50 protein-coding genes and 3 tRNA genes (2 of these 53 running past the window's edge) are annotated in these 56,832 nt (G+C 72.9%); 35 read left to right on the forward strand and 18 right to left on the reverse strand.

The features are described from left to right. The 16 genes from ACMCNO_RS08415 to ACMCNO_RS08490 all read left to right on the forward strand — a co-directional run. A protein-coding gene (locus ACMCNO_RS08415) for an MFS transporter (RefSeq protein WP_412748840.1) crosses the window boundary here: on the forward strand, positions 1-1,366 show its 3' portion. 74 nt of this gene lie to the left of the window's left edge; the window shows 1,366 of its 1,440 coding nt (coding positions 75-1,440); its start codon lies beyond the left edge, outside the window; it ends in the stop codon at positions 1,364-1,366. Positions 1,367-1,514: 148 nt separating this feature from the next. Then, a complete protein-coding gene (locus tag ACMCNO_RS08420; protein WP_412748841.1) occupies positions 1,515-1,667 on the forward strand; it encodes a hypothetical protein in 153 nt (50 codons plus the stop codon). After that, complete coding sequence (locus ACMCNO_RS08425; RefSeq protein ID WP_412748842.1) at positions 1,664-1,999, forward strand: XRE family transcriptional regulator; 336 nt, start codon at positions 1,664-1,666, stop codon at positions 1,997-1,999. The genes ACMCNO_RS08420 and ACMCNO_RS08425 overlap by 4 nt, the downstream gene beginning before the upstream one ends. A 147-nt stretch (positions 2,000-2,146) precedes the next feature. Next, on the forward strand, positions 2,147-3,421 hold the full coding sequence (locus ACMCNO_RS08430) for a 3-hydroxybenzoate 6-monooxygenase (protein WP_412748843.1): 1,275 nt from the start codon (positions 2,147-2,149) through the stop codon (positions 3,419-3,421). 106 nt (positions 3,422-3,527) lie between these two features. Then, entirely contained in the window at positions 3,528-4,913 is a 1,386-nt protein-coding gene (locus ACMCNO_RS08435) for a salicylate synthase (protein WP_412748844.1), read from the forward strand. Beyond that, complete coding sequence (locus tag ACMCNO_RS08440; RefSeq protein ID WP_412748845.1) at positions 4,913-5,965, forward strand: ketoacyl-ACP synthase III family protein; 1,053 nt, start codon at positions 4,913-4,915, stop codon at positions 5,963-5,965. The genes ACMCNO_RS08435 and ACMCNO_RS08440 overlap by 1 nt, the downstream gene beginning before the upstream one ends. Further along, positions 5,958-7,601 (forward strand): (2,3-dihydroxybenzoyl)adenylate synthase, encoded by a 1,644-nt coding sequence (locus ACMCNO_RS08445; RefSeq protein ID WP_412748846.1) that lies wholly within the window; start codon positions 5,958-5,960, stop codon positions 7,599-7,601. The genes ACMCNO_RS08440 and ACMCNO_RS08445 overlap by 8 nt, the downstream gene beginning before the upstream one ends. A 14-nt stretch (positions 7,602-7,615) precedes the next feature. Then, a complete protein-coding gene (locus ACMCNO_RS08450; RefSeq protein WP_412748847.1) occupies positions 7,616-7,900 on the forward strand; it encodes a phosphopantetheine-binding protein in 285 nt (94 codons plus the stop codon). After that, positions 7,897-9,375, forward strand: a complete 1,479-nt coding sequence (locus ACMCNO_RS08455) for an amidohydrolase family protein (protein WP_412748848.1) — start codon at positions 7,897-7,899, stop codon at positions 9,373-9,375. The genes ACMCNO_RS08450 and ACMCNO_RS08455 overlap by 4 nt, the downstream gene beginning before the upstream one ends. 1 nt (position 9,376) lies before the next feature. Continuing rightward, positions 9,377-10,147, forward strand: a complete 771-nt coding sequence (locus ACMCNO_RS08460) for a 2,3-dihydro-2,3-dihydroxybenzoate dehydrogenase (protein ID WP_412748849.1) — start codon at positions 9,377-9,379, stop codon at positions 10,145-10,147. Positions 10,148-10,175: 28 nt separating this feature from the next. Continuing rightward, entirely contained in the window at positions 10,176-10,823 is a 648-nt protein-coding gene (locus ACMCNO_RS08465; RefSeq protein ID WP_412748850.1) for an isochorismatase family protein, read from the forward strand. Then, positions 10,820-12,769, forward strand: a complete 1,950-nt coding sequence (locus ACMCNO_RS08470) for a chorismate-binding protein (protein ID WP_412748851.1) — start codon at positions 10,820-10,822, stop codon at positions 12,767-12,769. The genes ACMCNO_RS08465 and ACMCNO_RS08470 overlap by 4 nt, the downstream gene beginning before the upstream one ends. A gap of 142 nt (positions 12,770-12,911) precedes the next feature. Further along, complete coding sequence (locus ACMCNO_RS08475) at positions 12,912-14,489, forward strand: aldehyde dehydrogenase family protein (protein WP_412748852.1); 1,578 nt, start codon at positions 12,912-12,914, stop codon at positions 14,487-14,489. Beyond that, on the forward strand, positions 14,486-14,950 hold the full coding sequence (locus tag ACMCNO_RS08480) for an SRPBCC family protein (RefSeq protein WP_412748853.1): 465 nt from the start codon (positions 14,486-14,488) through the stop codon (positions 14,948-14,950). Before ACMCNO_RS08475 ends, ACMCNO_RS08480 begins: the two co-directional genes overlap by 4 nt. 68 nt (positions 14,951-15,018) lie before the next feature. Then, a complete protein-coding gene (locus ACMCNO_RS08485) occupies positions 15,019-16,947 on the forward strand; it encodes an NAD(P)-binding domain-containing protein (protein ID WP_412748854.1) in 1,929 nt (642 codons plus the stop codon). A gap of 141 nt (positions 16,948-17,088) precedes the next feature. Continuing rightward, positions 17,089-17,679, forward strand: a complete 591-nt coding sequence (locus ACMCNO_RS08490) for a YdeI/OmpD-associated family protein (RefSeq protein ID WP_412748855.1) — start codon at positions 17,089-17,091, stop codon at positions 17,677-17,679. Positions 17,680-17,712: 33 nt separating this feature from the next. Here ACMCNO_RS08490 and ACMCNO_RS08495 read toward each other — a convergent pair whose 3' ends face one another. Next, the gene (locus ACMCNO_RS08495) at positions 17,713-18,120 is read right to left on the reverse strand and encodes a VOC family protein (RefSeq protein ID WP_412748856.1); all 408 of its coding nucleotides are present in this window, start codon (positions 18,118-18,120) and stop codon (positions 17,713-17,715) included. A 329-nt stretch (positions 18,121-18,449) separates the two neighbouring features. On the opposite strand from ACMCNO_RS08495, the gene ACMCNO_RS08500 reads away from it, so the two are divergent. After that, positions 18,450-19,646, forward strand: coding sequence for a cytochrome P450 family protein (locus tag ACMCNO_RS08500; RefSeq protein ID WP_412748857.1), 1,197 nt, complete (start codon positions 18,450-18,452; stop codon positions 19,644-19,646). Positions 19,647-19,666: 20 nt separating this feature from the next. Here the strand turns inward: ACMCNO_RS08500 and ACMCNO_RS08505 are convergent, their stop codons facing one another. Then, positions 19,667-20,653: an NAD(P)-dependent alcohol dehydrogenase gene (locus ACMCNO_RS08505; protein WP_412748858.1), complete on the reverse strand. Its 987-nt coding sequence runs from the start codon at positions 20,651-20,653 to the stop codon at positions 19,667-19,669. 129 nt (positions 20,654-20,782) lie between these two features. On the opposite strand from ACMCNO_RS08505, the gene ACMCNO_RS08510 reads away from it, so the two are divergent. Next, on the forward strand, positions 20,783-21,463 hold the full coding sequence (locus tag ACMCNO_RS08510) for a TetR/AcrR family transcriptional regulator (protein WP_412748859.1): 681 nt from the start codon (positions 20,783-20,785) through the stop codon (positions 21,461-21,463). A 34-nt stretch (positions 21,464-21,497) separates the two neighbouring features. On the opposite strand, the gene ACMCNO_RS08515 is transcribed toward ACMCNO_RS08510, so the two are convergent. The 8 genes from ACMCNO_RS08515 to ACMCNO_RS08550 all read right to left on the reverse strand — a co-directional run bounded on the left by ACMCNO_RS08515 (position 21,498) and on the right by ACMCNO_RS08550 (position 27,415). Further along, positions 21,498-21,571, reverse strand: a tRNA-Leu gene (locus ACMCNO_RS08515). 47 nt (positions 21,572-21,618) lie between these two features. Then, positions 21,619-22,062, reverse strand: a complete 444-nt coding sequence (locus tag ACMCNO_RS08520; RefSeq protein ID WP_412748860.1) for an HNH endonuclease — start codon at positions 22,060-22,062, stop codon at positions 21,619-21,621. Positions 22,063-22,106: 44 nt separating this feature from the next. After that, a tRNA-Gly gene (locus ACMCNO_RS08525) sits at positions 22,107-22,177 on the reverse strand. Between the two features lie 69 nt (positions 22,178-22,246). Beyond that, a tRNA-Trp gene (locus tag ACMCNO_RS08530) sits at positions 22,247-22,320 on the reverse strand. Between the two features lie 75 nt (positions 22,321-22,395). Next, positions 22,396-22,530, reverse strand: coding sequence for a hypothetical protein (locus ACMCNO_RS08535; RefSeq protein WP_412748861.1), 135 nt, complete (start codon positions 22,528-22,530; stop codon positions 22,396-22,398). Between the two features lie 163 nt (positions 22,531-22,693). After that, a complete protein-coding gene (locus tag ACMCNO_RS08540) occupies positions 22,694-24,196 on the reverse strand; it encodes a phenylacetate--CoA ligase family protein (RefSeq protein WP_412748862.1) in 1,503 nt (500 codons plus the stop codon). A gap of 103 nt (positions 24,197-24,299) precedes the next feature. Beyond that, positions 24,300-26,087 carry a YncE family protein gene (locus ACMCNO_RS08545; protein WP_412748863.1) on the reverse strand — a complete coding sequence of 596 codons (1,788 nt, stop codon included), beginning with the start codon at positions 26,085-26,087 and terminating at the stop codon, positions 24,300-24,302. Between the two features lie 341 nt (positions 26,088-26,428). After that, the gene (locus ACMCNO_RS08550) at positions 26,429-27,415 is read right to left on the reverse strand and encodes a hypothetical protein (protein ID WP_412748864.1); all 987 of its coding nucleotides are present in this window, start codon (positions 27,413-27,415) and stop codon (positions 26,429-26,431) included. A 170-nt stretch (positions 27,416-27,585) separates the two neighbouring features. Here ACMCNO_RS08550 and ACMCNO_RS08555 point away from each other — a divergent pair, with 170 nt between their 5' ends. The 6 genes from ACMCNO_RS08555 (at position 27,586) to ACMCNO_RS08580 (ending at position 35,021) form a co-directional block, all read left to right on the forward strand. Beyond that, entirely contained in the window at positions 27,586-28,371 is a 786-nt protein-coding gene (locus ACMCNO_RS08555; protein ID WP_412748865.1) for a LamB/YcsF family protein, read from the forward strand. Further along, positions 28,368-29,003 carry a 5-oxoprolinase subunit B family protein gene (locus ACMCNO_RS08560; RefSeq protein ID WP_412748866.1) on the forward strand — a complete coding sequence of 212 codons (636 nt, stop codon included), beginning with the start codon at positions 28,368-28,370 and terminating at the stop codon, positions 29,001-29,003. Before ACMCNO_RS08555 ends, ACMCNO_RS08560 begins: the two co-directional genes overlap by 4 nt. Further along, positions 29,000-29,947 (forward strand): biotin-dependent carboxyltransferase family protein, encoded by a 948-nt coding sequence (locus ACMCNO_RS08565; RefSeq protein ID WP_412748867.1) that lies wholly within the window; start codon positions 29,000-29,002, stop codon positions 29,945-29,947. Before ACMCNO_RS08560 ends, ACMCNO_RS08565 begins: the two co-directional genes overlap by 4 nt. A 177-nt stretch (positions 29,948-30,124) precedes the next feature. Next, positions 30,125-32,866 (forward strand): transglycosylase domain-containing protein, encoded by a 2,742-nt coding sequence (locus ACMCNO_RS08570; protein WP_412748868.1) that lies wholly within the window; start codon positions 30,125-30,127, stop codon positions 32,864-32,866. Positions 32,867-32,919: 53 nt separating this feature from the next. Then, on the forward strand, positions 32,920-33,315 hold the full coding sequence (locus tag ACMCNO_RS08575) for a YccF domain-containing protein (protein WP_412748869.1): 396 nt from the start codon (positions 32,920-32,922) through the stop codon (positions 33,313-33,315). A 104-nt stretch (positions 33,316-33,419) separates the two neighbouring features. Then, positions 33,420-35,021, forward strand: coding sequence for a diguanylate cyclase (locus ACMCNO_RS08580; protein WP_412748870.1), 1,602 nt, complete (start codon positions 33,420-33,422; stop codon positions 35,019-35,021). Here the strand turns inward: ACMCNO_RS08580 and ACMCNO_RS08585 are convergent, their stop codons facing one another. The 6 genes from ACMCNO_RS08585 to ACMCNO_RS08610 form a co-directional block, all read right to left on the reverse strand. Then, a complete protein-coding gene (locus tag ACMCNO_RS08585; protein WP_412748871.1) occupies positions 35,022-35,366 on the reverse strand; it encodes a DUF2750 domain-containing protein in 345 nt (114 codons plus the stop codon). 117 nt (positions 35,367-35,483) lie between these two features. Next, positions 35,484-38,078 carry a lipopolysaccharide biosynthesis protein gene (locus ACMCNO_RS08590; protein WP_412748872.1) on the reverse strand — a complete coding sequence of 865 codons (2,595 nt, stop codon included), beginning with the start codon at positions 38,076-38,078 and terminating at the stop codon, positions 35,484-35,486. Positions 38,079-38,369: 291 nt separating this feature from the next. Then, positions 38,370-39,500, reverse strand: a complete 1,131-nt coding sequence (locus ACMCNO_RS08595) for a magnesium and cobalt transport protein CorA (protein ID WP_412748873.1) — start codon at positions 39,498-39,500, stop codon at positions 38,370-38,372. A gap of 260 nt (positions 39,501-39,760) precedes the next feature. Next, positions 39,761-40,036 carry a hypothetical protein gene (locus ACMCNO_RS08600; protein WP_412748874.1) on the reverse strand — a complete coding sequence of 92 codons (276 nt, stop codon included), beginning with the start codon at positions 40,034-40,036 and terminating at the stop codon, positions 39,761-39,763. Between the two features lie 84 nt (positions 40,037-40,120). Beyond that, the gene (locus ACMCNO_RS08605; RefSeq protein WP_412748875.1) at positions 40,121-40,351 is read right to left on the reverse strand and encodes a DUF2277 domain-containing protein; all 231 of its coding nucleotides are present in this window, start codon (positions 40,349-40,351) and stop codon (positions 40,121-40,123) included. Positions 40,352-40,390: 39 nt separating this feature from the next. Continuing rightward, a complete protein-coding gene (locus tag ACMCNO_RS08610) occupies positions 40,391-40,921 on the reverse strand; it encodes a GNAT family N-acetyltransferase (RefSeq protein ID WP_412748876.1) in 531 nt (176 codons plus the stop codon). Positions 40,922-41,032: 111 nt separating this feature from the next. On the opposite strand from ACMCNO_RS08610, the gene ACMCNO_RS08615 reads away from it, so the two are divergent. The 3 genes from ACMCNO_RS08615 (at position 41,033) to ACMCNO_RS08625 (ending at position 45,294) form a co-directional block, all read left to right on the forward strand. Beyond that, the gene (locus tag ACMCNO_RS08615; RefSeq protein WP_412748877.1) at positions 41,033-42,502 is read left to right on the forward strand and encodes a beta-N-acetylhexosaminidase; all 1,470 of its coding nucleotides are present in this window, start codon (positions 41,033-41,035) and stop codon (positions 42,500-42,502) included. Between the two features lie 98 nt (positions 42,503-42,600). After that, on the forward strand, positions 42,601-44,457 hold the full coding sequence (locus ACMCNO_RS08620) for a M48 family metalloprotease (protein ID WP_412748878.1): 1,857 nt from the start codon (positions 42,601-42,603) through the stop codon (positions 44,455-44,457). 339 nt (positions 44,458-44,796) lie between these two features. Next, the gene (locus ACMCNO_RS08625) at positions 44,797-45,294 is read left to right on the forward strand and encodes a hypothetical protein (protein WP_412748879.1); all 498 of its coding nucleotides are present in this window, start codon (positions 44,797-44,799) and stop codon (positions 45,292-45,294) included. A 17-nt stretch (positions 45,295-45,311) separates the two neighbouring features. Here ACMCNO_RS08625 and ACMCNO_RS08630 read toward each other — a convergent pair whose 3' ends face one another. Next, the gene (locus ACMCNO_RS08630) at positions 45,312-45,743 is read right to left on the reverse strand and encodes a nitroreductase/quinone reductase family protein (protein ID WP_412748880.1); all 432 of its coding nucleotides are present in this window, start codon (positions 45,741-45,743) and stop codon (positions 45,312-45,314) included. A gap of 223 nt (positions 45,744-45,966) precedes the next feature. Here ACMCNO_RS08630 and ACMCNO_RS08635 point away from each other — a divergent pair, with 223 nt between their 5' ends. The 6 genes from ACMCNO_RS08635 to ACMCNO_RS08660 all read left to right on the forward strand — a co-directional run bounded on the left by ACMCNO_RS08635 (position 45,967) and on the right by ACMCNO_RS08660 (position 53,397). Beyond that, positions 45,967-48,975: a nitrate- and nitrite sensing domain-containing protein gene (locus tag ACMCNO_RS08635; protein WP_412748881.1), complete on the forward strand. Its 3,009-nt coding sequence runs from the start codon at positions 45,967-45,969 to the stop codon at positions 48,973-48,975. Next, on the forward strand, positions 48,976-49,395 hold the full coding sequence (locus ACMCNO_RS08640; protein WP_412748882.1) for a roadblock/LC7 domain-containing protein: 420 nt from the start codon (positions 48,976-48,978) through the stop codon (positions 49,393-49,395). Continuing rightward, positions 49,385-49,771, forward strand: a complete 387-nt coding sequence (locus tag ACMCNO_RS08645; RefSeq protein ID WP_412748883.1) for a DUF742 domain-containing protein — start codon at positions 49,385-49,387, stop codon at positions 49,769-49,771. Before ACMCNO_RS08640 ends, ACMCNO_RS08645 begins: the two co-directional genes overlap by 11 nt. After that, positions 49,752-50,348 carry a GTP-binding protein gene (locus ACMCNO_RS08650; RefSeq protein ID WP_412742716.1) on the forward strand — a complete coding sequence of 199 codons (597 nt, stop codon included), beginning with the start codon at positions 49,752-49,754 and terminating at the stop codon, positions 50,346-50,348. Before ACMCNO_RS08645 ends, ACMCNO_RS08650 begins: the two co-directional genes overlap by 20 nt. A 35-nt stretch (positions 50,349-50,383) precedes the next feature. Then, positions 50,384-51,445, forward strand: a complete 1,062-nt coding sequence (locus ACMCNO_RS08655) for a lactonase family protein (protein WP_412748884.1) — start codon at positions 50,384-50,386, stop codon at positions 51,443-51,445. Positions 51,446-51,690: 245 nt separating this feature from the next. Next, positions 51,691-53,397, forward strand: a complete 1,707-nt coding sequence (locus tag ACMCNO_RS08660) for a substrate-binding domain-containing protein (protein WP_412748885.1) — start codon at positions 51,691-51,693, stop codon at positions 53,395-53,397. 105 nt (positions 53,398-53,502) lie between these two features. Here ACMCNO_RS08660 and ACMCNO_RS08665 read toward each other — a convergent pair whose 3' ends face one another. Beyond that, positions 53,503-54,675 (reverse strand): ROK family protein, encoded by a 1,173-nt coding sequence (locus ACMCNO_RS08665; protein ID WP_412748886.1) that lies wholly within the window; start codon positions 54,673-54,675, stop codon positions 53,503-53,505. A gap of 123 nt (positions 54,676-54,798) precedes the next feature. Here ACMCNO_RS08665 and xylA point away from each other — a divergent pair, with 123 nt between their 5' ends. Then, positions 54,799-55,986, forward strand: a complete 1,188-nt coding sequence (xylA, locus tag ACMCNO_RS08670) for a xylose isomerase (RefSeq protein WP_412748887.1) — start codon at positions 54,799-54,801, stop codon at positions 55,984-55,986. Between the two features lie 17 nt (positions 55,987-56,003). Then, positions 56,004-56,832, forward strand: partial view of a xylulokinase gene (gene xylB / locus ACMCNO_RS08675; RefSeq protein ID WP_412748888.1) — the 5' portion only. The gene runs 587 nt beyond the window's last position; 829 of the gene's 1,416 nt are visible here — the first part of the coding sequence; its start codon is at positions 56,004-56,006; its stop codon lies beyond the right edge, outside the window.

Consider the following 56,832-nt stretch of genomic DNA (forward strand, 5'->3'; position numbering starts at 1 on the left):
CGCGATCGTGAACGTCGCGCTGCCGGCGATGCACCGGGACCTGGGCTTCACCAGCGGCAGCCTGCCGTGGGTGATCGGCGCGTACGCGCTGTTCTTCGGCGGCTTCCTGCTGCTCGGTGGCCGGGCCGGTGACCTGTTCGGCCGCAAGCGGATGTTCGTGGCGGGCCTGGTCGTCTTCACGCTGGCGTCGCTGATCGGCGGTCTCGCCACCGTACCGATCGTGCTGATCCTCGCCCGTGCCCTGCAGGGCCTGTCCGCCGCGGCCGTGTCACCCGCGGTGCTGGCCCTGATCGCCGCCGGCTATCCCGAGCCGGGCGAACGGGCCAAGGCGATGGGTGTGTTCGGCGCGGTCGCGTCGGCCGGGTTCGCCGGTGGCGTGCTGGCCGGCGGCATCCTCACCGAGACGCTGGGCTGGCGTTCGGTCATGTACGTCAACGTCCCGGTCGGGATCCTGCTGGTCGTCGCCGCGCTGCGCAAGCTCGCCCCGGACCACCAGGGCCACCGGGTCCGCCGGGTGGACGTGCCCGGTGCGCTGCTGATCACCGGCGCGTTCTGCCTGTTCAGCTACGCGCTGACCGTCGCCGCCGACAAGGGCTGGGGTGCCGGATCGGTGATCTGGCCGATCGTGGCCGGCGTGGTGCTGCTCGGCGCGTTCCTGATCCTGGAGACCCGGGTCAAGGAACCGCTGGTGTCGCTCGGCATCTTCAAGATCCGCAGCGTCACGGGCGGCAATGCCGTGGCGTTCCTCTCCGGCGGGGTCATGTCGATCTCCACGTTCTGCCTGACCCTCTACATGCAGCAGATCCTGGGGTACTCGTCGATCAAGACCGGTCTGGCGTTCTTCCCGCAGGCGTTCGTGGTCGTGCTGGCCAGCCTTCCGGTGGCCAAGATGACCGTGAAGTACGGTCCCCGCCCGGTACTGGTCGGCGGTGCGGTGTTCCTGCTGGCCGGTTCCCTCTGGCTGACCCAGGCGTCGGGCCCGGACTCGTACCTGAGCCACGTGCTGCCCGGCGGTGTCCTGCTCGGTCTCGGCGTCACGGTCATGATGATCACCACGGCGTTCGCCGCGACCACCGGCGTGCCGCCGCAGCAGATGGGTCTGGCCTCCGGGCTGTACAACTCGCTGCGTCAGCTCGGCGTGGGCCTGCTGCTGTCCATCGCGGTCGCGATCGCGGGCCTCGGTGCCCTCGGCAGCGGGGTGGACAACTTCAAGACGGCGTTCAGCCTGTCCGCCGGGCTGTCGGTGGTCATCGCGGTCGTGTCGGCGCTGCTGGTCCCCGGCCGACGGTCGGCTCCGGCGGTGGCACCCACCTCGCCTGCCCCGGCCGGGGTGGCGTCCCGCGACCGGGTGGCGGTGAGCGACTGATCCCTTCACCCCACCACCCAGGAACGGCCCCGTCCCCCGGCGGGGCCGTTCCGCATGCGCGGCGACGGCACTGGCCGGGGCTGCGGCCGAGGCCGGTTGCGCTGTTTCTGCGACCTGCGTGCGCCTTGCCCTGAGGAGATGGTGCGGCATGCCGGGGTTCGCCAACCAGTGGCGAGCGGTCTTGTTGGTCGCCGGAGATACGTCCCGCGACTGGCGCGGCTGGTATGACACCGCGATCCCGCAGGCAGATGATCGATACGACGCGCACCTGGCCGAGCTGGAAACAAGGAGCTACGAATGACTATCAGCTGGGACGAAGCCAAGCGCCGCGCCGACGAGGCGCGCCGCGTCGCCGGACACCACATCCGCAGCGATGCCGAACGCGCTGCCGGGCAGCGTCGTCTTGACGATGAGATCCGGGCATTCCGCCTCGCCGAGGTGCGCCGAAAGCGGTCGCTGACCCAACGCGAGGTGGCCGACGCCATGGGCGTATCCGGCCCGCGCGTCTCCGACGTCGAACGCGGCAACCTCGACACCGTCTCGGTCGCTGTTCTTCGCGCCTGCGTCGAAGCCCTCGGTGGACGGCTCAAGGTCACCGCCGAGTTCGATGACTCCACCTACCTGGTCGCCTGAACGATAGGGCGCGACGAACAGCGGCTGACCATGCACTGACAAGTCTCAACGGGCTTCGCAAGGCGAGTACGCATCCTTATCGTGCGGGCGTTGTTCTCCCGTGGTTACCAACATAGCGTTTTAGTTGGTAACCACGGGAGGGGAATAATGGCGGAGATCATCGTCGCCGGAGGTGGCATCGGCGGACTGGCTGCGGCGCTGGCCGTCGCTGCGCGCCAGCACCGGGTCACCGTCCTGGAGCGACAGGACACGTTCGCCGAGTACGGCGCCGGTATTCAGCTGGCCCCCAACGCGTTCCACGCGCTGGACCGGCTCGGCGTGGGCGCCCGGGTGCGGGAACGGGCCGTGTTCATCGACGAGCTGCGGCTGATGGACGGCCCCACCGGCCGCCGGCTGGCCGGGATGCCGCTGACCGGCCGGTACCGCGCCCGCTTCGGCAACCCGTACGCGGTCGTCCACCGCGGCGACCTCTACCAGGCCCTGCTCGACGCCTGCCGGGCCGACGACCGGATCACGCTGCACCCCGGGTGCGCGGTCACGGGCTACCGCCAGGACCCCGACCGGGTCGCCGCGCTCACCGCGGCCGGTGAGCGGTTCACCGGCACCGCCCTCATCGGCGCCGACGGCATCCGCTCCGCGGTCCGTGCCCAGCTCGTCGGCGACGGCCGTCCCCGGGTGTCCGGGCACACCATCTACCGCGCCGTCATCCCGATGTGCCAGGTGCCGCGCGAACTGCGCTGGAACGCGGTCACCCTGTGGGCCGGTCCCCGGTGGCACTTCGTCCACTACCCGATCGGCGGCGGCGAGTTCCTGAATCTGGCCGCCACCCGGGACGACGGCGCGCGCGCCGAGGTCACCGGGCGCCCGGTGGCGCGGGCACACGTGCTGGGCGAGTTCCCCGGGCTCGGGCGCACCGCGCGCCGGCTGCTGGAGCTCGGCGACGGCTGGCGCAGCTGGGTGCTGTGCGACCGGGACCCGGTGGACCGCTGGGTCGACGGCCGGGTCGCCCTGCTCGGCGACGCCGCCCACCCCATGCTGCAGTACGCGGCCCAGGGCGCGTGCACCGCGCTGGAGGACGCCGTGGTGCTCGGCCGTTTCCTGGCCGTCGGTGCCCTGCCCCAGGGACTGGGCGCCTACGCCGCGCACCGGCGCGCCCGGACCGCGCGCATCCAGCTCCTGGCCCGCGAGATGGGTAACCGCCTGTACCACGTCAGCGGCGCCCAGGCCCGCGAGCGCGACCGGATGCTGGCCGCGCTGTCCACCGACGACATGTACGACGCCGCCGCGTGGCTGCACGGCCCGGACGCCCTCGACGCGGGCCTGCGCCGGCGCGGCGCGCATCTGGCCCTCGTTCCCACCAACGGAGATACGACGGTAACAAGCGTCGGGCAGTCGGCCGAGCCGCTGCGGGCGGCGGCATGAACGCCCTGCGCCGGCTGACGCGCCGAGTGCCGGTGACCACCGCCCGCCCGCGGCGCGGCAGGCAAGCGCCCACCCCCACGCACACAGACGGAAAGGAAGCCCGCAGATGACTACCCCGACGACGTGGCTGCACTACTTCGAGACCCGTGTCCCGCTGCCTGCCGAGCCCGTGGAGGTCGCCGCCCGGCTGGCCGCGTCCGAACTGTTCGCGTCGTACGTCGTGTACGAGAGCGGCGGCCGGTGGTCGTACGCGGGAGGCGCCCGCGCCGAGCTGATCCTGGACCGCACCGGCGCCCGGCTGCGCCACACCGGCCGCCCCGACCTCGTACGCCCCTGGTCCGACCGCCCACTGCGGCTGGTCTCCGACCTGCTGGACACGGTGGACATCCCCGCCTGGCGCGCCTACGGCTGGGCCGCGTTCGAGCTGTCGTACGCGAAGTCCGGCGACCTGGACCACGTCGGCGACGGCCCCCTGCTGCACCTCGTGATCCCGGAGGTCGAGGTGCGCCTGCACGACGGTCACGCCCAGGTGCGCGCCGCCGACCAGGTCACCCTCGCGGTGGTGCTGGACACGCTGGCCACCGCGCCCCCGGTGCCCGGCGCCGCACCGCAGCCGCTGGACGTCCGCAACCGTGGCGTGGGCGGCTACCGCGAGTCCGTGGCCCGGGCGGTCGACGAGATCAACCGGGGCGAGCTGCACAAGGTCATCCTGTCCCGGGTGGTCGAGGTGGACGACGACATCGACCTGGTCGCCACGTATCTGGCGGGGCGGCGGGGCAACAACCCGGCGCGTTCCTTCCTGCTGCGCCTGGGCGGCGAGGAGGCGGTCGGGTTCAGCCCCGAGATCGTCGTGAAGGTCAGCAAGGACGGCGAGGTGGTCAGCCAGCCCCTGGCCGGCACCCGCGCCCTGACCCCGGACCTGCTGGCCAACGAGACCCTGCGGGCGGACCTGTTCGGTTCCGCCAAGGAGGTGTACGAGCACGCCATCTCCGTCAAGGTCGGCACGGACGAGCTGGAGGAGGTCTGCGAGAACGGCAGCATCGGGGTGCCCGAGTTCATGGCGATCCGCGAGCGGGGCACGGTCCAGCACCTGGCCTCCCAGGTCGCCGGGCGGCTCGCCCCGGGCAAGCGGGCCTGGGACGCGTTCGGGGCGGTGTTCCCCGCGGTCACCGCGTCCGGGGTGCCGAAGAGCGCCGCGTACACCGCGATCCGCCGGCACGAGCCGGAGGGGCGCGGGCTCTACAGCGGGGCGGTGCTGACCGTCGACGCCGACGGGGAGATGGACGCGGCGCTGGTGCTGCGCAGCGCGTACCGCAAGGGGGGCCGGACGTGGCTGCGCGCGGGCGCGGGCATCGTCGGGCAGTCCACCCCGGAACGGGAGTTCGAGGAGACCTGCGAGAAGCTCGACAGCGTCGCGCGCTACCTCGTGCCCACCCGGCCTGGGACCGGCATCCGGCGGCTGCCGCCGAGCCTGGACGAGGCGGCCGTGTGATGCGCGTCGACGGCGTGTATCTCGCGGGCATCGGCAGCGAGCTGCCACCCCCGGTCGGCGTCGCGGAGGCCGTCCGGCGCGGCTGGTACGACGCGGAGCAGGCGCGCGGCTCCGGCCAGGCGGCCGTCCGGATCGCGGGCCACACCCCCGCCCCCGACCTCGCGGTGCGGGCCGCCGCGGTGGCGCTGCGGCGCAGCGGGCACGGCCCGGACGACATCGGCGCCGTGCTGCACAGCGGCACCTTCCACCAGGGACCGGACGGTTGGTCCGCCCCGCACTACGTGCTGCGGCACGCCGTGGACCGGCCAGTCACCGCGATCGAGGTACGGCAGGGCTGCCTCGGCATGATCGCGGCGCTGGAACTGGCCGCGTACCGGTTGGCCGCGGGCGGCGGGCACGACGCGGTGCTGCTCACCGCCGGGGACAACTTCGGCGCCCCGCTGGTGGACCGGTGGCGCGCGTCGCAGCTGTTCGTGCTCGCCGACGCGGGCGCCGCGGTGGTGGTCTCCCGGCGCGGCGGCTTCGCCCGGGTACGTTCCTTCGCCTCGGTCTCCGACCCGCACATGGAGGAACTGCACCGCGGCGGGGAGCCGCTGTTCCCGCCCGGCGCCACCGTGGGGCGGACCCTCGACTTCGAGCGGCGGACCGCGTACTGGCGGCAGAGGTGGGCCAGCGGTGCCGCACCGCCCATGGGCAACTTCGGCGACTGCGTGGCCGACGCCGCCGACCGGGCGCTCGCCGACGCGGGCCTGCCGTGGGACAAGGTGGCCCGGGTCTGCCACGTCGGGTACGCCCGCGGCCCCCTCCAGGCCATGCTGCTGGACCCGCTCGGCATCGACGCCGCGCTCGGGGTGTGGGACCTGACCCGCCACATCGGGCACGCCGGTGCCGCCGACCCGTTCCTCGCCCTGGAACGGCTCTGGCTCGACGGCGCCGTGGTGCCCGGCGACCACCTGCTGCTCATCGGCGCCACCCCCGGCATGGAGGCCGGGTGCGCGGTCGTCGAGATCACCGCTGCCTGGCAGCCCGAAGGAGGGCCGGAGAATGCTTGACGGATGCACCCCGTGGCCCGCGGACACCGCCGCCCGGTACCGCCGGAACGGGTGGTGGCGCGGGGAAACGCTCGGTGACCTGCTCCGGGCCTGGTCCACGACGTACGCGGACCGCACCGCCCTGGTCGCGGGCCCGGACCGGATCACCTACCGGGAACTGGACGCCCGGGTGGACCGGATGGCGGCGGGCTTCGCCCGGCACGGCATCCGGGCCGGGGACCGGGTCGTGCTGCAACTGCCCAATGTCGGAGAGTTCGTGGTGGTCGCGTTCGCGCTGTTCCGGGTGGGCGCGGTGCCGGTGTTCTCGCTGGCGTCGCACCGGGCCAGCGAGATCCGCCACCTCGCGGAGCTGTCCGGCGCGGTCGGCTACGTCCTGCCCCGTGAGCACCGCGGCTTCGACCACCTCGGACTGGCCCGGCGGATGCTGGCCGAGGTGCCCGGCCTGCGGCGGGCGTTCGTGCTGGGCGGGGGCAGCGGCGACGGCGACGACCGGTTCGTTTCGCTGGCCGACGTCGACGCGGACCCGAAACCCGGATACCCGGCGGTCGCCTCGGATGTCGCGTTCTTCCTGCTGTCCGGGGGCACCACGGCCCTGCCGAAGCTGATCCCGCGGACCCACGACGACTACGCGTACCAGGTCCGGACCGTCGCCGAGCTGTGCGGGGTGAGCGCGGACGACGTGTATCTGGCCGCGCTGCCGGTGGAGTTCAACTTCACCTGGGGCTGCCCCGGGGTGATCGGCACCCTGTCCCGCGGTGGCACGGTCGTGCTGGCCGAGGACCCGAGCCCGGACCGCTGCTTCGATCTGATCGCCGCCGAACGGGTCACCGTCACCTCGGTGGTGCCCACGGTCGCCCAGCTGTGGCTGGAGGCCGCCGAATGGGGCGGGGCCGACCTGTCCAGCCTGCGGCTGGTGCAGATCGGCGGGGCGAAGCTGCCACCCGAGCTGGCCGCCCGGATCGAACCGGTCCTGGGCTGCCGGCTGCAGCAGGTGTTCGGGATGGCCGAAGGGCTGCTGTCGATGACCCGCGACGGCGACGACGCGCACACCGTCGTGCACACCCAGGGCCGCCCGGTCTCGGCGGGCGACGAGGTGCGCATCGTCGGCGAACGCGACGAGGATCTGCCGCCCGGGCAGGTCGGTGAGCTGCTCACCCGGGGGCCGTACACGCTGCGCGGGTACTACCGGGCCGCCGAGCACAACCGGCGGGCGTTCACCGCGGACGGCTTCTACCGCACCGGCGACCTGGCCCAGCGCACCCCGGACGGCAACCTCGTCATCGAGGGCCGCCTCAAGGACGTGGTGATCCGCGGCGGCGACAAGATCTCCGCCGGGGAGGTGGAGGGTCACCTGCTGACCCATCCGCTGGTCAGCCGGGCCGCGGTGGTCCCTGTCCCGGACGAGTACCTGGGCGAGCGCACGTACGCGTTCCTCGTCTGCCCGGCGCAGCGCCCCACGCTGCCCGACCTCAAACAGGCCCTGCACGAGCGCGGGCTCGCCGAGTACAAGCTGCCGGACCGGGTGGAGTTCGTGGCGGCGTTCCCGCTCACCCCGCTCGGCAAGGTCGACAAGAAGGTCCTGGCGGCGGCAGCAGCCGACCGCGCCGCCCCCCGCGACTGGGCCCCCGCCACCTGAGAAGGGACATCGACATGACCACACCCCTCGGCGCCCCGCCGGCCGCGGACGAGCTCCGCCGTACCGTCGCGGGCATTCTCGGCGTCGACCCGGAGCAGATCCCGGGCGACGCGAACCTCGTCTACCTCGGACTGGGCTCGCTGGAGGTGATGCGGCTGGCCACCGGCTGGCGCCGCGCCGGGCTGGCCGTACCGTTCGCGGATCTGGCCGCCGACCCCAGCCTCGACGCGTGGGCCGCGCGCCTGGCCGAAGCGTGGGCCGCCCAGCGCGGCCCGGACGCCCGTGGTGGTGCCGGATGAGCCTCCTGCTGATCCGCGGCGGGTACCTGTACCCGGCCGACGCCGCCGCCTCGGTGATCCCGGACGGCGCGGTGCTGGCCCGGGACGGCCGGATCGTCGCCGCCGGGCCGACCGCCGAGGTGGCCGCGCTCCTCCCGCCCGGGCAGCGGGTGCACACCGTCGACGCGTCCGGGGCGATGATCCTGCCCGGCTTCGTCAACCCGCACTGGCACGACCTGTTCGCGTTGCGGTTCCCGTTCAAGGGGGCGCTGCGCCCGGCCGCCGACCGCGGCGATGTGGCCGCGTTCATGGCGCTGGGCGGGGACATGCCGCAGATCTCGATGATGTTCGACTCGTTCACCGACCAGATCGACCGGCTCACCCCCGGCGAGGCGGTGGCGATCGCCCGGTACTCGATGTGGACGCAACTGCGCTCCGGGGTCACCACGCTCGGCGACGTCGGCTCGTACAACCGGCCCGAGGCGCTGGTCGCGGCGGCCCGCGAGCTCGGGATGCGGGCGGTGGTCAGCACCTGGGCGGCGGACGCGGTGTGCGCGCCCGGACAGTCACGGTTCCGCCGTACCCGGGACACCGACGCGGTCCTGCAGCGCATCGAGGCGCTGCTGTCCGCGACCGCGACCGACCCGGACGGCCTGGTCCGGGCCCGGCCCTCGGCGGTCTACTGCACCAACATGACCGACGAGCTGGGCGCGGGCCTGCGCGACCTGATGGATGGGTACGGGGTGCCGTTCGCCACCCACGTCGCGGCGCTGCGCAACGAGGCCGAGGCGATGCGCACGTACTACGGCGCCACCGGCATCCGCCGCTTCGCGGACCTGGGCCTGCTGTCGCCACGCTTCATGGCGGTGCACTGCGGGTTCGCCGACGCCGACGAGCGCAAGCTGCTCATCGACGCGGGGGCGCACATCAACCACTCTCCGGCCAAGTACGGCCCCGTGGGGGAGTCCACCCTCACCGAGACCCGGGTCATCCCGGAACTGCGCCGCGCCGGGCTCGACGTGTCCCTGTCCACCGACGGGGCCGCCCTGCCGGTGGGCGGGATGGCCGAGGCCATGCGGGTCACCTGGCAGTCCTACACCGAGATGTACGCCGATCCGACCGAGGTGCTGCCGACGGACGCGCTGGCGATGGCTACCAGCGTCGCGGCCCGCGGCCTCGACTGGGCCGACCAGGTCGGCAGCCTGGAGCCCGGCAAACGCGCCGACGTGGTGCTGGTGCGCGCCGACGACTGGCGCTACCTGCTCAACCCCCGGCCCCTGGAGGGCTTCCTCACCCTGGGCGGGTCCGCGGACGTGGACACCGTCGTGGTGGGTGGCGAGGTGCTGGTCGCCGGTGGCCGCGCCACCCGGCTCGACGAGGCCGCCCTGCAGGCCGACTACCTGCGGGCGGTTGGCGCGTTCTCGGTCCGCTGCCTCGGCGTGGACCCGGACGCGGTGGCCGCCCGGCTCCGCAACCACGACCCCCGGGGAGGCTGAGATGGGCACACGAGTCGCCCTCGTCACGGGCGCGGCAGGCGGCATCGGGGACGCGGTCGTGCGGGCGCTGGCCCGCGAGGGCACCCCGGTGGCCGCGGTCGACGCCCGCGCCGACCTGCTCGACCTGCTCGTGAAGGATCTGGTCGCGGACGGCCACCAGGTCCGCGGGTACGCCGTGGACGTGCGCTCCACCAGCGAGGTCGACCGCGCGGTGGAACGGGTGGAGCAGACCCTCGGCCCGATCCACTACCTGGTCAACGCGGCCGGGGTGCTGCGGGCCGGTCCCGCCGCCTCGTTCACCGACGACGACTGGGACCTCACGTTCGCGGTCAACACCACCGGGGTGTTCCACGTCAGCCGCGCGGTGTCGGCCCGGATGATCCCCCGCCGCGCCGGTGCCATCGTCACCGTGGCCAGCAACTCCGCCCGCACCCCCCGCTGGCACATGGCGGCGTACGCCGCCTCGAAGGCCGCCGCCACCGCGTTCACCAAGAATCTGGGCCTGGAGCTGGCCCAGTACGGCATCCGGTGCAACGTGGTCGCCCCGGGCTCCACGGACACCCCGATGCTGACCTCGCTGTGGAACGGCGACGACGCCCGGCGCGCCTCCATCGAGGGCAGTCCGGACACCTTCCGGGTCGGCATCCCGCTGCGGCGCCTGGCCAACCCGGACGACGTCGCGGACGCGGTGCTGTTCCTGCTGTCCGACCGCGCCCGGCACATCACCCTGCACGACCTGACCGTGGACGGAGGCGCCGCGCTCGGCACCTGACGTCCCACCCGAACCGACGGAGGCACCGATGGCCATTCCGGCGATCGCACCGTACGCCATGCCGACCGAGGCGGAACTGCCCGCGAACGTCGCCCCGTGGAGGATCGACGCGCGCCGCGCCGTGCTGCTCGTTCACGACATGCAGAACTACTTTCTGCGGCCGTTCCCGCCGCGCGAGGCGCCGCTTGTCGATCTGGTGCACCACATCGCCCTGCTGCGGGAACGCTTCGCCGCGGCGGGAGCACCGGTCGCGTACACCGCACAGCCCGGGGGGATGAGTGAGGCGCAGCGCGGGCTGCTGAGGGACTTCTGGGGCCCCGGGATGACCACCGACCCGGAACACCGGTCGATCCTGGCCGGACTCGACCCGGGCGCCGCCGACGTGGTGCTGACCAAGTGGCGCCCGAGCGCCTTCTGCCGTACGGATCTGCTGTCGCTGCTGCACGAGCGCGGCCGCGACCAGCTGGTCATCTGCGGGGTGTACGCGCATGTCGGGGTGCTGATGACCGCGCACGAGGGCTTCTCCCACGACATCGAGACGTTCGTGGTCGGGGACGCGGTGGCCGACTTCACCGCCGAGGACCACCGGATGGCCCTGCGGTACGCCTCCGCGCGATGTGCGGTGACCGTGTCCACGGCCACCGTGCTGTCCATGCTGGACGGAGGGTCGCGATGACACCCGACCTGCTCGACCGCGTGCTGGGTCCGGATGCGCCCCCGTTCGCGCTGCTGCACCGCCCCGGCGCCACGGGCGACGACCGGATCGACGTGCTCGTCGGTGACGTCACCGAGCCCGCCCGCATCGCCGACATCCCGCTGCCCCCGCCCGGCGGGCGGGACCGGCACGAGGTGCTGGCGGTGCTGCCGTACCGGCAGATCACCGAGCGCGGTTTCGCCTGTCCGGACGACGGCACACCACTGCTGGCGCTGCGCGTCACCGGGCAGGACACCGTCACCGTGGCCGAGGCCCTGGACCGGCTGCCCCGCCAGCCGATCCACCTCGACGGGGGCCGTTTCGACGCCGACGACGATCAGTACGCCGCCACGGTCCGCCGGGTGATCGCGGAGGAGATCGGCCAGGGCACGGGCGCGAACTTCGTCATCAAGCGCACGTTCACCGCGACCGTACGCGGCTGGTCCGCACGTACCGCCCTGGCGGTGTACCGGCGGCTGCTGGGCCGCGATCCGGGCGCACATTGGACGTTCCTCGTGCACACCGGCGACCGCACCCTGGTCGGCGCGTCGCCGGAGCGGCACATCAGCCTGGCGGGCGGGACCGCGGTGATGAACCCGATCAGCGGCACGTACCGGTATCCGGCGAGCGGCCCGCGGCTGTTGGGCCTGCTGTCGTTCCTGGCCGACGCCAAGGAGGCCAACGAGCTCTACATGGTGCTGGACGAGGAGCTGAAGATGATGGGGCGGGTGTGCGAGCTGGGCGGGCGCGCGATCGGCCCGTACCTCAAGCCGATGGCCCGGGTGGCGCACACGGAATACCTCATCGAGGGGCACACCCGGATGGACGTGCGTGACGTGCTGCGCGCCACCATGTTCGCCCCGACGGTCACGGGCGGGCCGGTGGAGAGCGCGTGCCGGGTGATCAGCAGGTTCGAGCCGGAGGGCCGCGGCTACTACGCCGGGGTGATCGCCCTGATCGGCCGGGACCCGGCGGGGCAGCGGGCGCTGGACTCGGCGATCGCGATCCGGACCGCGGACATCGACGCCGCCGGACGGCTTCGGCTGTCGGTCGGGGCCACCCTGGTCCGCGATTCCGACCCGGCGGCGGAGGCGGCCGAGACCCGGGCCAAGGCGGCCGGGCTGCTCGACGCCCTGCGCGCCGACCCGCCGCAGGCACTGGTGCCGCAGGCCCGCCCGCCGACGGCGCCGGAACGTGCGTCGCTGCCGATCGCCGGGCTCGGGCGGCATCCCGCCGTGCGGCGGGCCCTGGCCCGGAGAAACACGCCGCTGGGCGGGTTCTGGTTCGACCCGCCGGGCGGGCGCCGTCGCGACCTGCCCGTCCTGCGCGGGCGGCGCCTGCTGGTGATCGACGCGGAGGACAACTTCACCCTGATGGCCCGGCACCTGATCGGCTCGCTGGGGTGCGAGGTGCACGTACGCCGGTTCGACGAACGCTACGACCTGCAGGCGTACGACCTGGTGATCGTGGGCCCCGGCCCGGGTGATCCGACCGACCCCACCGATGGGAAGATCGCGCACCTGCGGACGGAGGTCCGCTGCCTGCTGGAACTGGGCGTCCCGTTCCTGGCGGTGTGCCTGGGCCATCAGGTGCTCAGCACCGTGCTGGGCCTGCCGATCGCCCGCAATCCTCGCCCGAATCAGGGGGTGCAGCGCGAGATCGACGTGTTCGGCCGTACGGAGCTGGTGGGCTTCTACAACACGTTCGCGGCCCGCTCGGGTGCCGACGTGATTCCCAGCGTGATCCGGCCCGGGTCGGTCACGGTGTTCCGCGATCCGGGCAGCGGGGAGGTGCACGCGCTGCGCGGGCCGGGGTTCGCGGGAGTGCAGTTCCATCCGGTGTCGGTGCTCACCCGTTCCGGGGTGGAGATCCTCGGTGAGGTGCTCGGGGATCTGCTGGCCGACCGCGCGGGTTCGGCCGCGGCCTGACGAGCGCCACCGTCCACTCAGCACGAAAAAGAATGTCCGGCAACCCGCATAAGCGACCGTTATTGCGTGCCCATTGCTCCGGTGCGCCGGACGCGAATACCGTCGACACAGGAAATTCAATGTCAGCAGAGAGGGGGCCGGCGTGAAGTTCGGGTCTTTTCCCGCCTATATCGGCGGCCGGGATGTCGCCGGCGACGATCCGCAATTCGTGTACACGGTCGCGGCCCGGCCGATCATCGAGGACACCTTCGCGCAGCTGCGCCGCAAGCAGGACCTCGACCGTGGGGTCGCCGATCCCGCCGCGGCCGGCGACGGCGTCGTCGGGGCCTGTGTGGTCGCCGATGCGGCCATGGTGCACCGCGCTCTGGAGTCGGCCGCGGCCGCCGCACCGCAGTGGCGGTCGGTGCCGGTGGCCGACCGGCTGGAGGTGGGACGCCGCATCGCCAAGCGGATCGGCGAACACCGCGACCCGCTGGTGGAGATCCTCGTGGCCGAGGGCACCCCGCGCTCGATGGCCGAGCCGATGATCGGTGGCCTGCCGTACACCAGCTGGAGTCCGGAAACGCTGGAGTGGTGCGCCGAGCAGCTGGAGGTCCGCCGCTGGGACGGGGAGCGGGAGATGATCCTGCGCCGGGTGCCGGACGGGGTGGTGTGCGTCAACCCGCCCCAGAACGCGGCCACGGTCAACGCCCTCAACGCCCTCACCGCGTTGATCTCCGGCAACACCGTGGTGGTGCGGGCCCCGCGCGGGGTCGGGCTCAGCTGCATGTACGCGATGCGCGAGATCGTCGCCCCGGTGCTGGCGGAGATGGGTGCCCCGCCCGGCACCCTGAACGCCTTCTGCGGCCCCCCGATGCTCGAGGACTGGCTGGCCAGTCCGCACGTCGACGACGTGTTGTACTACGGCGGCAGCAAGAAGGGACTGGAATTCGAACGGGCCGCCGTGACGGCCGGGAAGAAGCCCATTCTCGAACTCGCCGGAAACGATTGCTGCGTGGTGTGGCGGGACGCGGATCTGGACGCGGCCGTGCAGAGCGTCACGCAGTTCTTCATGAATTCCGGGCAGATCTGCAACGTGCCCAACCAGGTGATCGCGCATCCCGCGATCGCGGACGAACTGCTGGCCCGCCTGGTGGCGGCGACGCGGCGGATCCGGCCCGGCTACCCGGACGAGCCCGGCGTGGTGCTCACCCCGGTGCTGGGGGTCGACTGGTTCTACGGCTGCCTCAACGAGGCGCTGGCCAAGGGCGCGACCCTGGTGCACGGCGGCCGGCGGCTCGAAGTGGACGGCACACCGTCGGGCACGGGCTTCTTCGTGGAGCCGACCATCGTGCGCCTGGACGGGCTGGCCGGGGCGCGGTCGCTGTCCGTGGTCCGCGACGAGACGTTCTTCCCGCTGCTGCCGATCATCGTCCCGGCCGCCCGCGACGACACCGCGCTGTGCAACGAGGTGCTGGAGTTCGTCAACTCCAACGCCTACGGCCTGCGCAACTCGGTCTGGACGACCGGGGCGCAGACCATCGAGGCGTTCCTGCGCGGGGTGACCAACGGCGGCACGCTGAAGATCAACGACTCGCACAGCGGCTTCCTGCCGTTCCTGCCCAACCAGGGCGGTCCCGGCCTGACCGGCGGGGTGTTCGGCGAGGCCAGCCATCCCATGTTGCGCACGACCCGGCTGCAGGCGGTCAGCGTTCTGCGCCCCGAGGGAGTCACGCCATGACCACCCGCACCCTGACCCTCACCCTGGCCCTTCCCGCCGCCCGGGTCGCCGACTGGCTCGCCGACGACACCGCCTTCCCCGGGTACGCCGAGGACATCGTCGCGGTGTCCGACGCGGGGGACGGGCGCCGCGCGTGGGTGCTGGCGTTCCGCGGACGGGTGGCCCGGTGGGTGCAGCACTCGCGTCGCTCCGGCGGCGACGGCACGCCGTACCGCATCGAATTCGAGCAGGTCACCGGCGACTTCCAGGAGCTGCGCGGCGCGTGGACCGTCACCGCGCGGCCCGACGGCAGCCAGGTGAGCTACGAGGTCGGCTACCGCACCAGCGTGCCGCACCTGGCCGGGGCCATCGACTCCGCCGTCGGGCGGGTGCTGGTGCGCAGCGCCCACGACGTCGTCTGCGCGCTGGGCCCGGCGGAGGTCACCGGCGGGGCCCACGTCCTGCGGGATCTCGTCTCCTGATCCGTTACCGGCCGCTCCCCGACGGCACCCGATGGCGGACGCAACCCATCACACGGAGGACAGCAACCATGGAGAACGTCTGCATCATCGGTGCCGGTGCGTCCGGCATCACCGCCTGCCAGGCGCTGCACGAACGCGGCATCGGATTCGACTGCTTCGAGGCCGGCTCCGAGATCGGCGGCAACTGGCGGTACGGCAACGACAACGGCATGTCGTCGTCCTACCAGTCACTGCACATCAACACGTCCAAGAGCCTTTCGGAGTACCGCGCCTTCCCGATGCCGGCGGACTATCCGCCGTTCCCGAACCACGTCCAGATGGCCCGGTACTTCGACGACTTCGTGGACCATTTCGGGTTCCGCGACTCGATCGTCTTCCGTACCGAGGTGGTCCGGGTGCGGCGGGCCGAGGGCGGCGGCTGGACGGTGACCGCCCGGCACCGCGACACCGGTGAGGAGACCACCCGGCGGTACCGGGCGGTGCTGGTCGCCAACGGCCACCACTGGGATCCCCGGTGGCCGGAGCCGGGGTTCCCGGGCGCCGACACGTTCACCGGCACGCAGACCCACTCGCACTACTACAAGGTCCCGGACGCGTACGCGGGCAAGCGGGTCGTGGTGCTGGGTTTCGGCAACTCGGCGTCGGACATCGCCGTGGAGACCAGCAAGGTCTCGGCGCACACCACCATGTCGATCCGCAGCGGCGGGTACGTGTTCCCGAAGTTCATGTTCGGCAAGGCCGGCGACGACATGATCAACCCGTTCATCACCCGCTTCATGCCGCGTGAGACGCAGCGGTGGGTCATGGCGGCGCTGCTGCGCCTGACGATCGGCAAGGTCACCGACTACGGGCTGCCCGCGCCCCAGCACAAGCTGTTCAACTCCCATCCCACGGTGTCGGAGACCCTGCTGGCCGCATTCGGCCACGGCGACATCACCGCGAAGCCGACCATCAGCCACTTCGACCGCGACACGGTCCACTATGTCGACGGCACCAGCGAGGTCGCCGACGCGATCATCTACTGCACCGGATACAAAATCAGCTTCCCGTTCCTGGACGACAGTGTCATCGCCCCGACGGACAACGAGGTCGCCCTGTTCCACCGGGTGGTCGACCCGGAACACGAGGGTCTGTACTTCATCGGGCTGTTCCAGCCGCTGGGCGCCACCACGGTGCTGGCCGAGGCGCAGGCGAAGTGGGTCGCCGACCTGCTGGCGGGCACGGCCGCGCTGCCGTCGGTCGCCGACATGCGCGTGGAGATCACCCGCTATCGGCGGGCGCTGGCGAAACGGTACGTGGCGTCCAAGCGGCACACCATCCAGGTCGACCACTATCCGTACCTGGCGGAGCTGGCCAAGGAGCGCCGCGTCGGCGCCCGGCGCGCCCGCAAGGCGGCCCGGCGGCGCCCGGTGCCCGCCCTGCCCGCGAGCTACCGCCCGCCGGAGGTCTCGCTGCACATCGACGCCGACCCGATGACGGTGTGGCGGCTGATCAGCGACGTCCGGCAGATGGGCCGGTGGAGCCCGGAGTGCCGCCGCTGCATCCCGGTGGGTGGCCGGCGGGGCGTGGGCGGCAGGTTCGTCGGCTTCAACCGGCGGGGCAAGGTCGTGTGGGTCACCATGAACCGCGTCGAGCAGGCCGAGGCGGGCCGCTCCTTCGCGTTCCGCACCACCACCAACGGGGTCCGCTGGGGCTACCGGCTCGAACCGCGCGACGGCGGCACCCTGATCACGGAGTGGTGGGACGTGTCCGGGCAGAGCCCCGCCCAGCGGGCCCGGACGGCCTCGTTCGCGGAGATGCTGCTCAACGGGTACGCGGGCCACAACGACGAGCTGCTGCAGGGCATGCACACGACGCTGGCCCGGCTGAAGTCCGTGGCGGAACGGATCACCGGCCCGCGCCCGGCGGTGAACGGCATCCCGGCTGCGGATCCCGGTCCGGTCGCGGTGCAGCGCGAGGTGGCCACGGAGCGCGACGCGGCCACCCTTGCCGGATGAGGCCGCGGCGGGTCCGCGCCGGAGACCCCCGGCGCGGCTGTTGCCGCAGGCGCCGCAACCGTCGCGGGCCCGCCGCCGATATCCCCAACGGGTAACTTCGAGTACGCGCACGGCGCGGCCGGCAACCACAGAGGGAATCTCATGAGCGATGAGAGTCTGACCTTCGCCTCGGCGGACGACTTCGCGGCCTGGATGGAGGCGCATCACGACTCCGCGGACGAGGTGTGGGTGGCGCTGCCGAAGAAGGGCACGCCGGTGCCGTCGGTCACCCGGGCCGAGGCGCTGGACGTGGCCCTGTGCTACGGCTGGATCGACGGGAAGGCGTTCAGCGGCAACGTCCCGGAGGGCTGGTGGGCGCAGCGGTTCTCGCCCCGGCGCAAGCGCAGCCCGTGGTCCAAAATCAACTGTGCGAAGGTGGAGCAGCTGATCGCCGAGGGCCGGATGCGCCCGGCCGGACTGGCCCAGATCGAGGCGGCCAAGGCGGACGGCCGGTGGGAGAAGGCGTACGCCCCGCCGAGCACCGCCACGGTCCCGGCGGACCTGCGGGCCGCCCTGGACGCCGCGCCCGCCGCGGCGGCGGCGTTCGACAAGCTCAGCCGCAGCAACAGCTACCTGATCGTGGTCGAGGTCGAACGCGCGGTGAAGCCCGAGACCCGGGCCCGCCGGATCGCCACGTACGTGGCACGGCTGGCGGCGGGCGAGCCGCCGCACGGGCCGCGCCGCAGCCCGTGACGGGCCGGGTCAGCGGGCTGCCGACGGCCTGGGTCAGTGCGCTGTCGCGACGTCGAGATAGTGCTGGTTGTACATCACCCCGAGGATGTTGCCGAACGGGTCGATGACCGACGCGGTGACGAATCCGGGCCCGCGTTCCACCGGCTTCTCGTGCACCGTGGCGCCCATCGACAGCAGCTTGTCGAACGTGGCCTCGACGTCGTCGACGTGCCAGTAGAGCACCGCCCCACCGGCCTGGTCGGACTTGCCGTGGGCGGCGTACCGGCGGTCCACGATCCCGAGTTCCTGCTGGAAGTCGCCGATCCGGAACTCGACGTACGCGGGCGGGCCCTGCTCCGGGCGGACGAAGTACGGCTCGAAGCCGAGCAGTTCCGCGTACCACTTGCCGGCGGCTGCGACGTCGTCGGCATAGAAGCTGACCGTGCTGAGTCCTCGCAACATGGCTGGATCCCCTTCTCCGGTGCGGTCGGGTGAGCACCCGCCACGACAACGACGCCAACCCGGGCCGGTCACGCCCGCGGTTGACCGCCGGCACGGCGCAGGTGACGGACCCGTGCTGGGCCGTCGCCGTGGGGGCGAGCCCGCACCGCGCCGGCATCTACCGGTTCCCGGCCATCGTAAGCGTTGTGCGGGTACAAGTCATCTGTGAGGATTCGTGATGATTGCCGGTGGAGTGTCGCTCGTGCCCGGCTGTCAGATTCTCGCCGGGGCGTCCGGTTGCCTATACGGAGTACAGTAATAGACCTTCGCTGATGTATCCGGAGGGTGTGATGACGCAGCAGCTCACCGAGGACTTCGCCGACCCGGCTTTCCAAGCCAACCCCCACCCCGTGTACGCGCACTGGCGCCGCACGGGCCCGGTGCGGCAGGTGCGGCTACCCAACGACATGGACGCCTGGATGATCACGCGGTACGAGGACGCCCGGAAGGCGCTGGCCGACCCGCGACTGTCCAAGGCGATCCCGTTCGACGCTGTCAACGCGACCGCCACCACCCCGTCGATCTCGGCGGCCATCTCCCGTCACATGCTGTCCTCGGATCCGCCCGTCCACACCCGACTTCGCCGCCTGGTGTCCGCCGCCTTCACCGCTCGGCGGATCGAGGCGTTGCGTCCCCGGATCGAGGAGATCACCGACGGCCTGCTCGACGACATGCGCGGGCGGGAGACCGCCGACCTGATCGACGACTTCGCCTTCCCGCTGCCGATCCAGGTCATCTGCGAGCTGATCGGGGTGCCTGCCGAGGACCGTGATCTGTTCCGCACCTGGTCGAACATCATCGTGACCGGCGCCCTGGCCGGCGATCGCCTGCCCGGGGCCGTCCAGGAGATGGTGACCTACCTGCGCGCCCTGCTGGCGCAACGCCGGGAGCACGGCGGCGACGACCTGATCTCCGGTCTGATCAGCGTCCGCGATCAGGAGGACCGGCTCACCGAGGACGAGCTCTCCTCGATGATCTTCCTGCTGCTGATCGCGGGGCATGAGACCACGGTCAACCTCATCGGCAACGGCGCCCTGATCCTGCTGAGCCGGCGCGAGCGCTGGGAGCAGCTGCGCGACGACCCGGCCCTGCTGCCGACCGCCATCGAGGAGTTCCTCCGGTACGAGAGCCCCGTGGAAACCTCCACCTTCCGGGTCGCCACCGAGGATCTGGAGATCGGCGGCCAGCGCATCGCGGCAGGCGACCCGGTGCTCGTCGTCCTGCTGTCGGCCAACCGAGACGAGGACCGGTTCCCCGCCGCCGACGACATGCAGCTGGACCGCGCCCAGAACCCGCACCTCGCGTTCGGCCACGGCATCCACTACTGCCTCGGCGCGCCGCTGGCCCGGCTGGAGGCGCAGATCGCGTTCGGCAAACTGCAGGCCCGGTACCCCGACATGCGGCTGGCCGTGCCGGAGGAGGAGCTGACCTGGCGTCCGGGGGTGCTGATGCGCGGCCTGCACGGCCTGCCGGTCATCCCCACCTGAGGGGAGTGCGCGGCGACTGGTCACGGCGTGACGACGACCTTGCCGCGGGCGCGGCCCGTTTCGACGTACTGAATGGCCTGGGCCGCCTCGCTCAGCGCGAAGGTCCGGTCGATGACCGGCATGATCTTCCCGCTCTCGGCGAACTCGCGCAGCGTCGCGAGCTGCGCCTGGCCAACCTCCGCCGTGACGGTCCGCACCCGCTGCCGGAGGAACGGCGCGGTCAGCTTGGCACGGATGATGAGCCCGACCGGTCCGACGAGGCTGCCGCCGGTGAAGGCGCCGCCGCCCGCGAGCACGAGGACCCCGGTGGGGGCGACGGCTCGGCGCAGGTCGCCCAGCGACCTGTTCCCGACCAGGTCGAGAAGAACGTCGTGGCCGCCGTCGCCGAGGGTGAAGTCGGCCCGCTGGTAGTCGATGACGTCGTGGGCGCCGAGCCGGCGGACAAGGTCGACGTTGCGGCCGCTACACACTCCGGTCACGTGCGCGCCGTATGCGTTGGCGAGCTGGACGGCGAACGTGCCCACGCCGCCGGACGCGCCGTTGACCAGGACCCGGTGGCCGGGCCGGACTCCGCCTTCGTCGCGCAGACCCATGAGTGCGGTGGCGCCCGCCATGGGGAGCGCCGCGGCCTGTTCGAATTGCAGGTTCGCGGGCTTCGGCTCGATGTCGTCGGCCGCGACGGCGACGTACTCGGCGAAGGTCCCCGGGGCGGCGCCGAAGACCTCGTCACCGGGACGGAACCGGGTCACCCTGGCGCCGATCGCCTCGACGCGACCGGCGAAGTCCCGGCCGCGGATCGGCATCCGCGGCGCGCGCCGCCCGAACACGTCGCCCGCCATCAGCCGGGCGACGTACGGATCCCCCCGCATGACGTGCCAGTCGTACGCGTTGACCGCCGCCGCGTGCACCCGGACGAGTACCTCGTCGTCGCCGGGTACGGGTGGTTCGACGTCCTGGAATCTCAGCACGTCGGACGAGCCGTACCGGTCCTGCACGATTGCCTTCACCTGACGCTCCATTCACCCCGTTGCCGCAGGTGTACGGTGTACACCCTTCCTGAAGAACGGTAGGTGTACGCCGTACACCTGTCAAGTGCGCTCGGGCGGTCTGCAAGGCTTCGACCGGAGGTGATCGGTGTGGGAGAACCCGTGGACGCGTTGCCCAGAACGCCGCTGAGCAGAGATCGCGTGCTGCGCGCCGCGGTCGCCCGCGCCGACGAGTCCGGCATCGACGCGCTCAGCATGCGCAAACTCGCCCAGGAACTCGGCGTGGTCCCGATGGCCCTCTACAAGCACGTGGCCAACAAGGAGGAACTGCTCGACGGGATGATCGACGTCGTGGTGGCCGAGATCGACCCCCCGGCCGAGGACGCCGATTGGAAGACCGCCATCCGGCGGCGGATCCTGTGCGCGCGGCAGGTGCTGCTGCGCCACCCGTGGGCATCACGGGTGATCGAGTCCCGCGTCACGCCGACACCGGCGGTGCTGCGGTACATGGATTCGATGATCGGTACCTTCCGCCGTGGCGGGTTCAGCCTCGACCTCACCCACCACGCCATGCACGCGCTGGGCAGTCGGCTGTGGGGCTTCAGTCAGGAGGTGTACAACAGCCCGCAGTCCGGGCGGGCCGACCCGGACGTGCAGGCCGTCATGCTCGGCGAGATGCGGACGCGGTACCCGTACGTCACCGAGCTGGCGACGGCCGTGTCGCATGATGACGCGTCCATCGTGGGGGGCGGGTGTGATGACCAGTTCGAGTTCGAATTCGCCCTGGACATCCTCCTCGACGGCTTCGACCGCCTCCACCAGCGCGCCTGACCATTCACACGCTGGTGCTTGGATCATCCGGACGTACCCTCGGCGGGATTCGAACCCGCACCGTCGGCGCGCTCAACGCCGTGCCTCTCCCGATTGGGCCACGAGGGTGGGATGTCCGGGCCGGCGGGGGTAGCGAATACCCGCCGGCCCGGACCTCAGCGCGTGGCGAGCTGCGCCCAGCCGGGGATCCCGGGGGAGATTCGCAGCGGCATCCCGGCCTCGGCCGGGGTGCGGTCGCCCTTGCGCTGGTTGCACGGACCGCACGCGGCGACCGTGTTCTGCCAGGTGTTTGCCCCGCCACGCGAACGCGGCAGGACGTGGTCGATGGTGGACGCGGCGCCGCCGCAGTAGCCGCACCGGCGCCTGTCCCGGGCGAGCACGCCCGGCCGGGACCAGCCCGGACCGCGGCCGTACCGCCAGCGCGTCACGACGTACGCGATGAGCCGTACCACGCGGGGCACCGGGTACACGCCGATGAGCCGGTCCGGCTCGGCCTCGTGCACCTCGGCCACCCGGCGGCACAGCATCCGTACGGCGTGCTTGAGGCTGACCCGGTGCAGCGGACCAAGGTCGGCGTTGAGAACGAGGACTGCGGTCACCGGATCCACCTCCTTTCGTGATGTCGTCGGACTGTGGTGACGAGAGCGGCTGCGGGGAGTCGAACCCCGATCTCCGCCATGGCAAGGCGGCGCACTGCCGTTGTGCTACAACCGCGAGTGGTGTCGGCCGGGCGGTGGGCCCGGATCTGAATTCTGTTGGATCGAGAATCGAATTCGGTGCTCGCACGGGTGGCAGGATTCGAACCTGCAACCTTCGGTTTTGGAGACCGGTGCTCTCAACCGTTGAGCTACACCCGCAGGACAATTCCGGGCACGAAAAACCGCCCGGACCTCGACGGACGAGGCGGGCGGCCGGGCGCAGGCGTTGCTGCGTCAGCCGCTCCAGCCCTCCAGGTGACTACCTCGGAGGTGCCGCTTCATCGCCACGACGGGCAGGGTGAGCTGTTCCCATGCCAACCCGGTCAGGGCGATCGCGCAATTCGGCTCGTACGACATGGTGGTTTCCACTCCCCTCAGGCTCTGCGGTGCCGGTCAATGTTGACCGAACGCTGGTTGTCCGTCAACGCCTATCGCGGTGCGATCGCCCGCCCCGCGGCGTCGGAACACAGTCTGCGGAACAGCGCCGGTGCGTGCCACCGAAATACGCGATTCCGCATTGGAGTATCCCGGGTCAGGGTGCGACCGGCGGCCGGGTGTAGCGGTGCTTGACCCCGGGCGGGAAGTACTCCGGGTCGCCCGCGGGCCGCAGCACGAGTACCGGGGTCTGGTACCCCTGCGGGACGTAGTGGGCGTACTCGCTGTTGAGCCGTAGCAGCTCGGCGCGGACCGACTCCGCGAGGTCGGCCGCGAGACCGGGATCGGGCCGTACCCCCGGCGCCAGCTCGACCACGATGCGCAGCCGCCGGTCGTGGTCGGCGTCCTCGACGACGTCGAGCACGAACTTGCCGGTGACCCGGTCACTCACCGCGGGCCGCTCCAGGCCGACCGTGACGTTCTCGGGATACACGTTCGCGCCGAAGAACGACACCGTGAACAGCGAGCGCCCGAAGACGTACACGAACGGCAGCGGCGGCGCGTCGTGCTCGCCCCCCGCCTCGAAGGTGGGGTCGAAGCCGCGCCGGACGCAGAATTCCCGCAGTTCGTCGTGGCCGACCAGCCCGCCCTCGTCGGCGATGTGGTAGCGGATCAGCGGCACCGCGCCGTCGCACGTGAACAGCAGCGTGCCCGCATGGGTCTCGAAGTAGCGTGCGCCCGGGTCGTACTGGACGAGCGTGGGCAGCCGGTCGGCGCCGAACAGCTCCCGCGCCGCCGCCGGATCGCGGGCCAGGAACCGCCGTACCGCGATGCTCAGCGGGGTCTCGGTGCCCAGCACACCCGCGTCCGCGGTGCCGTACAGCGAGGCCGAGTCGCGGGCCGGCTCGCCCATCCCGGCGCGCCCGCCCACCAGGTCGCGCCACTGCTCGCTGAACACCTCACCCGCCAGCACCAGCTTGATCCGGTACCGGCGCCAGTCGACGCCGCGCGCCACGCCGACATCGATGACGTTCTTGAGAAACGGCGGATAACCCAGCAACACCACCTGATCCACGTACGGGCCCAGCTCCGGCAGCACCCGCAGGATCTCGTCGATGTCGTTGCCCGGGGTGACCACGGTGATCGGATACCCCTTGGCGGCGAGGTGGCGGCAGCAGGCCGTGGTGTACATGCCACCGACCCAGCTGCCCAGCGCGAAGCACACCACGGCCAGGGTGCGGCGCTCGCCGGCCCGGAAACTGCCGTGGAAGACCTGTTCGAAGCGGGCGGCGACGGCCCGCTCGTCGAGCACCGACCGCGGCCAGACCGTGGGCGTCCCGGACGATCCGGAGGAGACCGCGACCATGTCGCAGCCGTCGAGCCGCCCGCCCCGGCACAACTGCGGCAGGGCGTACCGCTGGTGGTAGTTGCCCTTCGTCAGCAGTGGCAGGCGGGCGAAGCCGGCGGGGTCCCGCACCGTGCGCGGGTCGATGCCGTGGCCGCGCAGGAGATCCGCGTACGCCGGGACCGTGGCGGCCACGTCGTGGAACAACGCCAGCGCCCGCTCCGCCGGTGCGCCCGGCGCGGCGGGTCCGGGCGGCGCGTCGTAGAACTCCCGCATCCCCGCCAGCACCCGGCCGGGCCGGTCCTGGTCTCTCATCGTCGCGCCTCTCGCCGCTCGGAGGTCCCACCGCTCAGGCTAAGCGGGATCGGCGGTCGAGGGCGAAGCCGTGCCGGGCAGGTGCCCGGCACGGCTCAACGGATCACTTCGTGAACCTGAACTTCTGCCACTTGCCGGTGACGCCCGTGTTCACCGAGTCGCCGACGAACTTCGCGCGCATCCGGTACTTCACGCCGGTGGGGCGGGAACCACCCAGCTGGACCGCGTTCAGGCTGTCCCCGTCCAGGTGGTGGCAACCCGTGGCGTCGAGGTTGCGCCACTTCCCGTCGCGGTACGCCTGCAGCGAATAGGACACGCACGCCCCGGCCCGGTTCGGCGAGACCCGGACGACCAGCACGGGCCTCACCGAGGTCCGGTAGAGCCGGTAGCCGTCGACCGTCTTGTAGTAGCCGTCCATCACCTGTTCGAGCTTGACCGCGCCGCTGACCGCGCGGGTCGCCGTGACCGGGGCGTACCGCTGGTCACCCGCGAACGTGGCGGTGAACGTGGTGCGGCGCGTCATGGTCCACGTGGCCGTCGCGACACCGGCGTCGTTCGCGGTGGCGCACCGGATCGAGACGCGGGCGCCCTGCGCGGGCGTGGCGGTGAAGCAGACCTTGCGGCTGTCGTAGGTGCGGCCGAGTCTGGCGGTGACGGTCGCCTTGGCGCCGTACGCGTAGCTGGTGGCGTTCGTGGTCACCGACAGCGCGGTGGCTGCGCGCGACACCGACACCGTCGCGGCCTTGCTGGCGGCGGTGTACACGCTGTCGCCCGCGAAGCTCAGCGTGTAGGTGTTGCTGCCGCCGACGGCGGGGGTGTCCGAGACCGTGAACGCGCCCGCGTCCGTCGTGGTGACTGCGGGCAGCGTGTGCGTCCCGGTGAGGTCCCGCTTGGTCACCGTCACGGTCTTACCGGAACCGGCCGACAGGGTGCCGGTCAGCGTCACCCGCGCGCCGCGCGCCGCGCTGCCGGGGGCGCTCAGCGTGAACGTGTTGGGCAGCAGGGTCGCGCCGGGCAGCACGTGCAGCGTGTACGCCTCCGGCGAGAAGGTCTTGGTCACCGCGTACACGGTGCCGTCCGACGTCGCGCGCAGCCCGCCCGCGACCAGGTGGTCCTGGGTGGGGAAGTCGTAGGTGCGCAACGCCGTGCCGTCGGCCTTGCTCACGAAGATGTCCGGGTCGTAGTACCCGTCGGAGCCCGCGACGATCTTCGTGCCGTCCGGCGCGACGGCCACCGCGGTGGGGTAGGCGACCGAGGTGTAGACGAACGCGTTGGCCAGGTCGACCGTGGACAGGGCGGTGTGCCGGTACGGCGACCCGCAGGCCACCAGGACCCGGCCGGCGTCCGGGGTGAGCCGCAGGTCGTTCAGGGATCCGCAGACGGAGCTGTCGCTGCGGGTGATGACCGGGGTCAGGCCGCCGCCCGAGGTGTCGAACAGGCGGATCGTCGCCGAGCTGATACCCCGTTCGGACGCCACCAGGCGCCCGCCGCCGGCCACCACCACGGGCGCGGCGTACAGGCTGGTGGCCAGTCCCTTGGTCACCGTCCGGGTGCCGTCGAGGGCGAGCTTGCCGATGGCGCCGGACCAGGTGCTGCAGCCGTACCCGAAGTACAGGGCGGTGCCGTCGAGGGCGAGGTTCGTCGGGCAGGAGGTGGCGCCCGTGGGGTAGGTGTCCGCCACGGTCAGCGTGGCCGTGTCGACCGCCGCGATGGCGTCACCGGAGGCGAGCGCCACGTAGAGGGTCGCGGCGTCGGCGCTGAGCGCCAGGCCGGTCGCCCCGGCCAGGCCCGGTACGGTCGCCTGCGCGGCCCCCGCCAGGTTCGTGACCTTGAGCGTGGCGACGTTCTTCCCGCCGGTGACGTAGAGGTGCTGGTGCACGGAGTCGACCACCAGGTCGCCGAACCCCGCTCAGCGACAGCCCCACCGTGCTGTCCGCGAGCGCCGGTGTGCCCGGGGCGGTGATCCCGACACTCGTCGCCACCGCTGCCAGAGCCAGCCCCGCCCAACGCCGTTTGCCCACGTCGCTCCTCCAGATCCCGCTCCGGGAGCATCCCGGCACGAGGCGGAATGTCGGCAGGGGCCGCGGTCACCTGAGGGGAACCGGCACGGTGTGACTCATTCGGCAGGCCACAACACGCCGTGCCCGACCACAGCTCCCTCCGGAGACGTCTGCAGTGGACTTACCCGGCCCGCACGAGGCCATGCTGTGACGATCGCCCCAGCGTTGGGGATTACCGCGTGTACCGGAACTTCAGCCACTTGCCGGTGGTGCGGGCGTTCACCGAGTCGCCGGTGAACGTCGCCCGCGTCCGCCACTTCGACCCGACCGGGTGGCTGCCACGGATCCACGCCGCGGCCACGCTCTCCTCGCCCACGGGGGTGCAGATCAACGTCCCGGCGGTGCGCCACGTGCCGCTGCGGTAGCGCTGGAGGGTGAACGTCAGGCAGCCGCCGTTCTTGTCCGGCGTCACGCGGGCCCCGAACAGCGGGTCGACGCTGGACTTGTACAGCTTGTACCCGTTCGACGACTTGTAGTAGTACGCCAGGACCTGCTCGAGGCGGACCCCGGCGGTGGCGGCACGCGCGGCGGCCGCCGGGGCGTACCACTGGTCACCCTCGAACGCGGCGCGGAAGGTGGTGCGGCGGGTCATGCGCCAGGTGGCGGTGGCCAGCCCCGCGGAGGTGGCCGTGGCGCAGCGGATCAGCGCACGGCTGCCGTCGGCGGGCGTGGCGTACAGGCAGACCCGGCGGCTGTCGTGGGTCCTGCCGAGCCTGGCCGTGATGGTGGCCGTGGCGCCGTACCTGTAGGTGGCGGCGTCGGTGGACAGGCTCAGGGTGGTGGCGGCGCGGGAGACCGAGACCGGGGCCGTCGCGCTGGCCGCCGCCAAGGTCCCGTCGCCCGCGAAGCTGATCGTGTACGTGTTCGTGCCACCGACCGCCGGGGTGTCCGTGACGGTGAAGGCCCCGCCGACGCCGGTGGGGACATCGGGCAGGGTGTGGGTTCCGGCCAGGTCGCGCTTCGTGACGTGCAGCTGCAGGCCGGTGCCGCCCGAGAAGGTGCCGGTCAGGGTGACCGGCCCGGTTCGCGCGACGGACGTCGGCCCGGTCACCGTGATCGTGCTGGTGGTGGGGTCGGCGAGGGCCGGGGCGGCGGGTGCCACCGCCGCAACGCTCACGAGTGTCGCCAGGCCGACCTGTCCCCATCGACGCATGTCCACCCGTGCACCTCCGTGATTGTGGCGGCCGGGGCATGTCCCGGCACGATCCGACGCGGAACTTCGGCAGTCGCGCGGTATACCTGAGCCAATGCCGGGAACCCCACAGCCCGCTCGGGAGCCGCGCGGCGGGTGTGGACCTCGCATCCGCCCTGGGAGGAAGGGACAACGCCATGGCCGCGGTCGGCACCGTCGACCTCAACAGCGACCTCGGGGAGGGCTTCGGCGCCTGGGCGCTCGGCGACGACGACGCGATGCTCGACGTGGTGACCAGCGCCAACGTGGCGTGCGGATTCCACGCGGGGGACCCGCGCACGCTGCTGGCCACGTGCGCCCGGGCCGTCGCGCGGGGGGTGGCGGTCGGCGCCCAGGTCGGCTACCGGGACCTGGCCGGGTTCGGCCGCCGGTTCATCGACTACGAGCCCGCCGACCTGGTCGCCGACGTGCTGTACCAGATCGGCGCGCTGGACGGCCTGGCCCGGGCCGCCGGCAGCGGGGTCCGCTACGTCAAGCCGCACGGTGCCCTGTACAACGCGATCGTGCACCACGAGGAGCAGGCCGCAGCCGTGGTCGAGGCGGTGCACCGCTACGACCCCGCCCTGCCGGTGCTGGGCCTGCCCGGATCGGTGTTCCTGCGCCGGGCCGCGGCGGCGGGGCTCACGACCCGCGCCGAGGCGTTCGCGGATCGCGGGTACACGCCGCAGGGCACGCTGGTGCCGCGACGCGCGGCGGGCGCGCTGCTGCACGACCCGGCCGAGGTCGCGGAGCGGATGGTCCGGCTGGTCACGACCGGCGAGCTGACCGCAGTGGACGGTACGGTCCTGTCCGTGCGCGCGGACTCCATCTGCGTGCACGGCGACTCACCTGGAGCCGTGGCGATGGCCCGGGCCGTCGCGGACGCGCTGGCCGCGGCGGGCGTGCGGCTCGCGCCGTTCCACCCCGATACCGTACGACCATGACGGCGCCCTCCCTCCGGTTTCTGCCCTGCGGGCGGGAGGCGGTGCTGGTCGAGGTCGACGGGCTGCCCGCGGCGCTCGCCCTGTACGCGGCCCTGCGTACGGCGGCCCTGCCCGGGGTGGTCGATCTGGTGCCCGCCGCGCGGACCGTGCTCGTCCGGTTCGACCCGGACCTCACGTCGCCGGGCGCGGTCCGCGCGGCCGTCGCCGGGCTGCCCGCGGAGCGTTACGACGCCGTGGACGGGGGCGTCGTGGAGCTGCCCGTCCGGTACGACGGCCCGGACCTCGCGGAGGTCGCCACCCTCACGGGGCTCTCCGTGGGCGAGGTGGTGGCTGCGCACACCGGGACGCCGTGGACCGTGGCGTTCGCCGGGTTCGCGCCGGGCTTCGCGTACCTGACCGGCGGCGACCCGCGGCTGGCGGTGCCGCGCCGGGACAGCCCGCGGACCCGCATCCCCGCCGGATCGGTGGGCCTGGCGGGCCGGTTCTCCGGGGTGTACCCGGCCGACAGCCCGGGCGGGTGGCAGCTCGTCGGCCGTACCGAGGTGCGGGTGTGGGACCTCGGCAGGCCCCGCCCGGCGCTGCTGGTGCCCGGGATGCGGGTGCGGTTCCGGGCGGTGGACCCGTGCGGATGAGTGTGCTGCGGCCCGGGCCGCTGACCGTACTCAAGGATCTCGGGCGGCCCGGGCAGGCGGCGCTGGGGGTGGCCCCGTCGGGTGCGGCGGACCGCGGCGCGTTCGCCCGCGCGAACCGGCTGGTCGGCAACGAGCCCGGGGCGGCGGCGCTGGAGATCGTCCTGGGCGGGTTGCGGGTGCGTTTCGACGGCCCGGCGGTGGCGGCGCTGACCGGCACGGACGCGGTACTCACCGTGGACGGGCGGCGCACCGGTGCCGGGTCCGTGGTGTGGGTGGCCGCGGGCGCCGAGGTGGGTGTCACCGCGCCGCGCCGGGGGCTGCGCAGCTACCTGGCCGTCCGGGGCGGATTCGCGGTCCCGCCGGTGCTCGGGTCCCGGTCGACCGACCTGCTGGCCGGGCTGGGGCCGCCCCGCCTGGCGGCCGGTGACGTCTTGGCCGTGGGTGACGCAGCGGGCGACGGGGTCGCACCCACCGGGGCGGCGCACGGTGGCGCCTCCGGGGTGAGGCTGTCGCCCAGCGACCCGTCTGGCGAGGAGGCTGCGCCTGGCGAGGCTTCCTCCGACGAGGCGGGCCGCGATGGCGGGGATGGCGGCGGGGGGCCGGTGGTGCTCGAGGTCGATCTCGGGCCGCGGGACGACTGGTTCACCGCCGAGGCGGTCGCGACGTTCCTCGCGGCGCAGTACACGGTGACCCCGGCGGGTGACGCGGTAGGGCTGCGGCTGTCCGGGCCCCCGCTGGCCCGCCGCCACACCCGGGAGCTGCCCAGCGAGGGGGTGGTCCGCGGGTCGGTGCAGGTGCCGCCGGACGGGCTGCCGATCGTGTTCCAGGCGGACCACCCGCTGACCGGCGGCTACCCCGTCGTCGCCGTGCTCACCCCGGCGTCGGCCGACCATGCGGCGCAACTGCGCCCCGGGCGCACGGTGGTGTTCCGGCGGGCTGACTGAGCACGCGCGAGCGTCACTGCGCGTACGCATCAAGAAGTGACATGTCTCACTGGATAGTTCTGCAACCCTCACGAAACCACAGGTCAACACGGCTGTGGAGGGGGGTGCCGGGGTGGTGACGGAGAGTGGTTTCGCCGGGCGTGCCACCGATCGGCGGTCGTCATTCGTCCTGTCGGCATGGACGTGCCAACGGACCATCCCGAACGGGGTCGACATCGTCGCCCGGGGCGGCGCATCGTCGGGCGGCTGCTCGCCGTCGCGCTGTTCTACTGCGGCGCGGGCACCGCGGCGGCGGAGGCGTATGTGGACTCGGTGCCCCTGCCCGCCGCGCAGGCGGCACCGCAGGCGTCCGTGCTCTACTACCGCGACGCCAGGACCGTGCTGGCCCGGGTGGGCACGGTCGACCACAGTGACGTCCCGTTGTCGGCGGTGCCGCTGCCGGTGCGGCAGGCCGTGCTCGCCGCGGAGGACCGCGGCTTCTACGACCATGCCGGGGTCTCGGCGCGCGGGGTGCTGCGGGCCGCCGTCGCCGTCAGCCGGGGCGGGCACCAGGGCGCCTCGACCATCACCCAGCAGTACGTGCGCAACGCCTTCCTGACCCAGGACTTCTCCATCGATCGCAAGGTCCGCGAGCTGGCGCTCGCGGTGAAGCTGGAGCGCCAGCTCGACAAGGACGCCATCCTGGCCCGCTACCTGAACAGCATCTACTTCGGCCGCGGCGCGTACGGCATCGCCGCCGCCGCCCACGCGTACTTCGGGATCACCCCGGACCGGCTCACCGCCGCGCAGGGCGCGGTGCTGGCCGCGGTCATCAAGGATCCGACCGGGTACGACCCCGCGGTGGACGCGGCGGCGGCGCGGGAACGGTGGGAGTGGATCATCGCCGCCCAGCGCCAACTCGGCTGGCTGCGCGGCGACGTGCAGTATCCGGCGATCGCGCCCACCGACCCGCCCGCCGCGGGACCGGCCGGGCTGGCCGTGGACCGGGTGGAGCGGGAACTGGCCGCGCACGGCATCTCCCCGCAAGCCCTGCACACCCGTGGCCTGTCCGTCGTCACGACGCTGGACCCGGCCGCGCAGAACGCGGCCGCCACCGGAATCCGCGACCGGCTCGCCGGTCAGCCCGCGGGCCTGCGAGCCGCGCTGGTCGCGCTCGACCCGGCGACCGGCGGGGTCCGCGCGTACTACGGCGGCGACAAGGGCCGCGGCTACTTCGACGACGCGGCGGCCCTGCACCCGGCCGCCTCCACCTTCAAGCCGATCGTGCTGGCCGCGGCCGAGCAGGCGGGCATCGGCTACCGCTCCCGCTGGGACGGCAGCTCTCCGCGACTGTTCCCGGGACGCAACGGGGTGCCGCTGAACAACCACGACGGACTCCAGTGCAGCGACTGTGACCTGGAGCAGGCGATGGTCCACTCGCTGAACACGCCGTTCTACGCGGTCACCGAGCGCATCGGGGCGGACCGGGTCCGCGACATGGCCGTGAACCTGGGCATCTCCGCCCGGTACGACGGGCGCCCGTCCATGGTCGACGCCAAGGGCGATCCCCAACCCGGCCGCACCCGGCCGGACATCGCGATCGGCCGCTACCCGGTCACCCCCGCGGACCTGGCCAGCGTCTTCGCGACGTTCGCGGCGGGCGGGGTACGCAACGACCGGTACTTCGTGGAGTCGGCGCGCGACTCCGCCGGCCGGGTGGTCTGGGCGGCCGCCCCGCACGGGCGGGGCGTGCTGGACCCGGGGATCGCCGCCGACGTCTCCACCGTGCTGCAGTCCGTGGTCGCCGGCGACAAGGTGGTGCCCGGACGTCCCGCCGCGGGCAAGACCGGCACCCAGCAGTGGGCCGACACCAAGGACAACCAGGACGCGTGGATGGCCGGGTACACCCCGGACCTGGCCGCCGCGGTGTGGATCGGCAAGGCGGTGCCGGGGCCGATCCGCGACTCCGCGAACCGTCCCATCGAGGGCGAGAACATGCCCGCCCGGCTGTGGCGTGACTTCCTGCACGACTCGCTGCGCGGCGCGCCGCAGACCCCGCTGCCGCGGCCCGCGCACGTGGGGCGTGCCGACGTGGGCGACGCGGGACGCAGCCCCGACTCCATCGCCGGCAAGCGCGACGCCCCGCCCGGCTTCGAACCCGTGGTGCACACCGCGCACCCCGGCAAGCGGCTCGCCCTCACGTTCGACGACGGGCCCTCACCGGACACCCCGCGGGTGCTGGACCTGCTGGCCAAACACCACCTCCAGGCCACGTTCTGCATGGTCGGCGAGAACGTCGCGCAGTATCCCGACGTGGTGCGGCGGATCGTGGCCGAGGGACACCGGCTGTGCAACCACTCCAGCCACCACGACGAGCTGGGAGACCTGCCACCCGGCAAGGTCGCGGACGACATCGCCGCGACCGACGCGGCGCTCGCGGCGGCCGTACCCGGGGCGACCGTCACGTACTTCCGGGCCCCGTTCGGGGACTGGGGGGTGTCGGCGAAGGTCGGCGCGCAGCTCGGGCACACCCCGCTGGGCTGGCTGGTCGACCCGGACGACTGGCGGCTGCCCGGTGCCGACGTGATCGCGGCCCGGATCGAGCAGCAGCTCACCGAGCGGGCCGTGGTGCTGGTGCACGACGGCGGCGGTGACCGGCGGCAGACCGTCGAGGCCCTGACCAAGCTCCTGCCGAAGCTGCTGGCCCAGGGCTGGACGTTCGACCTGCCGGAGACCACCCGGCCCGGCCACCGCCTGCCCGCCACCGGGCAGGACCCCACGGTGCCGGACCCGGTCGGTAAGGACTCCGCTGCGGCGGACTCCGCGGGCAAGCGTGCCGCCGCGTCCGGGCCGGCGGCGTCCACCGCGCCGGAGCCGTCCACCGACGCGGCGGGCAGGGAGTGCGCGAAGGACTCCGCCTGTGGGCAGCCACCGAAGTGACACCCTTGGTGTACGGGGGCCGTACGGTGGCGCCAACCGGTCATGCTGAATCCGTGCGCCTGGTCCTGAACGTACTGTGGTTCATCTTCGGTAGCGGCCTGCTGCTGGCCATCGGCTACGGCATCGCCGCGCTGATCTGTTTCGCGCTGATCGTCACCATCCCGTTCGGCGTGGCGTCCCTGCGGCTGGCCCACTACGCGTTGTGGCCGTTCGGCCGCACCGTCGTCACCCGTCCCAGTGCGGGAGTAGCCTCGGGAATCGCGAACGTCCTGTGGGTCGTGATCGCCGGATGGTGGCTCGCGCTGGCCCACATCACCGCCGGTGTCGCGTTGTGTCTGACGATCATCGGGATTCCGTTCGGCATTGCCAACTTCAAGCTCGTCCCCGCCGCGTTCTGGCCGCTCGGCCGGCAGATCGTCGACATCGACCAGGCACCTCGGATCGGGTGATCAGGAGGCGCTCGAGGCCGATCGGACACGGTGGGAGTTCCTGGGTGGCCGACGGCGTCGAGGCCGGTGGCCGGGCGGGGGGTGTGGCGATGGACGATGGTGCGATGAGCGCCGAACAGCTGTCGGCCGCGCTGCTGGAGCTGGAGGAGCGGGTCGTCGACGACGCCGAGGCCGGCTACGCCACCGCGTCCCGCATCGAAGAGCAGGCCGGGGAGCTGGGCGACGACGGTCTGCGCATGCGTGCCCGGCTGTGCCGCACCACCCTGGGCGTGCGGATCGGCAACCTCGCCGGGACCGCCCGCAAGCTGCAGGAGATCCGCGAGTGGGCGGTCGGGCACGACGACCGCCTGTTGCAGGCCCGGACCCACCTCGCCAGCTCGGTCATCGAACGGATGGTCGGTGACGCGGCCAAGTCCCTGGAGCACGCGCTGAGCGCGGTGGAACTGCTCGACGACAGCGCCACCGCGTACACGCAGATCAACCACCGCACCAAGCTGGCCGACGCGCTGGCGCTCACCGGCGCGATGGACGCGGCGCGCCTGCGGTACCGCCAGGTCGAGGAGATGGCCCGGGAGGAGCATCAGTGGGAGCGGCTGATGGTGCTGCTCAACAACTGGGCGTTCGCCGAGCACGCCGCCGGGGAGTTCGTCCGCGCGCAGGAGATCGCGGGCCGGATGGTGGAGCTGGCCGGGACTCAGGGCTTCGAGCTCGACCCGGCGGCGCTGCACACGCTCGCCGACATCCAGGTTGCGCTCGGCGAGTACGGCGAGGCCGAACAGACGATGCTGGCGAGCATCGCCCGGCACGAGTCCGGGCACGTCGACGACGCCGACGACCTGGCCTACTTCCTGCTCACCCTGGCCCGCGCCCAGCGCGGCCTCGGTGCCACGACCCGGGCCCACGACACCCTGGAGCGGTGCCGCGCGCTGTGCGACGACAGCGGCCTGTACGGGGTGCTGGTCCAGGTGTACGAGGAGCAGGCCGAGCTGTACGCGGCGCAGGGCGAGTTCGCGGCGGCGTTCGCCGCGCAGAAGGTGTTCGTCGCCGCCCAGGAGCGGCTGCGCTCGCAGGAGCGGGACGCCCAGGTGCAGACCCGGCACGCGATCTTCGAGACCGCCGAGGCCCGGGAGGATGCCGAGCGCTTCCGCGAGCAGGCCCGCCGTGACCCGCTGACCGGCCTGCGCAACCGTCGCTTCGTCGACGAGGAACTGTCCGCCATGATCGCCGCGGACCCCAAGCTGAGCGTGGCGCTGGTCGACATCGACCACTTCAAGCGGATCAACGACACGCTGTCGCACGACACCGGGGACCAGGTGCTGGCGCAGATGGCGACGTTGCTGGAGTGCGGTCTGCTCGCCGCCGTCCCGGACGGTTTCGTCGCCCGCCTCGGCGGTGAGGAGTTCCTGGTGGTGCTGCCGGCCACCCCGGTCGCCACCGCGGTCGCCAAGCTGGACGCCATCCGGCAGTCCATCAGCGACCACGAGTGGCCGGGCCTGCCCGACGGCTGGTCCGTCACGGTCAGCATGGGCGTCGCGGGGGCCGGTGAGAGCTTTCCCGCCAGCCAGTCCGCCGCGTTGGCCGCCGCCGACCGCAACCTCTACGCCGCCAAACACCAGGGGCGCAATCGCGTGGTGTGGGGGACTCCCCCGGAGCGCCGTCCGCGGGTCTACCGCGACCGCGACATCACCGGGACCGCCTCGACCTGATCACGCGGCGAACCACTCGGCCACCTCGGCGGCGGGGAGGTCGAAGCCGGTGGCCTGCGGGCCGGACCAGTTCACCCCGACCAGCACGTCGTCGCGGCCGAGGACGGGCAGCCAGGCGTCCAGCCAGTGGGCCAGCGCGATCTCCGTGATCCGCAGGTCGGCGTACGCGGGGACCTGCGTGACGATGCGCTGGGCGCGGGTCGGCTTGGACCAGAACGGCATGGCGCGGTGGCCGTCGGCGTCGCGCGGGGCCGGGTAGCCCCGGTCGTCGCGGACGGTCCAGACCCGGCCCTCGTGCGGTACCTCACGCTGGAACGCCGAGGCGTGAGCTCTGCTGAGCGACATGTCCCCCATGGTCGGCGGTGGGGACGTCGCCCGCGGGATAAACGGGACGAAAGACCCGATAGAGGAGGAGGCGCGCGACCGGCGGGGGCGGCCGGCCGCGCGAGCCCTCCGGGCGACCTAGCGGGCGGCCATGATGAGCGCGGCCGGGTCCGTGCAGACCAGCTCCAGCGCCCGGGCCACCACTGCCGGGTCGAATGTCGAGGCGTGGAACGTCGCCTCCAGGTGCAGTACGCCGTTCATCTCCGAGGTGGTGAGGGTGATCCCCTCCGCACCGTTCAGCGTGGGCACGCTCTGGTTGACCCGGCCGGCGGGCTCGACCGCCCACGGCAGGTCGGACAGCATGTCGTGGCGCCCCTGGTTGCTGAACGTCAGCCGCGGGCGCGGCTCCGCCGGCGCCTCGGTCGGGTACGGGTCCGGCAGGCCCGGCGCCCCGGTCACCATGATCTTCGACTCGCGCAGCAGCATGATGGTCAGCATCTTGCCGCTGGCCAGCTCCGCCTTCAGCGCGGTGTGGATCGCCCGCGGGTCGGTGAGGTCGGGCGGCGACAGCACCGGTCCCCAGCAGAAGTTGCTGTCGATGCTGACGCCCTTGTCCAGGTAGCGGCGGGCGTCGGCCAGGAACGTAGCCGCGGACGTGTCCGGGTTCAGGCCGAGCTGCTGCAGCGCCGCCGTGAACGCCGCGAACGTGATCGCCGAGGTGGTCACGCCCGGGGCGTGCTCGTCGCGCCACACCCGCATCTTGCCCAGCACCTCGGCCGAGCGGGCGGTCTCCACCGTCAGCTGCGCGGTCCACGGGCGCATCGGCGCGTCGTCACCGGCCTGCGGCGGGCGGGCGATCCGCAGGCTCTCCCGGATCTTGCCGACCTTCAGGCCGTACGTCTTCCACCACGCCTTCGGCAGCGCGCTGCGGTGCCGCAGCATCGGGGGGATCGACGCGGCCCGGCCCTCGGCGGCGGCCTGCACCAGCTCGTGGACCAGCGTGTTCACCGGCCCGGCGTCGCCGTACGCGTGGGCCACCTTCAGCGCCATGTAGCCGCCGCCGACCAGGATCCGCACCGGATGGTGGGCGCGCTGCTCGGACTGCAGGGTCCGGGTCATCTCGTCGAAGTCCACCGGGCCGTCACCGAGGTCGGTCACCGCCTCCTGCACGTACGCCGCGAACGTCGGCGCGTCCAGGTGGATCCAGCGGCCGCCGGTACGGTCCAGCCGCGACACCGCCCGGTGCGTCGGGTCCGCCGCGTGCAGCCCGATCAGCGCGTCGCGCAGGCCCTGCGCGGTGACGCCGGTCAGCGGGCCGACCGTACGGATGTACTCCAGCGCCACCCAGGAGCGTTCGCGCAGGGTCAGGCTGGTGGTGGACATGGTTCCCTCCGGGTTCTCGGCCGCCGCGTCGCGCCGCGAGGGCAGCACGACACGCAGCACAGTGGGTGCGACGAGAACGGTCTCGATCGCCATCACGATCGCCACCCAGGTGACGAGCGAGGTCAGACTTCCGCGGCTGCCGCCGTACCAGGCGGCCAGCAGTTCGGCGACACCGGCGAACACGGAGAAGATGCCGGCGCCGCGTACCCGGTCCTGCACGCGGGAGATCGCCAGGAAGAAGTGGTGGAAGACGAACGGCACGTACGTCAGGGTCAGGATCGCCAGCGCGCTGCTGGCGTTGCGGGCGTAGTTCGCGCCGAACACCGACATGATCGGCTCGGCCAGCAACGCCACCACGATCGCGACCGGCAGGCCGCCGCCCAGGCAGATCAGCAGGCCCATGCGCACCTTGGAACGCAGCGCGGCCTTGTCGCCGCTGGCCACCGCGAACAGGGTCAGCGCCACGTTGCCGGGCACCATCGCGAGGAACGACAGCACCATGAACGCGGTGTAGAACGACGCGTTCGCCTCCGCGGACAGCACCGCGGTGACCACCAGCGGCAGCGCCGCCCGGGGCAGGTAGGTCGCCAGGTTCAGCAGGTTGTGGTCGAAGGTGGCCCTGCCGCGCCCGCGCAGCAGCGCGGGGGAGGGGCGCAGCGAGTCGACCATGCCGCGGCGGCGCAGCACCCGGGCCAGCACCGCCACCGACAGGACGATGCCCGCGATCCAGGTGAGCGTCAGCATGCTGCCGGTCAGCGTGATCGGCAGCGCCGCCAGCAGGCCGAGCAGGGCCAGCTTGCTCACCGCGAACCAGGCGTTGCGGGTCAGCTGCATCGGCCCCTGCAACAGGCCGACCAGCGCCTCGTCCAGCACCAGGGTCACCGCGTTGAGCGCGATGCCGAAGACCAGCAGCACGGTCGCGGCCGTCCCGCCCATCGCGTCCTTCAGCTGCGGCAGCGCCAGGTGCGCCAGCGCCACGTACGCGAGCCCGCCGACGGTCGCCGCGGCGCCCGCCACCAGCAGGCAGGTCGAGATGAGGTCCCAGCGGCGCTTCTGCATGGCAGGCAGGTCGGAGATGAGCATGGTGCCCATGCCGAACATGCCGATGGTGCCGATCAGCGTCATCGCGGAGACCGCGGCGGACGCCTCGCCCACCGCCTCTTCCGAGGCGGTCCGCGCCGCGACCCACCAGTACGCGAAGCCGAGCAGCGAGGTGATGACCGTGGTGGCCATCAGCGAGCCCGCGTTCAGCAGGAGATCGAGATGGCCCTTCAGTTTGCCTACGATGCCGGGCTGGTGGACCGGCGGGCCGGTCTCCACGCTCGGTGGCATCGACTCAGTCGCGGTCACGCGTCAGCTCCGGCCGTCTGTCGCGGCCACACCATGTTCTCCACTACCGCCCCCAGTAGGTGATCTGCCGGAAACGGTAGTTACACCGCGTATTCGACGGCTAGGGGAGAGCGGTTCGCGTTGGGCTTCCGTCCGGAGTCGAGGCATGCGGTTCCGGTCGATGAGGGGGTGTCCGTTCGGCCGAGGTTTGGGGATGTCTGGGACCTCATCCGGCCCAGTGATCACCTAGCGTAACGCGGATTCCGGGGCCGCGGCCGCGACGTGACGTACGCCTCCCGTGATGACGCAGCGTCACAGCCAGCCCACCCGCTTGAGCCTGCGGTGCAGCGCCACCGCAGCGATCACCATCACCGCCACCACCCCGTAGTAGCCGTACCGCCAGTGCAGTTCCGGCATGAACTCGAAGTTCATGCCGTAGATGCCCGCGATGGCGGTCTGCACCGCCGCGATCGCCGCCCACGAGGCGATCTTGCGCATGTCGTTGTTCTGGTCGACCGAGACCTGCGCGAGCCGCGCCTGCAGGATCGAGTTGAGCAGGTCGTCGAAGCCCGCCACCCGGTCCACCGCCCGGGCCAGGCGCCCCCGCACGTCCGCGAAGTAGGGGCGCAGCGGCCCCGGCAGCGCCTCGCCGCCGAGCAGCCGGTGCAGCGGCTCCTGCAACGGCAGCACCGCCCGCTTGAACTCCACCATCTCCCGCTTGAGCTGGTAGATGTGCGCGATGTCGGGTTTGCCCTCGGGCGCGAACGCGCTCTCCTCCAGGCGTTCCAGGTCCTTCTCCACGTGCCCCGCCACGTCGAGGTAGAGGTCGACCATCCGGTTGCAGACGGCGTACCCGACGGCCCAGGGCCCGTGCGCCAGCAGCGCGGTCCTTCGTTCCAGGTCCTCGCGGACGGGCGTGAGCGCTCCGGCGGCCCCGTGCCGCACCGTGATGGCGAAACGGTCGCCGAGGAACACCGTCACATCGCCGGTGTCCACCACCTCCGACGTGGCGGTCAACTCGTCGTGCTCCACGTACGCGGCCGTGCGCAGGACCAGCCGGGTCACCCCGCCGGTCACCTCGACGGCGGGCCGGTGCCCGGCGGCGACCGCCTGCCCGACGGTCAGCTCGTGCAGCCCGTACGCCGCGGCGATCGAGGTCATCAACGTCTCGTCCGGCTCGTGCAGGCCGAGCCAGACGAACCCGCCGCGGCGCCGCGCCTGGCGGCGGGCGTCGGTGTAGTGCGGGCGGCCGGGCCGGCGCACCCCGTCGACGTACACCGCGCAGTCGATGACGGCAGCGGGGTTGGCGCGGCGCTGCGCGGGGATGCGGGGTTCGGGGCGGGTGAGCCCTTCGAAGATCCGGCCCTGGAGGAAACGGCCGAACGGGCCGGGGATCCGCCGCTCGGGCGTGGGCTCGAGATCCCGTCGCCGCCAACCCAGCATCCGTGCACCTCCGTCGCGTCGCCGGAGGCCGAGGTTAGCGGCCGGGCGCACGCGGGCCCACGCAGGTCCACCTGCCGGATGGGCTGAAGAGATGAGCCGGACATGGACGGATCGGCGCCCCCGTGGCGCCGATCCGCAGCAAGAAACCTACCGCCAGCCCCCGACAGTTTCGGTCGCGTCACGCAGACGCCCCCCGACCGGCGGAGACCGGTATGGCACCGCGCCGGCCGGCGGAGTCCGCAACGGCCGGCGCGGGCCGGTCAGTGGACGCCGTAGACCGCGTCGACCACGCCGAGTGCCCAGGTCATCCGCCGGGCCGCGGTGGTGGGGTACTCGCCGTACTCACCCGCGACGTCGGCGGCGCAGCCGCGCACGCCGCCGTGGCTGCGCAGGGCCGTCTGGATGGCCGAGGTGACCTCCGAGCGACTCGGCCGGACACCGGTCTCCAGCGTGCTCATGTACAGCGCCTCCGCCCGGGCCGCGGTCAGCGGGGCGGTCACGGTGCCGGTGGTCTGCGGGGCGGTCATGGTGCTCATCTCGGGTTCTCCCTCCAGCGGGTCATACACCCAGAAGAGCTACGAGCGCCGAGGTTCGTACACGGAGTTTTTGTCAGCTGGCGGTCAGTCGTGCGCCGCCCGGGCCGGGCCGGACCGCACCACCAGGTGGTCCAGCAGGTCCTTCGTCGCCGCGCTCACCGCGGCCACCGCGGCGTCGAACGCCTGCGCGTTGTGCGCGGCCGGGGCCCGGAAACCGGAGATCTTGCGTACGTACTGCAGCGCGGCGGCGCGGATCTCGGCGTCGGTGACGTCGCTGGTGAACGGCTCGCGCAGGGTCTTGATGCTTCGGCACATGAGCCCATCGTCGCCCGCGGCCCGCCTCCCGCCAAAGCCTCAGAGCAGGCGGGCCCGTACGTGGTCGTCGTGCCACTGCCCGCCGACCAGGAACCGTTTGGTGCCGATGACCTCGAAGCCGTGCTTGGCGTAGAACTTGGCCGCCCGTACGTTGCGCTGGTTGACCCCCAGCCAGCAGGTCACCGCGCCGGTGCCGGCCGCCGCCGCCAGCGTGGCGGCCATCAGCGCCGCGGCGGTGCCGCTGCCGTGACTGCCCTCCAGCACGTAGAACTTGCTCAGCTCGATGCTGGGCTGTGCCGTGACCACCGCGCGCACGTCCGGGTCGGCGATCGGGCCGGACACCAGCATCGCGTAGCCGACCGGCTTGCCGTCGTCCTCGGCCACCAGCAGGATCCGGTCGCCGTCGGCGAGGTAGTCCGCGAACCGCGGCGCGGACAGGTGCTGGGCGATGAACGCGTCGACGTCGGACTGCGGTGTGCCGGGCGGGCAGGCCAGGCCGAACGTGCGGGCGGCGACGTCGTACAGTTCGGCCGCGTCGCCCGCGACCGCGCGGCGCGTGGTGATCGGCATGGCGCCCACCCTAGCCGCCGCCCCACCCGCGGCGAGGTGGGGCGTACGCATGAATCTGGAAACAGGGTTTAGAGTCGGGCGGACGGTGCGGTGGTCCGGGCGGAGGTCGAATTGGGGGGACTCGGCGACGTGCTCCCGGTGCCGGCGCGGGTGCGGCCGGTCCCGGCGGCGGCATGCACGATCGGCCCGGGAACGGCGGTCCGGGCCGCACCCGGCACGGCGGCGGTCGCGGAACAGCTGGCCACGGTGCTGCGGGCGGCCACCGGGTATCCCGTCCCGGTGCAGCCGGGCCTCAGTGTGTCGGCGGCTGCCGGGGGCGGCGCGGTCCGGCTCGTGCTCGAGGACGGTCACGGCGACGAGGGGTACCGGCTCGACGTGCGCGCCGACGCGGTGACCGTGGCGGCGCAGACGCCCGCGGGACTGTTCGCGGCGGTGCAGACGGTGCGCCAGCTCATGCCGGTCGCCGGTGCGGGCGACGCCGTGCTGCCCGGCGGCGTGATCGAGGACCGGCCCCGGTTCGCCTACCGCGGCGCGATGCTGGACCTGGCCCGGCACTACTTCACCCCGGACGAGGTGCGCTCGTACATTGACGCGATCGCCCAGTTCAAGATCAATCACCTGCACCTGCACCTGACCGACGACCAGGGCTGGCGGCTGGAGATCGCGGGCTGGCCCCGGCTCACCGAGGTCAGCGGCGGCCCCGGCACCGGCGTCGACGGCGCCGGGCCCGGCTTCCTCACCGCCGCCGGGTACGCCGAACTGGTCGCGTACGCGGCGGACCGGTTCGTCACCGTCGTGCCGGAGATCGACATGCCCGGGCACGTCAACGCCGTCCAGGTGGCGTACCCGGAGCTGACCCGCGACGGCGCCGCGGTGGCGGCCCGCACCGATCGGGCCGTGGGCTACAGCTCACTGTGCGTCGACCGGGAGCAGACGTACGCGTTCGTCGAGGACGTCATCCGCGAGGTCGCCGCGCTGACCCCCGGGCCGTACCTGCACATCGGCGGAGACGAGGCCGACGCCACCAGCGCCGAGGACTACCGCACGTTCCTGCACCGGGTGCTGCCGCTGGTCGCCAAGTACGGCAAACGCGCCATCGGCTGGCACGAGGTGGCCGCGGTGGAACCGCCCGGCACCGTGGTGCCGCAGTTCTGGCGTACCGCCGCGGACGACGCCGGGGTGGCCCGGGCCGTCGCCGGCGGCTGCCAGGTCATCATGTCCCCGGCCGACCGCACCTACCTCGACATGAAGTACGACGCGGACAGCCCGCTCGGTCTCGACTGGGCCGGGCTGCTCGACGTGGCCCGGGCGTACGACTGGGATCCGGCGACCCGGCTGCCCGGGGTCGGCGAGCAGGACCTGCTCGGGGTCGAGGCTCCGCTGTGGTCGGAGACCCTGCGCAGCCTGACCGATGTGCAGACCATGACGTTCCCGCGGCTGCCCGCGATCGCCGAGGTGGCCTGGTCGCCGCAGGCTGCTCGCGACTGGGACGCGTTCCGCCGGCGCCTCGCCGCGTTCGGTCCGCGCTGGACGGCGCAGGGGATCGCCTACCACCGGTCACCCGAGATTCCCTGGGTGTGACGACGTCCCCCCGCCGGGCGTGGCGTACGCCGGGTCATCCCCCGTCCGGGCTCCCCTGGGCGTGACGGCGCGGCCGGGCCGCCTCTAGGCTTGCCCGCGTGAACGGGCAGGGCGTGCGGGCGATGACGTCGGCCGTCGCGCTGGCCGGGTTCCTCGCCGTCGCGGTGGCCCAGCTCGCGCTCGTGGCGGCACTGGTCCTGCTGCTGCTTGCGCTGCTGCCGGGGGCGCTGGCCGCGCAGATCGGCGCGCCGCTGTGCATGGCCACGGTCGGGGTCCTGGCGTACGCGACGTGGCGGGCCCTGCACACCCGGCACGCGCACCCGGCCGGGGTGCCGGTGAGCCGCGCCGACGCTCCCCACCTGTGGGAGCTGCTGGACGCGGCTGCGACCGCGGCGGGCACCCGGGCGCCGGACACCGTCACGGTCGTCGCCGAGGCCGCGGCCACCGTACGCGAACGTGGCCGCCTGCTCGGGCTGATCGGTGGCCGCCGCGACCTCTACCTGGGACTGCCGCTGCTACAGGCGTGGGACGTCCCCCGGCTGCGCGCGGTCGTGGCGCATGAGCTGGCGCACTTCTCCGGGCGGGGCGCACGGCTCGCCCCGCTGGCGTACCGGGGGCGGGTGACGGTCGGCCGCAGCATCCCCCGGATCAGCCGGCGCAACCCGGCCGGGCCGGTGCTGCGCGCGTACGCGCGGCTGTACCGGCGGGTCGATGCCCCGTTCAGCCGGGCTCAGGAGTTCGCCGCCGACCGGGTCGCCGCCGAGTTCGCCGGTGCCACGGCCGCCGCCGCGGTGCTCACCGACCTGCCCACCCTGGACGCCCTGCAACACCTGTTCCGCACCGGGTACGTCGCCCCCGGCTGGCAGGCCGGGCACACTCCGGAGGACCTGTTCGGCGGCTTCCTGCGGATGCTGGCCGCGCGCGCCGACGAGGCGGCCCGGCTGCGGGCCCGGCCGCTGCCCGACCCGGGACCGTGGGACACCCACCCGCCGGTGGCCGAGCGTCTCGCCGCCCTCCCTGCCCTCCCCGGGCCTCCGCCCGGGCCGGACACCGAGCCGGTGCCCGACCTGCCCGGCCTGGGGCGGGCGCTGCAGGCGGTCGCGTACCCGCCGCAGGGGCGCACCGCCGTGGACTGGGACACCTTCTTCGGCGCGGCCCGCACCGCCGAGATGGAACGCGAGGCCGAGGCCGCCCTGGCGACCATCGCCCGCGCCGCGGGGGTGCCCGTGGCCAGCGCCGCCGACGTCCTCGACCTCGCCGCGGACGGGCGGCTCCGCAAGGTCGCCGAGGCGGTCCTGCCCGACCTGCCCGCCGAGGAGTCCGCCGCCCGCGCGACGGAGCTGGTCACCCTGCTGCTGGCGCTCGCCGCGCTGCGTAGCGGCGTCGCCCGCTGGCGGCACAACTGGACAGGTACGGCCGAACTCGTCACCCTCGACGGCGGCCACCTCGACCTGTCCGGCCCCGCGGCGCTGGTCGCCGATCCCGCCACGGTCGACGCGGCCCGCGAGCGGCTGGCGGAGCTGGGCGTCGACCCGGCCGCCACCGCCGCCCGGTCGGCGCACGGGCGGGCCGAAGTGGTCGGCGGGGTCGTCAACCTGGTGGTCGACGGTGCCCGCACCGACGTCCTCGTCGTGGAGACCGGGCTGTTCCTGGTGCCCGGGCTGCCGCGCGCGCACAACGGTTCCGCCAAGCGGCGGCTCGCCCGGTTCGCCGCCGCCGATGCGGGCGAACGCGAGGTGGCGGCGCCGGGCAGCCGGTTCCTGCCGTACCCGGAGGTGGTCGGTGCGGCCCGGACCCGCCGCGCCCCGCGCGCCTGGGACCTGCGGCTGCGCGACGGGGCCACGCTGAGTGTGCGGGCGGCACTGGACTCCGACGAGCTGCCCGGGGGCTGGGCGGCGCTCGACGACGCGGTGGCCTTTCTTGCCCGTACGCGCGCAACGTCCGACTCCGGCTGAACCGACCGGCCCTCCGTTACGTGCCTAGAGACGGGGGCCGACTTCCGACGTATCAGCAACCGCGCTGCGGGTTCGGGCCACACTGAACATCAGGGGGCCGGACATTAGGGGGCCGGACATCAGGGGGCCGGCAACGGACGTCAGGGGCCGGCAACGGCCTGACCGACCGCAGCGAGGCCGGGAGGGCATGCCCGGACGCGGCACGGCATGACCGACTGCACCGAGCGCAGCGAGGGCCGGGAGGCCCTGCGCGGGCATGTCTGCATGACCGTCGCCCAAAGTGGGTAGATCGATCTCGGCAACACACGATGCGCTCAGCGAACTGGGGAGGGGGCGCCGATGGATCGGGAACCGCTCGCGCTGTTCGCGGCGATCGTCGCGGTCGGCCTCGGCCCGGCGATGTGGCTCGGTGCCCAGTTCGGACCGGTCGTCGCGCCGCCCGTCGGCCCGCCGCCCGCGGTCGTGCGGCAGCAGGCGGACTCCGGCGCCGGAGGCGCCGGCGCGGCCGCGCCGCAGGACCCGGCCATCGTGCTGGACACCCGCCCCCGGGGCCGGGTCGCCCCGCTGTCCGCCACCCCGCGCGCCCGCAAGTCCAGCCCGGCACCCACGGCCACCGCCCCGTCCGGGCTGCCGAGCCGCCCGCCCACCGCACCCACCTCGGCACCGTCGCCGAGCGCTGACCCGTCGGTCACGCCGAGCAACCCTGGCGCCGAGCCGACCGGTGGTGGTCAGGGCACCGGGCAGCCGAGCCCGTCGCCCACCCCGACCGACTCCGGCGGGCCAGGAGAGACTGCTGGCGGCCAGGGGCCCGCACCTGTTCGGCGCGGGTCCGTGTAGGGCGGCTGCGGGGCCGTCTAACTCGGTGCGGCGGCCTCGTCGTCCGTGAGCGATACGACCGGGATCGTGCGTCCGGCCTTCTGCTCGTGCTCCGTGAAGAACGGATGGTCCTGCTTGATCCGCGCCCATTGCCGGTCGTAGTCCGCGCCGCTCAGCGGGGTGGCACGCGCCGCGTAGCTGCGCCCGGGCAGCTCGACCGTGACGTGCGGGTCGGCGACCAGGTTCCGGTACCACTGCGGGTCCGTGGCCGCCCCCGCGTTGGACGCGATGACCAGGAGCCGCGCGCCGTCGTCCACGTACATCATCGGGCTGGTCCGCGGCTGGCCGGTGCGGCGCCCCCGGGTGGTGAGCAGCAGCAGGCGCCGGTCGCCGAGGGACGCGCCGCCGTCGGCACGAAAAGTTTCGATGAGTGTGCGGTTGTACGCCAGGATGTCGTCGGGCATGGTCATACGTCGGATCCCCCGGTTCTCGTCGATGGACAGAACAGTGCCAAACTCAGCGACCAAAAAGGACATACAGCGTTCATCCGGTACGCCTTGGAGGTGGCTCCCCGGCCCCCCATTACGTATTCTGCCGAAGGCGCGCGCGGCCCGGGACGGTTCGTCAGGCATTGACGACCGTGATGGGTGGCGTATTGCCGGTCCCCTGTTGAACCCCTTCGGGCGGAGCCTGATGAGAACCCGCAACTGGTCGATCCGTTCCAAGATCATCGCGTTGGTGACGGTGCCCCTCACCGCCCTGCTCGCGCTCTGGATCTTCGCGACGGTGCTCACCGCCGGACCGGCGTTCAACCTGCTGTCCGCCCGTACGCTGCTCGACACGGTCGGCCACCCCGGTGAGGCGCTGGTCGGGGAGTTGCAGCACGAGCGCCGCCTCAGCGTGGCGTTCCTGGCCGGCCCCACCGCCGACGCCACCGCGCTGGACGCCCAGCGCGCCGCGACCGACCGGGTCGTCGCGACGTTCCGCCGCACCGCGACCGGGCAGGACGCGCAGCAGGCGGCCAGCCCCACCCTGCGTACCCGGATCGCCCAGCTCGTCGCGGACCTCAACGGGCTGGCGAGTAACCGCGCCCACATCAGCCTGCGCCAGCTCGACCCGGTGGCCGCCCAGGACATGTACAGCACGATCATCGACGCCGGCTTCCAGCTGTTCACGGCCACCGCCACGTTCAACGACGAGCTGGTCGACCGGCAGGTCCGCGCACTGACCACGGTGGGTCGCGGCCAGGAGTACCTCAGCCGTACGGATTCGTTGCTGGCCGGTGCGGACGCGGCCGGTCGGCTCACCGCGGACACCCGCCGTGAGCTGCTGCAGTCCATCGCGACCGCGCGGTTCCTGCTGGCCGACGGCGTCGCCGACCTGCCCCCGGCCGACCGGGCCGCATTCCAGCGGCTGAGCGCCGGGCCCGAGTTCAGCCGGCTGCGCCAGATGCAGGACGCGCTCATCGAGACCGGCCGGGTGGGGGAGAAGTCCCCCGTGGGCGGCACGGACTGGCAGCCCGTCTACGACAGTTCCACCCAGCAGCTGCGCACGTTCGAGCTGGCCGCCGCGGACTCACTGGCCCAGCGGGCCACCCCGCTGGCGATGCGGGTGCTGGGCCTCCTGGCTGCCGCCGGCATCCTGGGCCTGGCCGCGGTGGCCGCCTCGGTCTTCGTGTCCATCCGGGTGGGCCGCTCCCTCGTCGGCCGGCTGATCCGGCTGCGCGGCGAGGCGCTGGAGATGGCCGGTGAGCGGCTGCCCGGCGTGGTCCGGCGCCTGCAGCGCGGCGAGGCGGTCGACGTGGACGTCGAGACCCCACCGCTGGAGTACGGCCGCGACGAGATCGGCCAGCTCGGACACGCGTTTAACGAGGTGCAGCGCACCGCCGTCCAGTCCGCGGTGGAGGAGGCCAACGTCCGGCGCGGCATCAACGAGGTCTTCCTCAACATCGCCCGGCGCAGCCAGACCCTGCTGCACCGCCAGCTGGCGCTGCTGGACAAGATGGAACGCCGGGAGACCGAGCCCCGCGAGCTGGAGGACCTGTACCGCGTCGACCACCTCGCCACCCGGATGCGGCGCCACGCCGAGGACCTGGTCATCCTCGCGGGCGCGGCGCCCGGCCGGGGCTGGCGCAACCCGGTGCCGGTCATCGACGTGATCCGCGGGGCGATCAGCGAGGTCGAGGACTACAAGCGGGTCGACATCCGCTCCGTGGAGTCCTCGGCGGTCCTCGGGCGCGCGGTCGGCGACGTCATCCACCTGCTGGCCGAGCTGCTGGAGAACGCCGCGTCGTTCTCCCCGCCGCACACCCGGGTCGAGGTGATCGGCCAGATCCTGCCGAACGGGTACGCCCTGGAGGTCGAGGACCGTGGCCTCGGCATGACCGCGGAGGCGATCGAGGACGCCAACCGCCGCCTGCTGGAGCCGCCCGACTTCGATCCGGCCGACAGCGCCCGGCTGGGCCTGTTCGTGGTGGCCCAGCTCGCCGGGCGGCACGGCATCCGGGTGTCGCTGCGGCCCTCCGCGTACGGCGGGGTCACCGCGGTCGTGCTGATCCCGGGCGAGCTGGTCACGGCCGCACCGCCCGGACCGGGACAGCCGGCCCTGCCCGCAGGCCCGTCGCCCGCGGACAAGGGCTGGGACCGCCCGCTGCTCGGTTCCGGGACGCAGGATCCGGCGCGGCGCTCGCTGGCGGCGCTGCAGTGGCAGGGTGCCGAGGAGGTGCGCTCCATCACGGTTGCCGGCCGCCCGGTCACGCTCAACGGCACCCTCGCCGAGGCGGCCCCTGAGGCGGGGCCGGTCCACGAGACCGAACCGGTCCGCGACGGCGAGCCGGAACCCCACGCCGACGCAGCCCCCGGCACCGAGGCGGACCGGTCGCAGCGAGCCGCCGGAAGCGGGCCCAGCCGCAGCGCGGTGGTGGACGGGCTCAGCGCGGACGGTCTCGTGCGGCGCCGGCGTACCGCGCCCCGGCGCTCACCCCAGCGTTCCGAGGCAACGCCGCTCCCGGCCGGGCTGGAATGCCCGGACCCCCTGCTGCGGCCCGGGTCGGGCCGACCAGGGTCCGGCCGCCCAGTGTCCGGCCGCCCAGTGTCCGGCCGCCCAGCGTCCGGCCGCCCTGGTGCCGGCTCCGCGCGGCCGATCACCGATCGCCCCGGCAACGACGGCGATCACGAACGGCCCGGCGCCGTGGTGCCGTTCCCGGCCGCCCCGGTGCTGCCCTCCACGGACACCAGCGCCCCGGCGGCGGAGACATCCACCCTGGACGGGCTGCCCCGGCGGGTGCGTCAGGCGAACCTCGTGCCGCAGCTGCGGGAGCCGGCGGCCCCACCGGCCGCGGTACCCGCCCGCTCGCCCGAGCGCGTTCGCGACCTGATGAGCGCATTGCAGCGCGGCACGATCCGGGGACGGCAGGCCGCCGCGAGCGGGCCGCGACTCGAGGCGGGACCCGTGGGCGGGCCGCGCCCCGACGCCGGACCTGCCGGAGCGCCGCAACCCGAGCCCGGACCCGCCGGGGATCCGTCGGCAGCGGCGAGCGAGCCGCGGGATCCGGGCTTCACCGAAGCGGCGACTGTGCTGCTTCCGGCCGTGCGGGACACGGCCGATCTCGACCACACCCCGGCGCCGCCGTCCGGCACGGGGGACGGCGGTGGCGCCGCCACACAGGACGACCATGGGAACCGGCCGGATAAGGACGCATAAGTGGCACAGACGAACCAGAGCGCGAACCTCAGCTGGCTGCTCGACGACCTCGTCGATCGGGTGCCGTCCACCGAACAGGCGGTGGTGCTCTCGGCCGACGGCCTGTTGATGGGGGCGTCGGCCGGTCTCAGCCGGGCCGACGCCGAGCATCTGTCGGCCATGGCCGCCGGCTTCCAGAGCCTGGCCAAGGGCGCCAGCCGGCACTTCCAGGCGGGCCCGGTGCGGCAGACCGTGGTCGAGATGGAGTCGGCGTTCCTGTTCGTCACCGCGGCCGGGCAGGGAGCGTGCCTGGCGGTGCTGGCGGCCAGCGACGCCGATCTGGGACTCATCGCGTACGAGATGGCGATGCTGGTGACCAGGGTCGGTGAGTTCATGGGCGCGCCCGATCGGCCCTTCGTGACTCCGTTCGATGCCCGCTGACTCCTCGCGCCCGTCCCACGACTGGCTCGACGCCGACGCCGGTCCCGTGGTACGGCCGTACGCGGTGACCCAGGGCCGGGTCGCGCCCTCCGGTGGGGACTTCGACCTGGTGGCGTTCGTGGTGGCCACCATCGCCGAGCTGCCCGCGCTGCCGCACCTGCTCCCCGAGCACCGGGGCATCGTCATCGCGGCCGGGCAGCCGATCTCGATCGTCGAGCTGGCTTCCACGTTGGACCTGTCGGTCGGGGTCGTCCGGGTTTTGCTCGGTGATCTACGCTCGGCGGGGCTCATCTCGCTGTACGAACCTTCCGCGGCCTCGAAGCCGCACGACGTCGACGTACTCAAGGCGGTTGTCAATGGACTCCGTGCGCTCTGACCGGGACGCGTCGCGCGCACGCATCCCCGTCGCGCTCAAGATTCTCATCGCCGGCGGGTTCGGCGCGGGCAAGACCACGATGGTCGGCTCGGTGAGCGAGATCCGCCCGCTGCAGACCGAGGAGGTCCTCACCGGGGTCGACGGTGGCGACGACACCTCGGGTGTCGAGGGCAAACGCACCACGACGGTGACCATGGACTTCGGTCGCATCACCATCACCGACGATCTGCAGCTCTACCTGTTCGGCACGCCCGGGCAGGACCGGTTCTGGTTCCTGTGGGACGAGCTGTCGCAGGGCGCGCTGGGGGCGGTGGTGCTGGCGGACACGAGGCGGCTGGCGGACTGCTTCCCCTCGATCGACTACTTCGAGCAGCGGGGCACGCCGTTCGTGGTCGCGGTGAACTGCTTCGACGACGCGCAGCAGTTCGCTCCCGAGGCCGTGGCCCGGGCCCTGGACCTGGATCCGGACGTGCCGGTGGTGCTGTTCGACGCGAGGCAGCCACTGGCCGCCCGTAACGTGCTGATCGAGCTGGTTGAGTACGTGGCGCGCCGCCAGCTCGCCACGGCGGGCCGCTGACCGCCCGGGCCGCCGGGCTCTGATTGGATGCTGCTGTGAGCGCCCACGGTGAGTTCGTCTTCCTCGGCTGCTACACCGGGGAGAGTGGTGGCGAGGGTGAGGGCATCGCGCTGCTGCGCCGTGACCCGGCGACGGGGGAGCTGACCCGTCTCGGCCTGGCCGCGCGTACCCCGTCGCCGTCCTTCCTCGCCCGCCACCCCACCCGTGCGGTCCTGTACGCGGTGAACGAGTTCCACGCCGGGACGGTGAGTGCGTTCGCGGTGGCCGAGGACGGCGACCTGGAGTTGCTGGGTGTCCAGCCGACGGGCGGGCGGCATCCGTGCCACCTGGCGGTCGCGGCGGGCGGGCGGCATCTGCTGGTGGCGAACTACGACAGCGGCAGCGTCTCGGTGTTTCCGCTGGATCCCGACGGGGTGCCCGGCCCGCGCTGCGACCTGGTGGACTTGGAGGGTTCCGGCCCGGTGACCGAGCGTCAGGCGGGCCCGCACGCGCACATGGTCTCGCCCGACCCGCACGGCCCGGACGTGCTGGTGAGCGATCTCGGCTCGGACCGGGTGTGGCGGTGCCGGCTGGACCCGGCCTCCGGTCGGCTGACGGTGACCGCGCCGGCGGTGGTGGCGTCCCCGGGGACCGGCCCGCGCCACCTGCTGCGTTCGGCGGACGGGGCGCTGCTGGTGGTGGGGGAGTTGCGGGGCGACCTCGCCTGGTACCGGCCGGGTGGTCCGGACGGCAGCCTGCGCCGGATGGGCGACGTGGCGGCCAGCACCACGCTGGGGACGAACTATCCGTCGGAGCTGGCGACGGGCCGCGACGGCCGTTTCGTGTACGTGGCCAACCGCGGCCCGGACACGATTTCGGCGTTCGCCTGGGACGGGGCGACCGCGGTCCTGGTCGCTGAGGTGCCCACGGGCGGCTCCTGGCCCCGGCATCTCGCTCTGATCGCGGATCATCTGTACGTAGCGAACGAACGGTCACACAACGTCACAGCGTTCCGGATCGACGCGGACACCGGGGTGCCGCGGCTCCAGGGGGAACCGGTGAGTGAGGCGAGCCCGACCTGCCTGCTGCGGTGGATCCCGGAGCATGTCAGCCGATAAGCAATACCGGACATTTAGAATCTTCTAGATTTATGACCTGGACCGGTTAATAGACCCCAAGGCTCCGCACCGCGAGAGATCACCCAACTACGGAGAGTCCTGAAGTAGTCCCGAACTTCCAATCCGAGTAATTTTCGTCCGAACGTATATGGCAATCGGCTCGCCGGGTGCGCAGTATGGACCGCGTGTCAGGTCGCCATCGTAGAAACTTCAATCTCCGGGGAGCGGGCGTCGTTGGTGCCGCGATGGCGATCGTCGTCATCCTCGCCGGGTCTTGGCTCGGCTACCGGCAGCTCGCCGACTCCGGCTGTACCGGCTCCATCAAGCTGAACGTCGCCGCGGCACCCGAGATCGCCCCCGCCGTCGAGCAGATCGCCCAGAAGTGGACCTCGAGCGGCGCTCAGGTCAACGGGACCTGCGTCGCCGTCGGCGTGAACCCGATCAACCCGGCCACCATGGCCGCCGCGATCGCGCGCGAACACCAGGTCACGCTGGTCGGGCTCGGCTCCGCCCCGACGTCCGTGGTGACGCCGGACGTATGGGTCCCTGACTCCTCCACCTGGCTCCTGCGGCTCAAGTCCGAGGCATCCGGGTTCGTGCCCACCGACGGCACCTCGGTCGCGCAGAGCCCGATCGTCGTCGCCATGCCGGAGAAGGTCGCCGAGCAGGCGGTCGGCTGGCCGGACAAGCAGCTGGGTTGGAAGGACCTGCTGGGCAAGCTGATGACCAGCAACACCCTGCGTACGGGCATCGTGGACCCGACCCGCGACGCGGCCGGCCTCGCCGGTCTGCTGGCGCTGGGACAGGCCGCGGGCGACGGGCCGGACGCCCAGGCGGCCAAGGTGGGTGCGCTGCGGGCGCTGGCCGCGGGCAGCTCCGCCCTGCGCGACGACCTGCTGCAGAAGTTCCCGCACTCGGGCGAGCCCAACGACGTCGCGAGCAGCCTCAGCGCCGCCCCGCTCTCCGAGGAGGACGTGGTCGCGTTCAACGCGGAGGGCCCGCCGGTCAAGCTCGCCGCGCTGTACCTGAACCCGATGCCCCCGCCGCTGGACTACCCGTACGCGGTCATGCCCGAGGTCGACCTGACCAAGGCGGCCGCCGCGACCGGCCTGCGCCAGGCGCTGCAGCAGACCGCGTTCAAGAACGCCCTGGCGACGGTGGGCCTGCGCGGCCCGGACGGCACGGTCGGCTCCGGTTTCGCGACGCCCACGGGTGCCCCCGAGGCGACCCCGGCGGCCAAGCCCGCCGGCGACGACGCGCAGGGCGGACGGGCCGCGGGCGGTCTCGATGCCGGGGTGCTCAGCCAGGCGCTGGGCAGCTGGGCGGCGATCACCCTGCCGGGCCGGGCCCTGGCCGTGTTCGACGTCTCCGGTTCGATGCTCAAGACGGTGCCGACCGCGAACAACCTGACCCGGGCCGAGGTGACGCAGCGCGCCGCCGCGCAAGGGCTCAGCCTGTTCGACGACCGGTGGGCGGTCGGCGTGTGGGTGTTCTCCACGGAGCTGGACGGCAAACGGCCCTACAAGGAGGTCGTGCCGATCAGCCCGCTGACCTCGGCACGCAGCCAGATCCAGGCGTCGATCGGGAGGCTGACCCCGAAGCCGAACGGCGCCACCGGCCTCTATGACACGGCGCTGGCCGCGTACAAGAACGTGCAGGACAGCTGGCAGGCCGGGCGGGTCAACTCGGTCCTGCTGTTCACCGACGGCAAGAACGAGAACGCCGACGGCATCAGCCGCGACCAGCTGGTCACCGAGTTGAAGAAGCTCAACGACCCGAAGCGCCCGGTCCGTATGGTGATCATCGGTATCGGCAACGAGGTGGACCGCAACGAGCTCCAGGCGATCACGGACGCGACGAGCTCGGGTGGGGTCTTCATCGCCCCGGACCCGGCGAAGATCTCCGAGATCTTCCTGCAGGCGATCTCCTCGCGTACCGGCGCCAACCGCTGATCGCATCTGGACGTTGAACGGCCGCCGCACCCCACCCGGGGAGCGGCGGCCGTCGCGCATGCGGGCCGCGCCGGTCGGGCTTCGCCGCGAATCCGGCGGAGCGCCTCAGGCCCGGGCCAGCCAGGCCGCGGGGTCGGCGTGGACCGCGCGGATCACGGAATCGGCCGCCCCGCGCATCGCGGCGTCCGCGCCCAGCGTGGCCGGGCGCAGCGACACGGGCGCGAGATCGGCGGTGAGTACCCGGCGGCGCAGCTCGTCCTCGATGCTCCCGCGCAGCCCCGGCAGCAGCGGTGCGTATCCTCCGCCGAGGACGATCGTGTCGACGTCGAGCAGGTTGACCACGGCGGCCAGGGCGATGCCCAGGGCGCTGCCCGCGGCCGCGAGGGCGGCCCGGGTAGCGGGCAAGGTCAGGTCGAGCGCGTCGGGCGTGGGGACTCCGGCGGCCCGCAGGATGGCCTCCTGGCCGGCGTACTGCTCCAGGCAGCCGGTGCCGCCGCAGCGGCACGGCGGACCGTCGGGGTGAACCGGCAGGTGGCCGATCTCCCCGCTCCAGCCGTGGACTCCGCGGTAGAGGACGCCGTCGAGCACGATGCCCGCGCCGATGCCGATCTCGCCGGAGACGTGGATGAAGCTGCGGGCGCCGCCGCCCGCGCGCAGTTCGCCGAGCGCGGCCAGGTTGGCCTCGTTGTCGACCGTCAGCGGCAGCCCGGCCAGCGCCTCGGTGGCGCCGAGCAGCGCGGCCGCGGGCACGTCCTGCCAGCCCAGGTTGGGCGCGACCGGGATCCGCCCGTCGGCCGCCACCAATCCGGGTACGGCCAGGGCGGCGCCCACCAGGTCCAGGCCCTCCGCCGCCGCCAGGCCCCGTAGCCGGCCGCCCAGTTCGCCGAGCGCGGCCAGGGCGGCCGGTGCCCCGGCCGGGCGCTGGTCGGCGTGTTCGACGATCCGGTGGCGGACGGTCCCGGTGAGGTCGACGACGCACCCGGCCAGGTAATCGACGTTGATCTCCAGCCCCAGTGCGGCGGGCCCGGCGCGGTTGAGGATGAGCCCCGCCGCGGGCCGCCCGGCGCCCGAGCGGGGGGCGGGCTCGACCTCGAGGAGCAGCGCTCCGGCGATCAGGTCCTCGACGAGGGCGGAGACGGTGGCGCGGGTGAGACCGGTGGCCGAGGCGACCGCCGCCCGGGAGACCGGATTCGGGCTTTCCGCCACCTGGCGCAGGACCAGTGCGAGATTGTGGGCCCGCACGCTGGACTGCCGTACGGGCGCGTCCGCAGCCGCCATCGGGCGGCGATGCGCGGCCATCGGATGCACGCCCTTGACAATGCCACACGCCCGCCAAATAATTCAAGCAATAAACAAATCCGAGCCGCGCCACCGCCGGCCGCTGATCCCGTGGAGGTAACCGTGTCGGTCCAGCCCACGCGCGAGGACAAGTTCTCCTTCGGCCTGTGGACGGTCGGTTGGCCGGCCCGCGACCCGTTCGGTGAGGCCACCCGGGCCCCGCTCGACCCGGTCGAGGCCGTGCACCGGCTGGCCGAGCTGGGCGCGTACGGCATCACGTTCCACGACGACGACCTGGTGCCGTTCGGCGCCGACGCGCACGAGCGCGACGCCACCATCGCCCGGTTCCGCAAGGCGCTCGACGAGACCGGCCTGACCGTACCGATGATCACCACCAATCTCTTCACCCACCCGGTCTTCAAGGACGGCGGCTTCACCAGCAACGACCGCTCCGTCCGCCGGTACGCGCTACGCAAGGTCCTGCGCAACATGGATCTCGCGGCCGAACTCGGCGCCGAGACGCTCGTGCTGTGGGGTGGCCGCGAAGGCGCCGAGTACGACCACGCCAAGGATGTCCGCGCTGCGCTCGACCGCTACCGCGAGGCCCTCGACGTCCTCGCCCAGTACTCGGTCGACAGCCGGTACGGCCTGCGTTTCGCCATCGAACCCAAGCCCAACGAGCCCCGCGGCGACATCCTGCTGCCCACGGTCGGGCACGCGCTGGCGTTCGTGCAGAGCCTCGAGCGCCCCGAGCTGTTCGGCGTCAACCCTGAAGTGGGCCACGAGCAGATGTCCAACCTCAACTTCATGCACGGCGTCGCCCAGGCGCTGTGGCACGGCAAGTTGTTCCACATCGACCTCAACGGCCAGCACGGACCCAAGTTCGACCAGGACCTCGTGTTCGGCCACGGCGACCTGATCAACGCGTTCGCGCTGGTCGATCTGCTGGAGTTCGGCGGACCCGGCGGCGGCCGCGCGTACGACGGTCCCCGGCACTTCGACTACAAGCCGTCCCGGACCGAGGACACTGCCGGGGTGTGGGCGTCGGCGGCCGCCAACATGCGGATGTATCTGCTGCTCAAGGAGCGGGCCGCCGCGTTCCGCGCCGACCCCGGGGTGCAGGCGGCGCTGCGCGCGGCCAAGGTCGACGAGCTGGCCGTGCCCACCCTGGGCGCCGGTGAGACGTACGCCGACCTGCTGGCGGACCGCAGCGCCTTCGAGGACTTCGACCCGGACGCGGCCGGCACCACCGGGTACGGCTTCGTCGCGCTGCACCAGCTCGCGGTCGAGCACCTGCTGCGGGCCCGCTGATCCGGGCCGGCCGACCCATGAGCCTCGTCGCGGGCATCGACTCGTCCACCCAGTCCTGCAAGGTGGTGATCCGCGACGCCGAGACCGGCGCGCTGGTCCGGCAAGGCCGCGCCGGGCATCCGGAGGGCACCGAGGTGCACCCGGACGCGTGGTGGGCGGCGCTCAACCAGGCCGTCGAGCAGGCCGGTGGCCTCGGCGACGTGGCCGCCGCCTCCGTCGCCGGTCAGCAGCACGGCATGGTCTGCCTGGACGAGGACGGCGCGGTCGTGCGCCCGGCCCTGCTGTGGAACGACACCCGCAGCGCGGGCGCCGCCACCGAACTCATCGACGACCTCGGTGGCGGTGACCGCGGGCGGCGGGCGTGGGCCGACGCGGTCGGCATCGTGCCCGTGGCCAGCTTCACCCTCACCAAGCTGCGCTGGCTGGCCCGCCACGAGCCCGCCGCAGCCGCCCGGGTCGCCGCGGTCTGCCTGCCCCACGACTGGCTCACCTGGCAGCTCGGCGGCGCCCGCGGTCTGGAGTCGCTGCGCACCGACCGCAGCGACGCCAGCGGCACCCTGTACTGGTCGGCACGCACCAACGAATACCGCCACGACCTGCTGGCGCTGGGCTTCGGGCGGCCGCTGACGGTGCCCCGGGTGCTCGGCCCCACCGAGGTCGCGGGCACCCTGCCTACCGGATCCCCGCTCGGGCCTGGCGCGGGCGACAACGCCGCCGCCGCCCTGGGCGCCGGTGCCCGGCCCGGCGACGTGGTGGTGTCGATCGGCACGTCCGGCACGGTGTTCGTGGCGACCGACGCCGCCCCGAACGACCCGACCGGCACGGTCGCGGGTTTCGCCGACGCGA

The sequence above is a fragment of the Krasilnikovia sp. M28-CT-15 genome (assembly GCF_047159595.1).
GTDB lineage: Bacteria > Actinomycetota > Actinomycetes > Mycobacteriales > Micromonosporaceae > Actinoplanes.

What these genes read in the sequence shown, in the direction of transcription:
- ACMCNO_RS08425 (WP_412748842.1), top strand. Translation starts at nt 1,664, where the DNA reads ATGACTATCAGCTGGGACGAAGCCAAGCGCCGCGCCGACGAGGCGCGC.
- ACMCNO_RS08630 (WP_412748880.1), bottom strand. Translation starts at nt 45,743, where the DNA reads ATGACCATGCCCGACGACATCCTGGCGTACAACCGCACACTCATCGAA.
- ACMCNO_RS08500 (WP_412748857.1), top strand. Translation starts at nt 18,450, where the DNA reads ATGACGCAGCAGCTCACCGAGGACTTCGCCGACCCGGCTTTCCAAGCC.
- ACMCNO_RS08480 (WP_412748853.1), top strand. Translation starts at nt 14,486, where the DNA reads ATGACCACCCGCACCCTGACCCTCACCCTGGCCCTTCCCGCCGCCCGG.
- ACMCNO_RS08585 (WP_412748871.1), bottom strand. Translation starts at nt 35,366, where the DNA reads ATGTCGCTCAGCAGAGCTCACGCCTCGGCGTTCCAGCGTGAGGTACCG.
- ACMCNO_RS08455 (WP_412748848.1), top strand. Translation starts at nt 7,897, where the DNA reads ATGAGCCTCCTGCTGATCCGCGGCGGGTACCTGTACCCGGCCGACGCC.
- ACMCNO_RS08490 (WP_412748855.1), top strand. Translation starts at nt 17,089, where the DNA reads ATGAGCGATGAGAGTCTGACCTTCGCCTCGGCGGACGACTTCGCGGCC.
- ACMCNO_RS08435 (WP_412748844.1), top strand. Translation starts at nt 3,528, where the DNA reads ATGACTACCCCGACGACGTGGCTGCACTACTTCGAGACCCGTGTCCCG.
- ACMCNO_RS08470 (WP_412748851.1), top strand. Translation starts at nt 10,820, where the DNA reads ATGACACCCGACCTGCTCGACCGCGTGCTGGGTCCGGATGCGCCCCCG.
- ACMCNO_RS08565 (WP_412748867.1), top strand. Translation starts at nt 29,000, where the DNA reads ATGAGTGTGCTGCGGCCCGGGCCGCTGACCGTACTCAAGGATCTCGGG.
- ACMCNO_RS08650 (WP_412742716.1), top strand. Translation starts at nt 49,752, where the DNA reads ATGGACTCCGTGCGCTCTGACCGGGACGCGTCGCGCGCACGCATCCCC.
- ACMCNO_RS08580 (WP_412748870.1), top strand. Translation starts at nt 33,420, where the DNA reads ATGAGCGCCGAACAGCTGTCGGCCGCGCTGCTGGAGCTGGAGGAGCGG.
- ACMCNO_RS08465 (WP_412748850.1), top strand. Translation starts at nt 10,176, where the DNA reads ATGGCCATTCCGGCGATCGCACCGTACGCCATGCCGACCGAGGCGGAA.
- ACMCNO_RS08540 (WP_412748862.1), bottom strand. Translation starts at nt 24,196, where the DNA reads ATGAGAGACCAGGACCGGCCCGGCCGGGTGCTGGCGGGGATGCGGGAG.
- ACMCNO_RS08660 (WP_412748885.1), top strand. Translation starts at nt 51,691, where the DNA reads ATGGCGATCGTCGTCATCCTCGCCGGGTCTTGGCTCGGCTACCGGCAG.
- ACMCNO_RS08430 (WP_412748843.1), top strand. Translation starts at nt 2,147, where the DNA reads ATGGCGGAGATCATCGTCGCCGGAGGTGGCATCGGCGGACTGGCTGCG.
- ACMCNO_RS08600 (WP_412748874.1), bottom strand. Translation starts at nt 40,036, where the DNA reads ATGAGCACCATGACCGCCCCGCAGACCACCGGCACCGTGACCGCCCCG.
- ACMCNO_RS08610 (WP_412748876.1), bottom strand. Translation starts at nt 40,921, where the DNA reads ATGCCGATCACCACGCGCCGCGCGGTCGCGGGCGACGCGGCCGAACTG.
- ACMCNO_RS08460 (WP_412748849.1), top strand. Translation starts at nt 9,377, where the DNA reads ATGGGCACACGAGTCGCCCTCGTCACGGGCGCGGCAGGCGGCATCGGG.
- ACMCNO_RS08440 (WP_412748845.1), top strand. Translation starts at nt 4,913, where the DNA reads ATGCGCGTCGACGGCGTGTATCTCGCGGGCATCGGCAGCGAGCTGCCA.
- ACMCNO_RS08495 (WP_412748856.1), bottom strand. Translation starts at nt 18,120, where the DNA reads ATGTTGCGAGGACTCAGCACGGTCAGCTTCTATGCCGACGACGTCGCA.
- ACMCNO_RS08445 (WP_412748846.1), top strand. Translation starts at nt 5,958, where the DNA reads ATGCTTGACGGATGCACCCCGTGGCCCGCGGACACCGCCGCCCGGTAC.
- ACMCNO_RS08635 (WP_412748881.1), top strand. Translation starts at nt 45,967, where the DNA reads ATGAGAACCCGCAACTGGTCGATCCGTTCCAAGATCATCGCGTTGGTG.
- ACMCNO_RS08625 (WP_412748879.1), top strand. Translation starts at nt 44,797, where the DNA reads ATGGATCGGGAACCGCTCGCGCTGTTCGCGGCGATCGTCGCGGTCGGC.
- ACMCNO_RS08555 (WP_412748865.1), top strand. Translation starts at nt 27,586, where the DNA reads ATGGCCGCGGTCGGCACCGTCGACCTCAACAGCGACCTCGGGGAGGGC.
- ACMCNO_RS08560 (WP_412748866.1), top strand. Translation starts at nt 28,368, where the DNA reads ATGACGGCGCCCTCCCTCCGGTTTCTGCCCTGCGGGCGGGAGGCGGTG.
- ACMCNO_RS08450 (WP_412748847.1), top strand. Translation starts at nt 7,616, where the DNA reads ATGACCACACCCCTCGGCGCCCCGCCGGCCGCGGACGAGCTCCGCCGT.
- ACMCNO_RS08420 (WP_412748841.1), top strand. Translation starts at nt 1,515, where the DNA reads ATGCCGGGGTTCGCCAACCAGTGGCGAGCGGTCTTGTTGGTCGCCGGA.
- ACMCNO_RS08605 (WP_412748875.1), bottom strand. Translation starts at nt 40,351, where the DNA reads ATGTGCCGAAGCATCAAGACCCTGCGCGAGCCGTTCACCAGCGACGTC.
- ACMCNO_RS08645 (WP_412748883.1), top strand. Translation starts at nt 49,385, where the DNA reads ATGCCCGCTGACTCCTCGCGCCCGTCCCACGACTGGCTCGACGCCGAC.
- ACMCNO_RS08570 (WP_412748868.1), top strand. Translation starts at nt 30,125, where the DNA reads ATGGACGTGCCAACGGACCATCCCGAACGGGGTCGACATCGTCGCCCG.
- ACMCNO_RS08595 (WP_412748873.1), bottom strand. Translation starts at nt 39,500, where the DNA reads ATGCTGGGTTGGCGGCGACGGGATCTCGAGCCCACGCCCGAGCGGCGG.
- ACMCNO_RS08485 (WP_412748854.1), top strand. Translation starts at nt 15,019, where the DNA reads ATGGAGAACGTCTGCATCATCGGTGCCGGTGCGTCCGGCATCACCGCC.
- ACMCNO_RS08665 (WP_412748886.1), bottom strand. Translation starts at nt 54,675, where the DNA reads ATGGCGGCTGCGGACGCGCCCGTACGGCAGTCCAGCGTGCGGGCCCAC.